The organism is Nocardia huaxiensis (assembly GCF_013744875.1).
Taxonomy (GTDB): Bacteria; Actinomycetota; Actinomycetes; order Mycobacteriales; family Mycobacteriaceae; genus Nocardia; species Nocardia huaxiensis.
Window position 1 is genome coordinate 2699832 of sequence record NZ_CP059399.1, and the last position, 57671, is coordinate 2757502.

General features: G+C 68.7%; 50 protein-coding genes and 1 riboswitch (1 of these 51 only partly in view). Of the genes, 21 read left to right on the plus strand and 29 right to left on the minus strand.

Going from position 1 to position 57671, the window contains the following annotated elements:
- Positions 1 to 398: 398 nt before the first annotated feature.
- Positions 399 to 2198, plus strand: a complete 1800-nt coding sequence (locus H0264_RS12045) for a DEAD/DEAH box helicase (RefSeq protein ID WP_181584037.1) — start codon at positions 399 to 401, stop codon at positions 2196 to 2198.
- A 165-nt stretch (positions 2199 to 2363) separates the two neighbouring features.
- On the opposite strand, the gene H0264_RS12050 is transcribed toward H0264_RS12045, so the two are convergent.
- Positions 2364 to 3125 carry a hypothetical protein gene (locus tag H0264_RS12050; RefSeq protein WP_181584038.1) on the minus strand — a complete coding sequence of 254 codons (762 nt, stop codon included), beginning with the start codon at positions 3123 to 3125 and terminating at the stop codon, positions 2364 to 2366.
- 209 nt (positions 3126 to 3334) lie between these two features.
- Here H0264_RS12050 and H0264_RS12055 point away from each other — a divergent pair, with 209 nt between their 5' ends.
- Together H0264_RS12055 and H0264_RS12060 are read left to right on the plus strand one after the other, a co-directional pair.
- Entirely contained in the window at positions 3335 to 4504 is a 1170-nt protein-coding gene (locus H0264_RS12055) for an acyl-CoA dehydrogenase family protein (RefSeq protein ID WP_181584039.1), read from the plus strand.
- 9 nt (positions 4505 to 4513) lie between these two features.
- Positions 4514 to 5641, plus strand: coding sequence for an acyl-CoA dehydrogenase family protein (locus H0264_RS12060; RefSeq protein WP_181584040.1), 1128 nt, complete (start codon positions 4514 to 4516; stop codon positions 5639 to 5641).
- A 63-nt stretch (positions 5642 to 5704) separates the two neighbouring features.
- Here H0264_RS12060 and H0264_RS12065 read toward each other — a convergent pair whose 3' ends face one another.
- Positions 5705 to 6109 carry a nuclear transport factor 2 family protein gene (locus tag H0264_RS12065; protein WP_181584041.1) on the minus strand — a complete coding sequence of 135 codons (405 nt, stop codon included), beginning with the start codon at positions 6107 to 6109 and terminating at the stop codon, positions 5705 to 5707.
- A gap of 117 nt (positions 6110 to 6226) precedes the next feature.
- On the opposite strand from H0264_RS12065, the gene H0264_RS12070 reads away from it, so the two are divergent.
- Positions 6227 to 7315 carry a hypothetical protein gene (locus H0264_RS12070; RefSeq protein WP_181584042.1) on the plus strand — a complete coding sequence of 363 codons (1089 nt, stop codon included), beginning with the start codon at positions 6227 to 6229 and terminating at the stop codon, positions 7313 to 7315.
- 8 nt (positions 7316 to 7323) lie between these two features.
- On the opposite strand, the gene H0264_RS12075 is transcribed toward H0264_RS12070, so the two are convergent.
- Entirely contained in the window at positions 7324 to 7875 is a 552-nt protein-coding gene (locus tag H0264_RS12075) for a hypothetical protein (RefSeq protein ID WP_181584043.1), read from the minus strand.
- 305 nt (positions 7876 to 8180) lie between these two features.
- Here H0264_RS12075 and H0264_RS12080 point away from each other — a divergent pair, with 305 nt between their 5' ends.
- Positions 8181 to 8435: a hypothetical protein gene (locus H0264_RS12080; protein WP_181586146.1), complete on the plus strand. Its 255-nt coding sequence runs from the start codon at positions 8181 to 8183 to the stop codon at positions 8433 to 8435.
- A 36-nt stretch (positions 8436 to 8471) separates the two neighbouring features.
- Here H0264_RS12080 and H0264_RS12085 read toward each other — a convergent pair whose 3' ends face one another.
- The 4 genes from H0264_RS12085 to H0264_RS12100 form a co-directional block, all read right to left on the minus strand.
- Entirely contained in the window at positions 8472 to 9401 is a 930-nt protein-coding gene (locus H0264_RS12085; RefSeq protein WP_181584044.1) for a beta/alpha barrel domain-containing protein, read from the minus strand.
- The gene (locus H0264_RS12090; protein WP_181585480.1) at positions 9398 to 10606 is read right to left on the minus strand and encodes a CaiB/BaiF CoA transferase family protein; all 1209 of its coding nucleotides are present in this window, start codon (positions 10604 to 10606) and stop codon (positions 9398 to 9400) included. Before H0264_RS12090 ends, H0264_RS12085 begins: the two co-directional genes overlap by 4 nt.
- 179 nt (positions 10607 to 10785) lie before the next feature.
- The gene (locus tag H0264_RS12095) at positions 10786 to 11742 is read right to left on the minus strand and encodes a TauD/TfdA dioxygenase family protein (RefSeq protein ID WP_181584045.1); all 957 of its coding nucleotides are present in this window, start codon (positions 11740 to 11742) and stop codon (positions 10786 to 10788) included.
- A 113-nt stretch (positions 11743 to 11855) separates the two neighbouring features.
- Positions 11856 to 12626, minus strand: a complete 771-nt coding sequence (locus H0264_RS12100) for a deoxyribonuclease IV (protein ID WP_181584046.1) — start codon at positions 12624 to 12626, stop codon at positions 11856 to 11858.
- Positions 12627 to 12848: 222 nt separating this feature from the next.
- Between H0264_RS12100 and H0264_RS12105 the strand changes: the two genes are divergently transcribed.
- The 4 genes from H0264_RS12105 to H0264_RS12120 all read left to right on the plus strand — a co-directional run bounded on the left by H0264_RS12105 (position 12849) and on the right by H0264_RS12120 (position 19714).
- Positions 12849 to 14687 (plus strand): serine/threonine protein kinase, encoded by a 1839-nt coding sequence (locus H0264_RS12105; protein WP_181584047.1) that lies wholly within the window; start codon positions 12849 to 12851, stop codon positions 14685 to 14687.
- Between the two features lie 12 nt (positions 14688 to 14699).
- Positions 14700 to 16298, plus strand: coding sequence for a serine/threonine-protein kinase (locus H0264_RS12110; protein ID WP_181584048.1), 1599 nt, complete (start codon positions 14700 to 14702; stop codon positions 16296 to 16298).
- Between the two features lie 105 nt (positions 16299 to 16403).
- On the plus strand, positions 16404 to 17177 hold the full coding sequence (locus H0264_RS12115) for an ABC transporter ATP-binding protein (RefSeq protein ID WP_181584049.1): 774 nt from the start codon (positions 16404 to 16406) through the stop codon (positions 17175 to 17177).
- Positions 17177 to 19714, plus strand: coding sequence for an ABC transporter permease (locus tag H0264_RS12120; RefSeq protein WP_231083073.1), 2538 nt, complete (start codon positions 17177 to 17179; stop codon positions 19712 to 19714). Before H0264_RS12115 ends, H0264_RS12120 begins: the two co-directional genes overlap by 1 nt.
- 106 nt (positions 19715 to 19820) lie before the next feature.
- On the opposite strand, the gene H0264_RS12125 is transcribed toward H0264_RS12120, so the two are convergent.
- The 5 genes from H0264_RS12125 to H0264_RS12145 all read right to left on the minus strand — a co-directional run bounded on the left by H0264_RS12125 (position 19821) and on the right by H0264_RS12145 (position 29289).
- Positions 19821 to 21401 carry a serine/threonine-protein kinase gene (locus H0264_RS12125; protein WP_244976165.1) on the minus strand — a complete coding sequence of 527 codons (1581 nt, stop codon included), beginning with the start codon at positions 21399 to 21401 and terminating at the stop codon, positions 19821 to 19823.
- Positions 21402 to 21658: 257 nt separating this feature from the next.
- A complete protein-coding gene (locus tag H0264_RS12130; RefSeq protein ID WP_181584050.1) occupies positions 21659 to 22825 on the minus strand; it encodes a VWA domain-containing protein in 1167 nt (388 codons plus the stop codon).
- A gap of 124 nt (positions 22826 to 22949) precedes the next feature.
- Positions 22950 to 25280, minus strand: a complete 2331-nt coding sequence (locus H0264_RS12135; RefSeq protein ID WP_181584051.1) for a DUF5682 family protein — start codon at positions 25278 to 25280, stop codon at positions 22950 to 22952.
- On the minus strand, positions 25277 to 26377 hold the full coding sequence (locus H0264_RS12140) for an ATP-binding protein (protein WP_181584052.1): 1101 nt from the start codon (positions 26375 to 26377) through the stop codon (positions 25277 to 25279). Before H0264_RS12140 ends, H0264_RS12135 begins: the two co-directional genes overlap by 4 nt.
- A complete protein-coding gene (locus H0264_RS12145) occupies positions 26374 to 29289 on the minus strand; it encodes an SWIM zinc finger family protein (RefSeq protein WP_181584053.1) in 2916 nt (971 codons plus the stop codon). The genes H0264_RS12140 and H0264_RS12145 overlap by 4 nt, the downstream gene beginning before the upstream one ends.
- Before the next feature lie 336 nt (positions 29290 to 29625).
- Here H0264_RS12145 and H0264_RS12150 point away from each other — a divergent pair, with 336 nt between their 5' ends.
- The gene (locus H0264_RS12150; protein WP_181584054.1) at positions 29626 to 29895 is read left to right on the plus strand and encodes an Rdx family protein; all 270 of its coding nucleotides are present in this window, start codon (positions 29626 to 29628) and stop codon (positions 29893 to 29895) included.
- 1 nt (position 29896) lies between these two features.
- Here the strand turns inward: H0264_RS12150 and H0264_RS12155 are convergent, their stop codons facing one another.
- The gene (locus tag H0264_RS12155; RefSeq protein ID WP_181584055.1) at positions 29897 to 30118 is read right to left on the minus strand and encodes an FmdB family zinc ribbon protein; all 222 of its coding nucleotides are present in this window, start codon (positions 30116 to 30118) and stop codon (positions 29897 to 29899) included.
- Between the two features lie 97 nt (positions 30119 to 30215).
- Between H0264_RS12155 and H0264_RS12160 the strand changes: the two genes are divergently transcribed.
- Complete coding sequence (locus H0264_RS12160) at positions 30216 to 31778, plus strand: carboxylesterase/lipase family protein (RefSeq protein ID WP_181584056.1); 1563 nt, start codon at positions 30216 to 30218, stop codon at positions 31776 to 31778.
- 4 nt (positions 31779 to 31782) lie between these two features.
- Here the strand turns inward: H0264_RS12160 and H0264_RS12165 are convergent, their stop codons facing one another.
- From H0264_RS12165 to H0264_RS12190, 6 genes are all read right to left on the minus strand, one after another.
- Positions 31783 to 33060, minus strand: a complete 1278-nt coding sequence (locus H0264_RS12165) for a cytochrome P450 (protein ID WP_231083069.1) — start codon at positions 33058 to 33060, stop codon at positions 31783 to 31785.
- A 67-nt stretch (positions 33061 to 33127) separates the two neighbouring features.
- The gene (locus H0264_RS12170; protein WP_338040142.1) at positions 33128 to 34426 is read right to left on the minus strand and encodes a cytochrome P450; all 1299 of its coding nucleotides are present in this window, start codon (positions 34424 to 34426) and stop codon (positions 33128 to 33130) included.
- 108 nt (positions 34427 to 34534) lie between these two features.
- A complete protein-coding gene (locus H0264_RS12175; protein ID WP_338040143.1) occupies positions 34535 to 35833 on the minus strand; it encodes a cytochrome P450 in 1299 nt (432 codons plus the stop codon).
- 140 nt (positions 35834 to 35973) lie between these two features.
- Complete coding sequence (locus H0264_RS12180) at positions 35974 to 37272, minus strand: cytochrome P450 (RefSeq protein ID WP_181585485.1); 1299 nt, start codon at positions 37270 to 37272, stop codon at positions 35974 to 35976.
- 62 nt (positions 37273 to 37334) lie between these two features.
- On the minus strand, positions 37335 to 38054 hold the full coding sequence (locus H0264_RS12185; protein WP_181584058.1) for a TIGR03089 family protein: 720 nt from the start codon (positions 38052 to 38054) through the stop codon (positions 37335 to 37337).
- Entirely contained in the window at positions 38042 to 39466 is a 1425-nt protein-coding gene (locus H0264_RS12190; protein ID WP_181584059.1) for an LCP family protein, read from the minus strand. The genes H0264_RS12185 and H0264_RS12190 overlap by 13 nt, the downstream gene beginning before the upstream one ends.
- A gap of 396 nt (positions 39467 to 39862) precedes the next feature.
- On the opposite strand from H0264_RS12190, the gene rfbD reads away from it, so the two are divergent.
- The 3 genes from rfbD to manB are packed head-to-tail and all read left to right on the plus strand — an operon-like array spanning position 39863 to position 42707.
- Positions 39863 to 40684 carry a dTDP-4-dehydrorhamnose reductase gene (rfbD, locus tag H0264_RS12195; protein WP_181584060.1) on the plus strand — a complete coding sequence of 274 codons (822 nt, stop codon included), beginning with the start codon at positions 39863 to 39865 and terminating at the stop codon, positions 40682 to 40684.
- 11 nt (positions 40685 to 40695) lie between these two features.
- Positions 40696 to 41592 carry a glycosyltransferase family 2 protein gene (locus H0264_RS12200; RefSeq protein ID WP_231083067.1) on the plus strand — a complete coding sequence of 299 codons (897 nt, stop codon included), beginning with the start codon at positions 40696 to 40698 and terminating at the stop codon, positions 41590 to 41592.
- A gap of 23 nt (positions 41593 to 41615) precedes the next feature.
- Positions 41616 to 42707 carry a mannose-1-phosphate guanylyltransferase gene (manB, locus tag H0264_RS12205; protein WP_420832088.1) on the plus strand — a complete coding sequence of 364 codons (1092 nt, stop codon included), beginning with the start codon at positions 41616 to 41618 and terminating at the stop codon, positions 42705 to 42707.
- 72 nt (positions 42708 to 42779) lie between these two features.
- On the opposite strand, the gene H0264_RS12210 is transcribed toward manB, so the two are convergent.
- Both H0264_RS12210 and H0264_RS12215 read right to left on the minus strand, forming a co-directional pair.
- Positions 42780 to 42998, minus strand: coding sequence for a DUF4287 domain-containing protein (locus tag H0264_RS12210; protein ID WP_181584062.1), 219 nt, complete (start codon positions 42996 to 42998; stop codon positions 42780 to 42782).
- A 77-nt stretch (positions 42999 to 43075) separates the two neighbouring features.
- On the minus strand, positions 43076 to 43507 hold the full coding sequence (locus tag H0264_RS12215) for a DUF4267 domain-containing protein (protein ID WP_244976166.1): 432 nt from the start codon (positions 43505 to 43507) through the stop codon (positions 43076 to 43078).
- Positions 43508 to 43597: 90 nt separating this feature from the next.
- On the opposite strand from H0264_RS12215, the gene H0264_RS12220 reads away from it, so the two are divergent.
- Positions 43598 to 44179 carry a TetR/AcrR family transcriptional regulator gene (locus H0264_RS12220; RefSeq protein WP_181584063.1) on the plus strand — a complete coding sequence of 194 codons (582 nt, stop codon included), beginning with the start codon at positions 43598 to 43600 and terminating at the stop codon, positions 44177 to 44179.
- Between the two features lie 56 nt (positions 44180 to 44235).
- Positions 44236 to 45732, plus strand: coding sequence for a phytoene desaturase family protein (locus tag H0264_RS12225; RefSeq protein ID WP_181584064.1), 1497 nt, complete (start codon positions 44236 to 44238; stop codon positions 45730 to 45732).
- On the opposite strand, the gene H0264_RS12230 is transcribed toward H0264_RS12225, so the two are convergent.
- The 6 genes from H0264_RS12230 to H0264_RS12255 all read right to left on the minus strand — a co-directional run bounded on the left by H0264_RS12230 (position 45711) and on the right by H0264_RS12255 (position 52080).
- Positions 45711 to 46628 carry a cation diffusion facilitator family transporter gene (locus H0264_RS12230; protein WP_181584065.1) on the minus strand — a complete coding sequence of 306 codons (918 nt, stop codon included), beginning with the start codon at positions 46626 to 46628 and terminating at the stop codon, positions 45711 to 45713. The two genes, H0264_RS12225 and H0264_RS12230, sit on opposite strands and share 22 nt — an antisense overlap.
- A gap of 61 nt (positions 46629 to 46689) precedes the next feature.
- On the minus strand, positions 46690 to 47610 hold the full coding sequence (locus H0264_RS12235; protein ID WP_181584066.1) for a cation diffusion facilitator family transporter: 921 nt from the start codon (positions 47608 to 47610) through the stop codon (positions 46690 to 46692).
- A 119-nt stretch (positions 47611 to 47729) separates the two neighbouring features.
- Positions 47730 to 48962: a mannose-6-phosphate isomerase, class I gene (manA, locus tag H0264_RS12240; protein WP_181584067.1), complete on the minus strand. Its 1233-nt coding sequence runs from the start codon at positions 48960 to 48962 to the stop codon at positions 47730 to 47732.
- Positions 48962 to 50161: a tobH protein gene (locus H0264_RS12245; protein ID WP_181584068.1), complete on the minus strand. Its 1200-nt coding sequence runs from the start codon at positions 50159 to 50161 to the stop codon at positions 48962 to 48964. The genes manA and H0264_RS12245 overlap by 1 nt, the downstream gene beginning before the upstream one ends.
- A gap of 73 nt (positions 50162 to 50234) precedes the next feature.
- Positions 50235 to 51611 (minus strand): phosphomannomutase/phosphoglucomutase, encoded by a 1377-nt coding sequence (locus H0264_RS12250; protein ID WP_181584069.1) that lies wholly within the window; start codon positions 51609 to 51611, stop codon positions 50235 to 50237.
- A gap of 79 nt (positions 51612 to 51690) precedes the next feature.
- Complete coding sequence (locus H0264_RS12255; RefSeq protein WP_420832089.1) at positions 51691 to 52080, minus strand: DUF3499 domain-containing protein; 390 nt, start codon at positions 52078 to 52080, stop codon at positions 51691 to 51693.
- Positions 52081 to 52229: 149 nt separating this feature from the next.
- Between H0264_RS12255 and H0264_RS12260 the strand changes: the two genes are divergently transcribed.
- Positions 52230 to 52706 (plus strand): metallopeptidase family protein, encoded by a 477-nt coding sequence (locus tag H0264_RS12260; protein WP_220139969.1) that lies wholly within the window; start codon positions 52230 to 52232, stop codon positions 52704 to 52706.
- 87 nt (positions 52707 to 52793) lie between these two features.
- On the opposite strand, the gene H0264_RS12265 is transcribed toward H0264_RS12260, so the two are convergent.
- Complete coding sequence (locus H0264_RS12265) at positions 52794 to 53021, minus strand: WhiB family transcriptional regulator (protein ID WP_040861059.1); 228 nt, start codon at positions 53019 to 53021, stop codon at positions 52794 to 52796.
- 625 nt (positions 53022 to 53646) lie between these two features.
- Here H0264_RS12265 and cofD point away from each other — a divergent pair.
- The 3 genes from cofD to H0264_RS12280 are packed head-to-tail and all read left to right on the plus strand — an operon-like array spanning position 53647 to position 56581.
- Entirely contained in the window at positions 53647 to 54606 is a 960-nt protein-coding gene (cofD, locus tag H0264_RS12270; RefSeq protein ID WP_181585488.1) for a 2-phospho-L-lactate transferase, read from the plus strand.
- Positions 54607 to 54645: 39 nt separating this feature from the next.
- On the plus strand, positions 54646 to 56022 hold the full coding sequence (locus tag H0264_RS12275) for a coenzyme F420-0:L-glutamate ligase (RefSeq protein ID WP_181584072.1): 1377 nt from the start codon (positions 54646 to 54648) through the stop codon (positions 56020 to 56022).
- Positions 56023 to 56062: 40 nt separating this feature from the next.
- The gene (locus H0264_RS12280) at positions 56063 to 56581 is read left to right on the plus strand and encodes an NUDIX hydrolase (protein WP_181584073.1); all 519 of its coding nucleotides are present in this window, start codon (positions 56063 to 56065) and stop codon (positions 56579 to 56581) included.
- A 4-nt stretch (positions 56582 to 56585) separates the two neighbouring features.
- Here the strand turns inward: H0264_RS12280 and H0264_RS12285 are convergent, their stop codons facing one another.
- On the minus strand, positions 56586 to 57266 hold the full coding sequence (locus H0264_RS12285) for a DUF8020 domain-containing protein (protein ID WP_181584074.1): 681 nt from the start codon (positions 57264 to 57266) through the stop codon (positions 56586 to 56588).
- 83 nt (positions 57267 to 57349) lie between these two features.
- A riboswitch (FMN riboswitch) is annotated at positions 57350 to 57517 on the plus strand.
- A 78-nt stretch (positions 57518 to 57595) separates the two neighbouring features.
- Here H0264_RS12285 and H0264_RS12290 point away from each other — a divergent pair.
- Positions 57596 to 57671, plus strand: the 5' end (the start) of a protein-coding gene (locus H0264_RS12290) for a 6,7-dimethyl-8-ribityllumazine synthase (protein WP_181584075.1). 362 nt of this gene lie beyond the right edge of the window; 76 of the gene's 438 nt are visible here — the first part of the coding sequence; it begins with the start codon at positions 57596 to 57598; its stop codon lies off the right edge, out of view.

Below are 57671 nucleotides of genomic sequence, written 5' to 3' on the forward strand. Positions count from 1 at the left end.
CCCGGTGCGGGCCGCGGTCGCCGTCTCGCGGGCGGAGGGTGCGACGGATCCCGCGCTGCCCGGTTCGGTGGTGGCGAGCGTGCCCGTCACGTAATTGCGCACCGGCGCGGATTCGGGGTGCCCGAGGCCGGAAGCCGCCGAGGCGGGGGCGGCCGGGCCGGTGGGCGCGGGGGGTGTATTCGGCTGCACCGATCCAGCGTATTTCGTCGGACGGCCGCGCGGGTCACGGTGAGGTGTGCTCGCTGGCGGAGACGTGGAAATCTCCCGCCGAATCGGACGGGACACCGCCTGCGAAACCGCCGCTGGGGCAATGGCGGTGCGACGCGGGAGCCGTCGGCGCGCCCGCCGGGGTGAGGCGGGGCGGGAAGGCGAATCGTCTCCTAGTAAACTCCTGGTCAATGAGCACCTCACCGGCCGACAGCGTTCCCAGCGACGACGAGAGGGACGTGAACGGCCCGTCCTTCGCCGATCTCGGCATCGATGACCGCATTCTGCGGGCCATCGCCGATGTCGGCTACGAATCGCCGTCGCCGATTCAGGCGGCGACGATTCCGCCGCTGCTGGAGGGCGCGGACGTGGTGGGTCTCGCGCAGACCGGTACCGGCAAGACCGCGGCCTTCGCCATCCCGATCCTCATGGGTCTGCAAGGTTCCGGCAAACAGCCGCAGGCGCTGGTGCTCGCTCCCACCCGTGAGCTGGCGATTCAGGTCGCCGAGGCGTTCCAGAAGTACTCGGTGCACATGCCCGGCGTGCACGTGCTGCCCATCTACGGCGGCCAGAACTACGCGGTGCAGCTCAACGGTCTCAAGCGCGGCGCGCAGGTCGTGGTCGGTACGCCGGGACGTGTGATCGATCACCTCGAGCGCGGCACCCTCGACCTGACCCAGCTGCAGTTCCTGGTGCTGGACGAGGCCGACGAGATGCTCAAGATGGGCTTCCAGGAGGACGTCGAGCGCATCCTGCGCGACACTCCGGGCCAGAAGCAGGTGGCGCTGTTCTCGGCGACCATGCCGACCGCTATCCGCAAGATCTCCAAGCAGTACCTGAACGATCCGACCGAGATCACCGTCAAGACCAAGACGGCCACCAACACCAACATCACGCAGCGCTGGGTGATGGTGTCGTATCAGCGCAAGCTGGACGCGCTGACCCGCATCCTCGAGGTCGAATCCTTCGAGGCCATGATCATTTTCGTGCGCACCAAGCAGGCCACCGAGGAGCTGGCCGAAAAGCTGCGCGCGCGTGGGTATTCCGCGGCCGCCATCAATGGCGATATCGCGCAGGCGCAGCGTGAGCGCACCATCGGCCAGCTGAAGTCGGGCGTGCTCGACATTCTCGTCGCCACCGATGTGGCGGCGCGCGGCCTGGACGTGGACCGCATCTCGCACGTGGTCAACTACGACATTCCGCACGACACCGAGTCGTACGTGCACCGCATCGGCCGCACCGGCCGCGCGGGCCGCACCGGTGAGGCGCTGCTGTTCGTGGCCCCGCGTGAGCGCCGGCTGCTGGACGCCATCGAGCGCGCCACCCGCCAGCAGGTCACCGAAATGCAGCTGCCCAGCGTGGAGGACGTGAACGCGCAGCGGGTGCAGAAGTTCGGTGACACCATCACCGAGAACCTGGCCTCGGCGAACCTGCCGCTGTTCCGCAAGCTCATCGAGGATTACGAGCGCGAGCACAACATTCCGCTCGTGGATATCGCGGCGGCGCTGGCCATCGGCTCCTACGACGGCGACAACTTCTTCATGGAGCCCGACCCGGAGCCCGCGCCCCGTCGTGAGCGCGACCGTGACCGCGCCCCCCGCGATTCCGACGATCGCGGCCCCCGCGAGCGTCGCGACGCCGGCCCCAGCCGCCACCGTCAGACCGGCGCCGAGCTGGCCACCTACCGCATCTCGGTCGGCAAGCGCCACAAGGTCGCCCCGGGTGCGATCGTCGGCGCCATCGCCAACGAGGGCGGCCTGCGTCGCAGCGACTTCGGTCACATCAGCATCCGCCCCGACCACAGCCTGGTCGAACTCCCCGCGGATCTATCCTCCGAAACCCTGAATGCCTTGAGCCGCACCCGGATCAGCGGCCAGCTCATCCAGCTCCAGCTGGACCAGGGCCCGCCGCGCGGCGGCATGAACCGCAACCCGCGCCGCGACTCCCGCAGCGAGAAGCCCCGCTACGAACGCCGCAAGCCGCGCGCGTAGCTCCGAGGTTGTAGAACGGCCGAAACCCCAAGGGGTTTCGGCCGTTCGGCGTTATCGAGGACGTTGTGGTTGTGGGAAGCCGACGGCCGCCCGGTGTCGATGGCCGGACACCACCTGTACGCCTTCGGCTGGTTCGACTTCATTCGTCCCAGGCAGGTTTGACGGTCAGTTGGCGGCGGGGACGCCCGATCCGGTGTCGCCGGAACCGTTGGACGCGGCCGGAGTCTCCGGTGCGGCAGGGTTGGTGGCCGGTGCGGCCGGATTCGCATTGGGGGCAGCGGGATTGGTGGTGGCCGGGGCGGCGGGCTTCGGGATTTCGGGGACGGTGAAGAGGCCGACGGTGGGGAAGACGACGCAGCGGGAGCCGGGGTAGTCGATGGTGCCCCAGAGGGAGGCCACGACTGTGCCTGCACCGGTGTCGACGGTCTTGGAGAGGGCGGGGAGGTTGTATTCGGTCAGTTCGTCGAGGCCGTGGATTCCGCTGCGGCCGTTGGCCACATTGAGCCAGGCGACGCTCAGGCCGGAGGCGAGGGGCATGCCGGAGTGGGCGGGGGCGGCTTGGAAGCGGAGGGTTCCGGGCGGGCCGGCGAGGCCGACGTCCGGGCCGTCGACGCCGGAGACGGCGGAGGCCACGGTCATGGTGAAGGGCAGGTTGCTGCCACAGCCGATGGTGGGGGCGGCGTAGCCGAAGGGAGTGAAGGCGATGTTGTTCAGGTGGGCGGCGGTGACCAGTTGCGCTGCCTTGACGGTGGCGTTCACGCCGGCCTGCGCGTCCTGATTGTCGCCGGCGGCGGCGGTGAGCTGTTCGGTCGCGGTGTCGAGCAGCGTCTTGGGTTCGGCTCCGGCCGGACCGGACGCGATGCTCAGGGCGGCCGCGGTGACAGCGAGGGCTGCCGTGGACGCGGCGCGGCGACGAAGGGTGCTCACTCGTGCTGCTCCTTGCGATTTCGGATGCCGGTGGGTGGCCGGTGATTCGCTTCCGCGCGCGTACGTGACGTGCGCGACAGTCATTCCGCAACGTACCAGCAGTGGCGGAACAGGGCGAGTGGTCGGTGGAGGTGAGCCAGCCGACAGCCCCAGGTTTACCCCGGAGTATGTTGACCACAAGTCAACAGGATCAGCCCTGGGAGTCAGCAATGAAGCTTGCCCTGTCACCGGACGAGGTGAAATTCCGGGACGAACTGCGCGAGTTCTACCGGACCAAGATTCCGGCCGAGATCCGCGACCGCGTGAAGTACGGTCGCGAACTCTCCCGCGAGGACATCGTCACCACCCACCGGATCCTCAACGAGAACGGTCTCGCCGTGCCGAAGTGGCCGGTGCAATGGGGCGGTCGGGACTGGACGCCCATGCAGCGCCACATCTGGGAGGACGAGATGCAGCTGGCATCGGTCCCCGAACCGCTCACCTTCAATGCGCAGATGATCGGACCGGTCATCGCGCAGTTCGGCTCCGAGGAGCTCAAGCAGCGTTTCCTGCCGCCGACCGCCAACCTCGACATCTGGTGGTGCCAGGGCTTTTCCGAGCCGGACGCCGGTTCGGATCTGGCCTCGCTGCGCACCACCGCGGTGCGCGACGGCGACTCCTACATCGTCAACGGCCAGAAGATCTGGACCACGCTGGCCCAGCACGCGGACTGGATCTTCTGCCTGGTGCGCACCGATCCGACGGTGAAGAAGCAGGCCGGCATCTCCATGCTGCTCTTCGATGTGAAATCGCCGGGCGTGACCATTCGCCCGATCAAGCTGATCGACGGCCGCCACGAGGTCAACGAGGTGTTCTTCGAGAACGTCCGGGTGCCCGCCGATCAGCTGGTCGGCGCGGAGAACATGGGCTGGACGTACGCGAAGTTCCTGCTCGGCAACGAGCGCACCGGCATCACCGGTGTGGGCCGCACCAAGGTGAAGCTCGGGCTGGCGAAAGAGTATGCGGCGCAGACCAAGTCGGGCAGCGGCACGCTGCTGGAGGATCCGGTGTTCGCGGCCCGGGTCGCCGAACTGGAGAACGAGCTGCTCGCGCTGGAGCTGACCCTGATGCGCGTGGTGTCGCAGTCCGATGACGGCAAGCCGAATCCGGCCTCCTCGGTGCTGAAACTGCGCGGCACCGAATTGCAGCAGGCCGCCACCGAACTGCTCCTGGACATCGCCGGACCCGACGCGCTGCCGGTGCACGCCGACGACATCGCGTCCCCGGAGTGGGCCCAGCACACCGGCCCCACCTATCTCAACTACCGCAAGACCAGCATCTACGGAGGATCGAACGAGGTGCAGCGCACCATCATCGCCTCCACCATCCTCGGATTGTGAGCTGCCACCATGGATTTCGAACTCACCGATGAACAGGTCATGCTGCGGGACACGGTCCGGGATCTGCTCGCCCGCGCCTACGACCCGGAGACGCGACTGAAGGTCACCGACACCGAACTCGGCTGGAGCCGCGACCTCTGGCATCAGCTCGCCGAATTGGGCGTGCTGGGACTGGCTTTCAGCGAAGCGGACGGCGGTGTCGGGGCCGGGCCGATCGAGGTCATGGTCGTGCTCGAGGAGATCGGCCGCCGGCTGGCTCCGGAACCGCTGCTCGATGCCGTGCTGGTGCCGGGCGGACTGATCGCGCAGGCCGGGACCGCGGAACAGCGGCAGCGCATCCTGCCCGAGGTGGTGGCGGGCGAGAAATTGCTGGCGTTCGCCCATGAAGAGCCCGGTAACCGCTGGCCCGCGATCGAACTGACCACCACGGCGGTCGCGCAGGGCGACGGCTGGGTGCTCACCGGCGTGAAGAACCCTGTGCCGCACGGTGATTGCGCCGACGAATTGGTGGTGAGCGCGACCCTGCCGGCGGGCGGCACCGCCCTGTTCCTGGTGTCCGCGACCGCGGAAGGCGTGTCCCGCAAGCCGTTCCGCACCTTCGACGGCCGCCGCGGCGCGCAGATCGAATTCACGGCGGCTCCGGCCGAACTGCTCGCCGACCGGTCCGCCACCTGCCCGGCCATCGAGGCGGTCACGGTGCGGGCGCACGCGGCCCTGTGCGCGGAATCACTCGGAGCGATGGAAGAGTCCCTCCGCCTGACCACCGAATACCTGAAGACCCGCAAGCAGTTCGGTGTCACGCTGTCCAAGTTCCAGACGCTCACCCAGCGTGCCGCCGATATGTACGTGTCGCTCGAACTGGCGCGCAGCATGAGCTACTACGCCACCGCCGCCCTCGCCGACGATGTCATCGACCCGTCCATCGCCTCCCGCGCCCGCCTGCGCGTGAGCCGGTCGGCCCGCCACATCGGCCAGGAGGCGATCCAGATGCACGGCGGCATCGGCATCACCACCGAGTACCCGGTGAGCCACTACGTAGCCCGCCTGACCGCCATCGGCCGGACCCTCGGCACCGACCTCGACCACCTGCGCGTCCTCACCGACCGCGTCACGGACTACACCCTGGTCGAGATCTGATCCGCCTCCCGCGGTCCCGCGCCCGTTCCGGATTCGGAACGGGCGCGGCCGTTTCCGGTGTGTTCAGACGCCTCGCACGGCCGTGAGGTGCGTCAGCGCGCAGCGCCAGGCGCCGTCGTGCCGAACGAACACATCGGTGGTCCATTCATCGGATTCGATCCGCTGCCCCTGATAGTGCGCGGTGTTGGTGACGCGCACGGTGAGCGTCGCGGTCTCGCCGTACACGCGGATGATCGGGTCGCCCACCGCGTCCATGGCGGAGTGGCTCAGCGTGCCGTCCCGGACCAGATTCAGGAACAGATCGCCGGGCGTGATGCCGTTCTCGCCGGCGAAAATCCAGTCCGGGGTGACGAATCCGGCGATGGCGTCCGCGTCGTTGGCGACGAGCGCGACGAGCCAGGCGTCGTATCTGGCCCGGAGCGCGCGTTCGACGTCGGCGGCCGGCTCGGTGAACGAGGTGGTGGACATGGGTCGACGGTAGGCGCGCAGCGGCCCGCCCGGCTTGGACGAATGGGAACCCGATCGCCCTTCGATGCCCGCCGAAATGCGGTACCGGGTGTGGAGGCATTGTGGGACAGTGCCGATATGGCGGAGGACGCGGTACGGCTGAACGGGAATACGTTGCTGCTGCCGGGTGGGGTGGGGGTGCGGTTCATTCGCACGCTGCGGCTGCCCGAGACGGGGACGCACGCACTGCCGCCGGGGCTCGGGGAGTTTCCGGTGCGACGGGTGCAGGATTACGCGGATTCGGTGCCCGACGAATGGCGCAGGCGTGGCGGGGTGATGCTGCCGATGTATCTGCGGGAGGCCATGTGGTTGCGGTTTTCGGCGAAAGATCCCGCGGCACTGCAGATCGGCGTGGGGAAGGTGTGCGCGGTGTCGGGGAAGCCGTGGAGTGATCGGCTGAGCCGGGATCCGCAGAACTATGTGGTGCTGCCGCGGCAGCCGTGGCTGGACGGGATCAATTCCGGCAAGGGGACTATCCGCCAATTCGTGGCGGTGCCAATGGGATTGGGCGCGACCGTGGAAGGTCAGGTCACCGGCGAAGAGGTGTGGGGCGGGATTCAGCTGCAGAACTTCGCGCTGAACCCCGCCGCCCTGGCCGCGTGGCGGGAGGAGATGGCCTCCGAAGACGTCCGGCACATGACCACGTCCGGCGACGGCATCGACTGGATGGGCGCCGCCCCGGCCGCTGCGCCGCCGCCCGCCCCGCAGGTGGGCGGGTATGGCGCGCAGCCACCGCGTCCGACTCCCGGTTCGGCGGGGCGAACTCGTATGCGCGCCGGCAAGCAGGCCAAGGCGATGGGGCTGGGTGTGGGCGGGACCATGCGGCAGGAGATCTTCGCGGACGAGCGGCCGCTGAGTGATTGGGGCACAACAGCTTCCGGGCGGTTGTTCGTGCACCTGGTGACACCGCCGGATTGGCGGCACATCACCGGTGAGGCGCCGCCGCCGTCGCCGGTGGACCGCGCCGCGTACACGGCGGCCGGGCTGCCCTGGTTCGACTACTTCGATTCCGACGCAACCGATCTCGCACCCGCGGGACCGCTCACCGAGGTGGCCCCGGTGGGGGAGTGGCTGGGTGACGATCACGAGCCGTGGCAGGAACCGGAGCCCGGTCAGGTGAAGCCGCTCGGCAAGCCGGGCAAGCCGGTGCAGGACGGTGACTGGTAGGCCCGAACCTATTCCGGCGACACCGATTCCTCGTCGATCGCCGCGGAGCGTTCCGAGGTGGTCGGCGCGGTGGTCGGGGGTTCGGTGGTGCGTTCCGGTTCGGTGGTGGTCGGCCGGGTGGATTCGGTGGTGGTGCGCTCGGTGGTGGTCGGGCGCGGGCGGGTGGTGCGCGGGGGCCGCGAGGTGGTGGTGCGCGAACTCGTGGTGGTGTCGGCGTCTTCCGGATCCGGGTCGGGTTCGGTGGTTTCCGCGGCCGAGGTGGTGGTGCGCGGCTGGCGCGGTTCGCCGGCGGCCACCCGCCAACTCGGGGAGGGCGGGATCACCACGACCGGGGTGGTGCTGCCGGTGCCGGACGCGGAATTCACCGGCGCCGCTTGCAGATCCGCGTTCAGCGGCGGGGGCGGGACGTAGGTGTCCTGGCCGCCGAGACCGCAGGCGCCGATGAGGACGAGACCGAGCGACACCGCACCGGCCGCGATGGCTGCGCCCGCCAGGGGGGTGGGCAGCCTGCGCGACAGGGTGTCGCCGCGCTCGTCAGCGCCGGCGTTGCTGCCGTCCATGGGTGGCACTCCTGATTCGTCTCGAGTGGGCTCACCCTAACGGAGGCCGCAGTGCGGGGCCAGGTGAGATCCTCGTCCCGAATTCTGGGATGGGGTGGCTCGTTCCGAAAGCCACGAAGATATCTCAAACAGCGATGATTCAGATATCGAATTAGTAAATCCCGCGTGTTGACGGCACGTGTCGTATGGACATTCCGTTGCGGAGCCGTAATGTGTGTCCAAAGTTACACGTGAGACGCCCAGGATTTGCTGAGGGACGCGCCGATGATTCGCTCCCGATGTCGGGCGTCATCGAGGAGTAGATGATGGGTGCCTTTTCGACATCCCCTCTGCGCGCCGCAGCGCGAACCGGGGACGCTACGGCCGCCAAGCCGTCGCGATTGTCGGCAATCCTGGCCCGTACCGTCGCCTGGCTGATCTTCCTCGGCGGAATCACCGGCGCCGTCCTCGGGATCGCCGGCCTACATGTCGAAATCACCGTCGCCGGATTGATTCTCGCGTGCACCGCCGGTCTGGTGCTGCTCAAGCTGCGCGCCGACAGCACCGCCGGCCCGGTCTGACGGACCCGCCCGCCGCGCCGGCCTGCGGAACGCCCGTCAGCGGATAACCCATTCGAACGCTTCGGCTTTCGACCGGCTGCCCTCGGCCGTGCGCGAGCGATTCGGCTCACCCAATTCGGCCAGCAGCCGCTCCGACATCCCCACCAGCGCGGCCAGCGTGCGCGGCTCGAACCAGTCCGGGCGGGTGGCGAACAGCAGATCCTCACTGGAGGTATTGCCGGAGGCTCCGGGCGCGAACGGGCAGCCGCCCAGCCCGCCCAGTGAACCGTCCACCACACCCGCGCCCGCCGCGATCGCGGACAGCGAATTGGCGACACCCATACCCCAGGTGTCGTGGCCGTGGAACACGATTCGATGCGCGGGATCACCCCAGCGCCCGGTGGCCGCCACGCTCGCGATCAGCGCACCCACCTGCCCTGGATGCGCCTGACCCAGGGTGTCGGCGATAACGATGTCGGACGAACCCTCGGCGCGCGGGTCCGCGGCAATGGCCAGCACCCGCGCCGGATCCACCGGTCCGTCGAACGGGCACGTGAAAGCCGTTGCGAGACAGAGCTGAATCCGCCCGCCCGCCGCCCGCGCAATGCGCACGGCATCCGGCATGGCGGCCAGGCTGTCCTCGGTGGTGCGGCCGATATTGGCCTTGTTGTGCGCGTCCGACACCGAGAAGCAGTACTGGAAATTGCGCACACCCGCCGCCGCGGCCTTCTCCACGTGCCGGGGCGTGGCCACCCACACCCAGCTGCGCTCCAGCTCCGCCGGCGTCAGCGCCGACACCAGCTCGAGCGTATTGGCCATGGGCGGCACCAGATCCGGGCGCGCCATGGAACCGATCTCCAATTCCGGCACGCCCAGCGCCAGCAGTTCGCGCACGATCTCGACCTTGCGCTCGGTGGGCAGCACCTTGCCGGTGAGCTGCAGGCCGTCGCGCAGGGTCACATCACGCAGGATGGCGGGCGAATTCACTTGGCCTCCAAGGCATCGATCTCGGCATCGGACTTGCCGAGCAGGCCGGACAGGACTTCGCGGGTGTGCTCGCCCAGATCCGGGCCGACATTGCGGATGGGCAGCGACTGCCCGCCGATCACCGGGACGATGCCGGTGAAGCCGACCTGCTTCGGCTCCGGCTCACCCACGTCCACGGCGAACGGCTGAATCATATTGCGCGCCCGGTACTGTTCGTCGGCCACGATATCGGCGGCGGTGTAGATGGGACCGCACGGAATGGCGGCCTCCTCCAGAATCTTCAGCGCCTCGTCGCGGGTGTGCAGCCGCGTCCATTCGGCGATCGACGCGTCCAGCCGCTCCCGATTGCGCCAGCGGCCCGCATTGTCCTGCAGCTCAGGATCTTTCGCGAGATCCGGGCGCTCGATGACCTGCATGTAGCGCTGGAAGATGGCATCGCCATTGCCGCCGATGATGATGCTGAAACCATCACTGGTCGGGTACGCGTTGCTGGGGGCGATGCCCTCCATACGCCCGCCCACCCGCTCGCGATTGATGCCGTAGGCGAGATAGTCGGGCACCAGCGACTCCATCACCGACAGAATGGATTCATTGAGCGCGACGTCGATGATGCGCTGCTCCAAGGGAACTCGCTCGACTCGCTCGCGCTGGAACAGGGCCATGACGGTGCCGAAGGCGGCGTAGATGCCCGCGATGGAATCACCGATGGACACGCCCACGCGCACCGGCGGCCGATCCGGATCGCCCACGAGTTCGCGCAAACCGCCGACGGCCTCGGCCACCGCCGCGAAGCCCGGCCGCTGCGACAGTGGGCCGGTCTGCCCGTACGCGGAGATCCGCGTGATCACCAGATTCGGATTGGCGGCATTGAGAACCTCCGGCCCGAGCCCCCACTTCTCCAGCATCCCCGGCCGGAAATTCTCCAGCAGTACATCGCACTTCTCGATCAGCTCGAGCACGATCGCCCGCCCCGCCTCGGTGCGCAGATCCAGTGTGATGGACTTCTTGTTCCGGTTGACCGTCCGATACAGCATCGAGGTGTCGCCACCGTAGAGCCGCCAGTTTCGCAGCTCATCACCCGTTTTCGGGCGCTCCACCTTGATCACCTCGGCCCCGAAATCCCCGAGGATGCGTCCCGCCGTGGGCGCCGCGACGTAATTGCCCAGTTCCAGTACGCGCACACCGTCGAGCGGCCGAATCTCCATGGTCACAGAGTGAACGATAGTGCTCCGGCCTGCACTGACCGTATGGATCCCGGCCAAATGCATGCCGGGATGACGAGGGCCGGTGCGACGGACAGAGAGTCGTGGTGTCCGTCGCACCGGCTGCGCGGTTCGGCCGTGGTGCGCGCAAGAGCATCACGACCGGACCACGAACAAGGATGTCAGGCGGCGCGGGGCGCGACCTCTTCGACGATGGAGTAGTGCTCGGCATTGCCGGTGATGATGGTGCTGGGTTCACCGTGCACGTCCACCGGGACATCCCCGGCGAGCGTAATGCGGGTGAGCCGCCGCGGCTGACCGTCGTAGTCGTCGATGGCGTAGTGCTGGGTGGCGCGGTTGTCCCAGATCGCCACATCGCCGAGCTGCCAGTTCCAGCGAGTCGTGTTCTCCAGCTTGGTGACTCGATTTTGCAGCAGTTGGAACAGCGTCTGCGATTCGGCGGCCGTGAACCCGGCGAAGTTCTTCACGAAATGGCCGAGCAGCAGGGCGCGTTCGCCGGTGACCGGGTGCACGCGCACCACCGGATGCTCGGTCTCGTAGTAGGTGGACTCGAACTCCTCGCGGTAGGCCTTGATGTTCGCGGTCACCTGCTCGTTCTCGCCGCGTGCCACCTCGGTGCGATCGGCCGCGTAGTCGTAGGCATTGGTGTGGCGGGCGCGCAGGTTCTCGACGAGCGCCTTGAGCGGGTCGGGCAGCGCCTCGTAGGCGGCGACGGTCGAGGCCCACGTGGTGGAGCCGCCGTACGGGGGCAGGTGCACGGCGCGCAGGATGGACGCCTTCGGAATCCGGTCCACGAAGGTGACATCGGTGTGCCAGCTGTTGGCGCGGCCGTACTCCGAATCGATCGGCAGCGTCTTGACGCCCTTGGACGTGACGGTCGGATGCGGGGTGGTGGGTGAGCCGAGCAGCTGCGCGAACTCGTACTGGCCGTCCTCGGTGAGGTGTTCCTGCCCGCGGAAGAAGATGACCTTGTGCTCGTGCAGGGCGTCCTGAATCTTCTGCACGGTCACCGAATCCAGGTCACCGCCGAGGCGCACACCGTCGATGCGCGCGCCAATCTTGCTGCCCAGCTTCACAACTGTCACGGTGGAAGTGTCGGAGGCGTAGTCGACGGACATGCCAACCCTCTCGCTCGCATTGTGGTGATCACCGGCTCGATTGCGCCGGTGCCCTCACTTCACCACTGCAGAGCGCCTGCAAATAGGGTTGCATTCAGCAGGATTGAAAGCCGCTATCCGACGTGTTCGCGCAGGTACGCCAGATCCTCCGCGACCCCGTCGCCCGGCGTCTCCAGCACGATCGGCCCGTCCACCGCCTTGCACACCTCGACCAGCAGCTGCGGGTCGATGGTGCCGTCGGCGAGGTTGGCATGCCGGTCCGCGCCCGAATTGAACTCGTCGCGAGAGGAGTTCAGGTGCACCAGGTCGATCCGGCCGGTGATGGCCTTGATGCGCTCGACGATCCCGAGCAGCTCCTCGCCACCGGCCCACGCGTGACAGGTGTCGAGGCAGAAGCCCGCCCCGAAATCGCCCACGGCATCCCACAGCCGGCCGATATCGTCGAAATGCCGTGCCATGGCATGGTTTCCGCCCGCGGTGTTCTCGATGAGAATCGGCACCGCGAAGCCGCCCTTGTCCTCCTGCCGCTGGAAGAGTTTGCGCCAGTTGAGGATGCCCTCCACCATCTCCTCGTCCTTGCGCACGTGGCCGCCGTGCACCACCAGCCCGAACGCCCCCAGCTCGGCTGCGGCCTGCGCCTGCAACGCCACAGCATTGCGCGAGGGCATCCGCAGGCGATTGTTCAGGCTCGCCACATTGATCTGATAGGAGGAGTGCACCACCACATCGATCGGACTGGCCTTGATCTCCGCGGCGAGGGGATGCGGGGCGGGTTTGTCCCAGCTCTGCGGATCCACCACGAACATCTGGATCACATCGGCGCCGAGTTTCTCGCCGAAACCGATCGGGTCGCTGTCCATCCGGACATGGGCTCCAAGACGCATGAGGCCCAGCGTATAGCCGACCACCGACACTTCACCGGCGGTACAAGCGAACGTTCAGTGTTGCGCAAGCGGGATGGGTGGAGATAGTTCGGTAGACAATCGAGCGCTGGGCTATGGTTCTGGTGGTTTCCGGATCGGCCCGAGCTCGATCACGCCGATCGTTTGCGGTACATCGTGCGCTGGTGGGTCCCGGCGGGTGATGTGGGAAGTGAGAGCTGAGTCATGTTGTCCAACGGTGACGTTTTCGCCGGGTATGTCATCGAGCGGACGCTGGGTCGCGGGGGCATGGGTTCGGTGTATCTGGCCAAGCATCCGCGGCTGCCGCGAATGACGGCCCTGAAGTTGTTGAACCGGGAAATGGTGTTCGACAAGGAGATTCGCGCGCGCTTCGAGCGCGAGGCGGATCTGGTGTCCGGGCTGGATCACCACAATATCGTCACCGTGTACGACCGCGGGCTCGAAGACGGGCAGCTGTGGATCTCCATGCAGTACATCGACGGCGTGGACGCCTCGAGCGTGAATCCGCAGGCGCTGCCGCCGGAACGGGCCGTGCAGATCGTCGCCGAAACCGCGGACGCCCTCGACTACGCGCACCGCAACGAGGTGCTGCACCGCGACGTCAAACCCGCCAATATCCTGCTCGCGCGCTCCACCGGCGGCAAGGGCGAACGCGTCTATCTCACCGACTTCGGCATCGCCCGGCTGCGTGACGAGACCAGCAACCTCACCCAGACCGGAACCTTCACCGCGACCCTCGCCTACGCCTCGCCCGAACAGCTGACCGGCTCCGCACTCGACGGCCGCTCCGACCAGTACTCGCTGGCATGCACGCTGTTCTGGCTGCTCACCGGGTCCGGCCCGTTCCAGGCCACCAACCCGGCCGCGGTCATTCAGGGGCACCTGCAGAATCCGCCGCCGCCGGCCGCCAATCTGCGGCCCGGCCTGCCGCCCGCGCTGGACATGGTGATCGCCAAGGCCATGGCCAAGCGGCCCGAGGACCGCTTCGCCAGCTGCAGCGAATTCGCCGCCGCCGCGCGCCGCGCCCTCGCCGCGCCCAGCGCGCCGGCCATGCCGCTGGTGAATCCGCGCACCGCGCCGCCGATGCCGTTCGCCAATACCGGCGGCGCCAACCCGACGGTCGGGCCCATGACGGGCGGCCCGACCCCCACCGCCGCGCCCATGACCGGCGGGCCCATGCAGACCGCCGGGCCGCGCACCGCCGGGCCGAATCCGACGGCCGCGCCCGTGCCGTATCCGACCATGGTCAATACGGCCACCCCGCCGCCGCAGCCGGTCGCGGGCTTCACGCCGAACCGGCCGACGAACCAGTACACGACGCCGGGCTACAACTACAGCAATCCGGGCAATGCCACCGTGCCGCCGCCGGGTGTGCCGCCGGGCATGGGGCAGGCCGGTCCGCGTCCGCCCATGCCGCCGCGAAAGTCCAACACCGGTTTGATCATCGGGGCCATCCTGGGTGTGCTGGTGCTGGCCATCGTGGTTGTGGTGGTGGTGGCCGCGGCCGGTGACGACAGCGGGAACGGCAGCGCCGGCGGGACGACCACGACCACCGTCAGCACCAACGGTTCCAGCCCGTCCAACGCGGACCTCACCTGGTCGACGGTCAGCCAGGAATTCCCGCGCATGGTGCCCTCCACCAAGAGCGGCGAGGACGGCTACAACGGCGCCACCTGCTGGCTGGCCGACGCGAGCAGCCCGCCGGAGGCCGACGAGGGCGAACCCGACTTCGGCAACTGGACGGTCCAGTGGCGCTGCTTCGGCGGTGGCAACAACGAGGACCCCTTCTACCGCATCTACGGCTACGACTCCTCCGCCGACGTGCAGTCGGTGGTGAGCGGACTGACCTCGGCCAAGAAGTCCACCGACACCAACGGCGGCAATACCTACACCAACTACCAGTTCACCGACCAGAGCCGCCCGCGCATGGTCACCAACTTCACCGGCGACAGTGACCGCGCGCAAATGCTCATGTACACAGATGGGGTGGTGGGCAGCATCGACGAGGTGCTGCGCTGGTGGCGATCCGCGCCACTGAACTGACGAGAGGGATCTGTGCTGCGCGCTGGTGAGGTATTCGCCGGATATGTCATCGAACGCGAACTCGGCCGCGGCGGCATGGGTTCGGTCTACCTGGCACAGCATCCCCGTCTGCCACGCCGCACGGCCCTGAAACTGCTGAACCGGGAACTGTTCGACGACACCGAGATCCGCGCCCGCTTCGACCGCGAAGCCGATCTGGTGGCGCGGCTGGAACATCCGCACATCGTGCCGGTCTACGACCGCGGCATCGAGGGCGACCGGCGCTGGATCTCCATGCGCTACATCGACGGATGCGACGCCGCCTCCCTCGAACCCCTCGAGGTGGCGCCGGACCGCGCGCTGCGCATCATCACGAGCGTCGCGCAGGCCCTGGACTTCGCGCACCGCAACGACGTGCTGCACCGCGACGTCAAACCCGCCAACATCCTGCTCGAGCGCGATGTGGCCGAAGAACGGGTCTACCTCGCCGACTTCGGAATCGCCCGCCTGCGTGACGATTCCGCCCGCCTCACCCAGACCGGCACCGTCACCGCCACCCTCGCCTACGCCGCACCCGAACAACTCGCCGGCCTGCCGGTGGACCACCGCTGCGACCAATACGCGCTGGCCTGCACCCTGTACTGGCTGCTCACCGGAACCACCCCGTTCGCCGGTGACAACGCGCCCGCCATCATCGCGGGCCACCTGCACCGAGAACCGCCGCCGCTCAACACTTTCCGCCGCCTGCCCCCGGCACTGGACGCCGTGCTGGCTCGCGGCCTGGCCAAAAACCCTGCGGCACGGTTCGATTCGTGCGCGGAGTTCGCCGCCGCGGCCCGGCAGGCCGCGGGTGGAGTGTCCGCGCCCATGGCCGCCGGGTCGGTCACCCGGCCGCGCAACGGACACAGCCTGCCGCCCGTCGGCGCGGTCACCGCACCGTCCGGTGCGCGACCTCCCACCGCAGGTGGTCCGAACGGAACGCGGCCCGCGTCGCCGCCGTCCGCAAGGCCGATGAGTCCGGCATCGCCCGTGCGACAGGCCACCCCGGTCGAGTCGGCCCGCCCGCTCACCCCGCAGCAGCCCGGACGGCAGGTCGCGCAATCCGCTCCGGCGCGGCAGTTCACGCCACCCGGATCAGGGGTGCCCGCGTCGTCCGATGCGCGGCCGCCGCTCGAATCGGCAACGCCCGCACGCGTTTCCGGGCGATCGGCTGCCGTGCGGAACTCGTCGCCGGCGCGGCCCGCCGCGCCCGGTTCGACCGGACCGCGCGCGACACCGCCTCCGGTGCGCCGCAAGCGCCGCTCGTGGAAGCGAGGCTGCCTGATCGGGACGGTGGGGATCGTCGTCGCGCCGGTGCTCGTGGTCGCGGGCTGCCTCGCCGTGCTCGATGCGGTGTCCTCCGATGATCCGGGCGGGTCGGGGGTGACCACGACCGCCGTCGAGCCCGCGCCGTATACCGGGGACGCGGGGCAGCCCGGGGAAGCGGTTGTGCCCACCGAGGCGCCCACGGGGACGACCACCGTCGAGACTGCGCCGGAACCGGGGCACTACGGGTACACCGTGACGCCCGGTGCGGAAACCGGGGTGCCCGCCACGCGAACCGGGGTGCCCGTGCCCGCGCCCGGCTACTGACAATGCACCCCGGCCGATCGGTCTTTCCTATGGACATTCTGTGGGTGTCGGTATCCGGGTGATCCCGGATGGCATCCGCGCAGGAAGCTAGACACACTGGACAGCATGACTTCGAACGTCTCGGAATCCGTCACCCTGGGCAAGGGCGCGGCCCCGGTCGCCGCCCGAGCGACCGATCTGGTGAAGATCTACGGCTCGGGCGACACACAGGTAAGGGCCCTCGACGGGGTGTCGGCCGAGTTCGCGCGGGGCGAATTCACCGCCATCATGGGGCCGTCCGGCTCCGGGAAATCGACGCTCATGCACTGCCTGGCCGGGCTGGACGCGGCCACCGCGGGCGCTGTCCACATCGGCGACACCGATCTGACCCGGCTCTCCGACAAGCAGATGACAAAGCTGCGGCGCGACCGCATCGGGTTCGTCTTCCAGGCGTTCAACCTGGTGCCGACACTCACGGCCCTGGAGAACATCACGCTGCCGCTCGATATCGCGGGCCGCAAACCCGACGACGAGTGGCTGTCCACCGTCACCAAGCGACTCGGGCTCACCGACCGGCTCACCCACCGGCCCAGCGAACTGTCCGGCGGCCAGCAGCAGCGCGTGGCGTGCGCGCGGGCGCTGGCGGGCAAGCCGGACATCATCTTCGGTGACGAACCCACCGGCAACCTGGACTCGCGATCCTCCGGCGAGGTGCTGTCCATCCTGCGCGCCGCCGTCGACGAATTCGGGCAGACCGTGGTCATCGTGACCCACGATCCGCGCGCCGCCTCCTACGCCGACCGCGTGGTGTTCCTCGCCGACGGCCGCATCGTCGACGAATTGCGCTCGCCCACCGCCGATTCCGTGCTCGACAAGATGAAGTCGCTGGAGACCGTCTGATGTCCGGAAGTCCGATGCGCAAGGTCGCCTTGCGCAATCTCGCCGCGCACAAGGTGCGGCTGGTGCTCACCCTGCTCTCGGTGGTGCTCGGAACCGCCTTCATCGCAGGGTCTTTCGTGTTCACCGACACGCTGCAGAAGACCTTCGACGACATCTTCGCCAATCAGGCCAAGGGCGTCGACGTCCGAGTCAGCCCGAAAGAGCAGATGGCGCAGGGCATTCCGGTGACCCTGGTGCCGAAGGTGCAGGAGATGAACGGGGTGCAGACCGTCGCCCCCGGCATCAACGGGCCCATCTCGCTGCTCAAGGACGGCAAATTCGTGCAGACCGGCGGCGCGCCGACCATAGGTCAGGCGTACCTGCCGCCGGGGCAGGCCGTCGCGCAGCCGGAGAAGTTCGTCGAGGGCGCACCACCCAGCGAAGCCGGGCAGGTCGCCATCAACCGGGGTGGCGCGGACCGGGCCGGGTTGCACGTGGGTGACCGGGTCAAGGTGGTGACGCCCGCGAAGGGCGATGTCGAAGCCACCATCTCCGGCGTCTACGAATACGAAGGCGGCGGCAGCACCGGCGGATTCATCGGCCTGCAGTTCGTGGAGAACCAGGCTCGTGAGCTGTTCACCGACGGCAAGCACGTCGCCTACCTCGACATCGCCACGAAGCCCGGCGTGAACCCCGACCAGGTGCGCGACGAAATCGCCACGGCCCTGCCCGATTACAAGGTGCAGAACGGCGACCAGGTGCGCGAGGAGATGAAGCAGCAGCTCGGTGACGCGCTGAAGTTCATCAACTACTTCCTGCTCGCCTTCGGCGCCATCGCGCTCATCGTGGGCACGTTCATCATCTACAACACCTTCTCCATGCTGGTGGCGCAGCGGCTGCGGGAACTGGCGCTGCTGCGGGCCGTCGGCGCGAGCAGCGGGCAGGTCGGTCGCTCGGTGGTCGGCGAGGCGCTGATCGTCGGAATCATCGGCAGCGCACTGGGTCTCGCGGCCGGCGTCGGACTGGCCTTCGGCTTGTCGGCGCTGCTCAATGCCTTCGATCTGGGGCTGCCGACCGGCACCATGGCGGTGCTGCCGCGCACCGTGCTCGTGGCCATGCTGGTCGGTGTGGTGGTGACCGTGGTCAGCGCTTACGCGCCGGCCCGCCGCGCGGCCACCATTCCGCCGGTCGAGGCCATGCGGGAGGAATTCGCTTCCGACACCGATCCCAAACGCCGGTGGGTGCGGGTGGGCATCGGCTCGGCCATGACCGTCGCCGGTGTGGCGCTGGTGGTGATCGGGGCGCAGGGCACCGGCGGGAACGCGGCGCTGACCGTCGGAATCGGAGCGCTGGCACTGATTCTCGCGGTGCTGTTGCTGTCGCCGGCACTGTCCAAGCCGGTGATTCGCGTCCTTGGCGTGCTGGTGATTCCGTTCGGCCCGATCGGGCGGATGGCGCGCAACAATGCCGTGCGCAATCCGCGGCGCACCGCCGCCACCGCCTTCGCGCTCACGCTGGGACTCATGCTGGTGTCGGCCATCGGCATGCTCGGCGCGTCCGCCAAGGCGAGCATCGGCGAGTTGGTGGACAAGGGCGTGAAGGGCGACTACATGCTCTCGGGCCCGCCCAACAGCCTGATCGGGGTGCCGTTGCAGGCCACCGATGAGGTGAGAAAGGTGCCCGGCGTACAGGACGTGGTGGCCTTCCACGGCGCGCAGATCAAGATCGACGGAAAGATGATCTACGCGACGGTGCCCGAGGGACCGATGAACACGGTCATGAACTACGACATCAAGCAGGGCACCGACACGCTCGGGGCCAACGACATCCTGGTGTCGGAAACCTTTGCTGCCGACCATGACTGGTCCGCCGGGCAGACCGTCGAGATCACCGGGCTCGACGCCAAGAAGTACCCGGTCACAGTGAGCGGCATCTACAAGGACACGCCGCTGCTGCAGAACGTGGTCACCTCCATGCCGCTCTACGAGCAGCTGGTGCCCACCAACTATCAGAGCAGCTTCGTGCTGATCATGAAGGCCGCGCCGGGCGCGAATCTGGACACCATGCGCACCGATCTCACCAAGATCGCCGAACAGTACGGCAACGTGCAGGTGATGGACCGGGAAGACTACAAGGGCGTCCAGGGCGCGCAGATCGACACCATGCTCGCCATCCTCTACGGGCTGCTCGCGCTCGCCGTGGTGATCGCCATCCTCGGCATCGTCAACACCCTGGCGCTGTCGGTGGTGGAGCGGCGGCGCGAGATCGGCATGCTGCGCGCGGTCGGCATGCAGCGGCCGCAGATGCGGCGCAGCATCTACCTGGAATCCATGCTGATCGCCATCTTCGGCGCGATCGTCGGCGTGGTGCTGGGGCTCGGTCTCGGCGTCGGATTCCTGCGCACGCTACAGGATCTGGGCCTCGACACCATCGCGGTGCCGTGGGGCCAGATCGTGCTCATGCTCATCGCCTCCGGTGCGGTGGGCGTGCTGGCGGCGCTGTGGCCCGGCATCCGGGCGGCGCGCACACCGCCGCTGGCGGCCATCGCGGACCTGTGATGAGCACCGCCGACCTGTGAGCGTCACCGCGCGGCGCCAGTCCCTATCCGTCGCGCGGAGACAGTTCCGGCCGGTCACCTTCGGGGGTGACCGGCCGGAAGCCGTTCTACGAGTGTCCGAGGAGGTCGCTCGCCGGAAAGACCTGTGCGAGAGCGACAGTCGTCGGCGCGGACGGAGCGCCCGGATCGGGCAGCGACTTGTTCGCCTTCGCGATGAGCGCGATCGCCACGATGGCCACCACGATCACCGCCGTCACCACGAACACGATCCAGCCCACCGGCGTCGACTTACGCTGCGGCGGACGGAAATTGGACGGCGCGGCGGGCGGATTGTAGGCCGGCCGCGGCGCATAGGCCGGTGTCGGCTGCGGCGACTGCGGCCCCGGCACAACCGGATTCACCGGCGACGACTGCTGATTCGGATACACCGGATTCGCGGTGCCCGACTGCGGCCCCTTGAACGACGGGTTCACCGACGGCGGCTGCGGCCCGGGGTACGCCGGGTTCGCCGAGGACGATTGCTGTTTCACGAAAGCCGGATTGATCGGAGGCGGCTGCTGACCCTGCTGCACCGGATTGGCCGCCGACGACTGCGGATTCGGATACACCGGAGCCTGGCCGGACGACTGCGGACCCTGATAGGCCGGAGTCGGAGTGGCCGGGCTCGGATTCTGATAGGCCGGGCCCTGATTCGGCGGGGGCACCAGCGGGCGGCCCGCCGAAGGGGTCGGCGGGCGTGGCGGTACCGGCTGCTGGACCACCGGTTGCGGGCGGTTGGGGGTGGGCTGACGCGGTGGCTGCACGACCGGCTGCGGGCGCGCGGGCGTCGGCGGGCGCGGGGGCACCGGCGGTGCGGTGAGGGCGCGCTCGGCGGCGGCCGCGAATTCGGCGCAGGAGCGGAAACGTTCTTGCGGACGTTTGGCCAGGGCACGGGCCAGGACCGCGTCGATGGCGCGGGGTAGTTCGGGGCGCAGCGGGCTGGCCGGTGGCGGCGGCTGCTGCAGATGGCCGCGGATGACCGCGGCCGGGCTGGTGCCCTCGAACGGCACCGCGCCGGTGAGCAATTGGAACAGGGTGCAGGCCAAGGCGTACTGGTCGGAGCGGCCGTCCAGAGTGGCGCCGGTCAGCTGCTCGGGGGAGGCGTAGGCGAGGGTGGCGGTGACAGTGCCGGTCTGGGTGAGGTGACCGGTGTCGTCCCGCAGGCGGGCGATACCGAAATCGGTGAGATACACCCGCTCCAAGCCCGCGCCCGTCTTACCCGACGATCGGGCCAGCAGGATATTGGCGGGCTTCACATCGCGATGCAGGACGCCCTGCGCGTGCGCGTAATCCAGGGCCTTGGCCGTCTCGCCGATGATCTGCGCCGCCCGCATCGGCGGCAGTGAACCCGGATTGACCGCCGTGGCATTCACCCCGTCGATGTACTGCATGGAAATCCACAGCTGCTCGCCCTCGGTGCCGCGGTCGTACACGGTCACGATATTCGGGTGATCGAGCTGCGCCACCAGATCCGCTTCCCGGACGAACCGGGCGCGGATCTCGTTATCGGAGAACATCTCCTGATTGAGCAGCTTCAATGCGGTCTTACGCGGCAGCCGGGGATGCTGGGCCAGATACACCGACCCCATCCCGCCCCGGCCCAGCTCGCGTTCGATCACGTAGCCGGCGAAGACCTCACCAGAGTGCAAAACGCAGCCCCCGTTCCAAGAACCAGATCAGCAGGCAGCCTAGCAGTGTTGATGTGTGCCACCCGGCTCTGATTTTCCCAGGGGCTCCGCCCCCGGACCCCCGGAAGCTGTGCTTTTCCCAGGGGCTCCGCCCCCGGACCCCCGGAATCGGGGGCGCTGCCCCCGGCCCCCGTTACGGGGCGGAGGTTTTTGAGGGTTTGCCTTTCGGTGGTTCCGTGCGGGGGCTGGTCTGTGTGGGCTGGTCTGTGTGTGGGTGGTCAGGATTGTCCGGCGTTGAGGTGGGCCCAGGCTTGGACGTCGCCGCGGTCGAGGGCAACGGCCAGGAGGTCGGGGAATTTGTCGGGGGTGCAGGCGAAGGCGGGGACGCCGAGGGCGGTGAGGGCGGCGGCGTTGTCGCGGTCGTAGGCGGGGGCGCCGTCGTCGGAGAGGGCGAGCAGGACGACGACCTGGACGCCGGCCTCCTTCATGGTGCGGACGCGGCGCAGCATTTCGGCGCGGACGCCGCCCTCGTAGAGATCGGAGATGAGGACGAAGAGGGTGTCGGCGGGGCGGGTGATGAGGGATTGGGAGTAGGCGATGGCGCGATTGATGTCGGTGCCGCCGCCCAGTTGGGTGCCGAAGAGGACGTCCACGGGGTCGGCCAGTTTCTCGGTGAGATCGACTACCGCCGTATCGAAGACGACCAGGGAGGTTTTCAGGGAGCGCATGGTCGCCAGGACCGCACCGAAGACCGAGGCGTACACCACGCTCGAGGCCATGGAACCGGACTGGTCGATGGCCAGCACCACATCGCGCTTCACGGCCTGGGCCTTGCGGCCGTAGCCGACCAGGCGTTCGGGGACCACGGTGCGGTGTTCGGGGAGATAGTTGTGCAGGTTCTTGCGAATCGTGCGGTCCCAGTCGATGTCTCGCAGGCGGGGGCGGGAGACGCGGGCCGCGCGATTGAGCGCGCCGCCGACCGCCGCGACCGTCTGCGCGGCAATGCGGCGTTCGATCTCCTTGACCACCTTCTCCACCACCATGCGGGCGGTGGCCTTGGTGGTTTCCGGCATGACGCGATTGAGGCTCAGCAGGGTGCCGACCATGTGCACGTCCGGCTCCACCGCCTCGAGCAGTTCCGGTTCCAGCAGGAGTTCGGTGAGGTTCAGCCGCTCCACGGCGTCGCGCTGCATCACCTCCACCACGGTCGAGGGGAAGTAGCGGCGAATATCGCCGAGCCAGCGGGAAACTTGCGGTGCCGAACCACCCAGCCCGCCCGACCTGCGGCCACTGCCGCCCCCGCCATTGCCCGCGTCGTAGAGCGCGTTCAGCGCACGATCCATGGCGGCATCATCGGCCGAGCCCAGTCCGCCCAGTCCGGCCTCCGCCGCACCACCGAGCACGAGCCGCCACCGGCGCGCCTGTACCTCGTCCACGTCGGTCATTTCGCTTCCCCTCCACTGAGTTCCACCGTCGGCCGCCTCGTGGGCACCGCCGTCGTGTTCGCGGCGTGCCGCACTGTCGTCATCCCGGCGTGCTTGTGGCCGGGATCCATATCGGCCCGGGGCATCACGCCACCCCGAGGATTTCGGCGGCTGCGCGCATCGCGAGGATCCCTCTCTCCATGTCGAATTCGGTGCTGCCCTGAGCCGGTGCGGCGGGTGCGCCGTGGCGGACGTTCTGGGCGATGGCCTGCTTCTCGCCGGTGTCGAAGGCGCCGAAGGTGCGGCGGAGCAGGGGCAGAGTGGCGACGAACTGGTCTTCGGCCAGTTCGCAGAGCCAGGAGTCGATGAGGCTCAGTAGGTTTCGGTCGTGGACCAGGAGCAGGCCGCGACCTCCCAGGAAACCGTCGATCCAGGCGGCCTTGTCGGTGGCGCTGTGGCCCACCGACAGGGCCGCGGAGAGCCGGCGGGCCGACTCGGCGGCGTCGATGATCTCGGCATCGCAGAGCAGGCGGACGGCGCGGCCCACCAGGGTGCCGTTGACGTCGGCGCGGTCGGCCAGCGCGGTCAGGGCGGAAAGCCAGGTGGCCGTGGCCCATTCGTTGTCGCGGGCGGACAGCGCCAGGTGCACCGCGTCGATGAGGGCGCGCAGGTCGGAGGCCGCGTCGGCATCCAGGCCGGTGACCGCGCTCGGCAGACCCGCGCAGCTGCGCACCAGCAGGCCGTCGGACACCCGGCCCAGTGCGGCGGTGTCGGTGCCGCGCACATCGCCGTAGCGCAGGGTGCGCAGCAGGCCGGGCAGGGCCGCCAGTAGATGCGTGACGTCATGATCCAGGGCCGCAACGGATTCCAGGCGGCGAATGAGACCGTCGGTCGCGCCGCCCAGATCGGCGAGCAGCGCCGATTCCAGCGCGGTGGCGACCTGGCCGACGGTCGCGTCCGGATAGGCCACGGCGTCGAGGATTCTGGCCTCGGCCGCGGTGCGCAGGGTGGTGCCCCAGCGCGCCGCTTCCACAATGGCGATGGCCAGCTCCGGCCGCCAGCGCAGCGTCCAGGTCTCGCGGAAGGTGCCGGTATTGCGCACCTGACTGTGCGTGAGCTTGCCCCAGTCGATGTCCAGCAGCCGGAGCCGGTGCAGCAGACGGGATTTCGCCATCCCGCTGTCGGTGCGCAGATCCAGGTCCACCGTCCGCTCGAGCGCCTCCTGCTTCATGCGCAGCGTCTTCAGCTGTGCCCGCAGGTCGGCCTCCAGCGGCACGGTCGGAGCTCCGTCCGGCACCGACCCCAGCGCCTCACCCACCACCAGTTCGGTGCTGACCAGCCGCAGCATGGTCTCGTCCCCGTCGCACAGCACCGCCCGCGTGGCCTCGGTGACCTCCGACAGCCCCGCCAACGGTCGCTCCCGCATGATCGCGAGAGTCTCGGCCAGCCGCACGGATTCGATGATGTGCGCACTCGACACCGGCAGATCGTGCGCCCGTAGCGTCCCCGCCACCTTGGTCAGCCACCGCGCGATCGGCTGCTCGGTCTGCGTGAACAGATGGTGATACCACCCCGGCGAAGTGATCCCCGCCCCATACCCGGACGCACTCGCCAACCGCGAATGCGTCCAGGGCACCCACGTCAGCGTCGCCTTCCCCTTCGGCAAACCCTTCAACAACCGCGCATCCGCGGCCGCCGGCCCGAGCTTGCCCTCCAGCGCGGGCGCGTGCCACGCGCCGCAGACCACGGCCAGCCGTAAGGCACCCTCCTTCAACACCTTCCGCATGGTCTGCCGCATGTACGCCTCCCGGCGCAGCGTATGCAGATCCACCACGATGCGCTGCGAGGCGACGGTGACATCCATGCGAGGTTCGCGCGCATCGCCGGCTGGCGGATCGGATTCACCGGAATCGGTTTCGAGCTCGGCCGAATCCGAGGCAGCAGCTGGGTTTTCCTCGGTTCCGAGGTCGGCGTGCTCGCGCAGGGCGGCCATCGCCTCGTTGACCGCGAGGAAAATGTCCGCGTCCGAGCTGGATTCGACAATGGCGTCCCACCAGCGCTCGGCATCGTCGTAGCCGCCCGCCTCGGCCAGCAGGGCGAGGGGGTCGGTGCGGTCGCCGGGCTCGTTCTCCATGGCCAGGGTGATTGCCGCGGGCAGATCGCAGAAACCCACGCGCACTTCGTTTTCCGCTGCGTAGGACAGCGCCTGCCATTCGGGGGAGAACACGGCGAATGGCCACATCGCGGCCTTCGCCGGCGTGTCGGGGTGGTAGCCCAGCAGCGCCACCGGGGGCTCCATGCCGTCGGCGGCCACGAACCCGGTCAGCGGATCGGCGTCGGCCGGGCCTTCGATGAGAATCGCGTCGGGGCCGAACTTTTCGAGCGCCAGGCGCAGCGAGCGCGCCGAGCCGGGGCCGTGATGGCGGATGCCGAAGACACGGGTCTCCGCCGCCACGGCTGTCACGGTCGATGTCATCCATTCACCTCGCGGCAGGCGCGGTAGAAGTCGGCCCAGTCGGCGCGCTGGCGGACAACGGCTTCCAGGTATTCGGTCCAGACCACGGTGTCGGCCACCGGGTCCTTGATCACTGCGCCCAGGACCGCGCCGGCGATGTCGGCGGCGCGCAGGGTGCCGTCACCGAAGTGGGCGGACAGGGCCAGGCCGTTGGTGATCACCGAGATGGCCTCGGCGGTGGAGAGGGTGCCCGACGGGGACTTGAGTTTGGTGCGGCCGTCGGCGGTCATGCCGGAGCGGAGTTCGCGGAAGACGCGGACCACGCGGCGGACCTCTTCGGCGGCGGCGGGGACGGCGGGCAATTCCAGTGCGGCGCCGAGCTGTTCGACGCGGCGGGTGACGATGGCGACCTCTTCGTCCTCACCGGCGGGCAGCGGGAGCACCACGGTGTTGAAGCGGCGGCGCAGCGCCGAGGAGAGTTCGTTGACGCCGCGGTCGCGGTCATTGGCGGTGGCGATGAGGTTGAAACCCTTCGCCGCCTGCACTTCCCAGCCCAGCTCCGGCACCGGGAGCGTCTTCTCCGACAGCACGGTGATGAGCGCGTCCTGCACATCCGAGGGAATGCGGGTGAGCTCCTCGAGGCGGGCGATGGAGCCGGCCTGCATGGCGGTCATGATGGGGGAGGGCACCAGGGCGTTCCGGCTGGGGCCCTCGGCGAGCAGCCGGGCATAGTTCCAGCCGTAGCGGATCGCCTCCTCCGCGGTGCCGGAGGTGCCCTGCACCAGCAGGGTGGACTGTCCGGCGATGGCGGCCGCGAGGTGTTCGGACACCCAGGTTTTCGCGGTGCCGGGCACGCCGATGAGCAGCAGCGCCCGATCGGTGGCGAGGGTGGCGACCGCGACCTCCATGAGCCGGCGCGGGCCCACGTACTTGGGGGTGATCACGGTGCCGTCGGGCAGGGTGCCGCCCAGCAGATAGGTGACCACCGCCCACGGCGACAGCTTCCACGACGGCGGGCGCACCCGATCATCGGCGGCCGCGAGTGCGGCGAGTTCGTCGGCGAAGGCCTGTTCGGCGTGCGGGCGCAGCAGGGCGTCCCGCTCCTGAGCAATGGTCACTGCAACTCCTCGAGCATCGTCTTGCGCTGAATAAGGTCATAGGAGAGCTGGTCGAAAGCCTGCTCCCAGTAGGGATCTCCGCATTTGCGGGCGATACCGCCCACCATGTCGGCCAAGGTCACGGGGAAGTGCGCGGACGCGGCGCGGAACAGCGTCCGATACGAGCCGGGCACCAGACTCGGCGCGCCGGGCCGGTCCGCGCACAGCTGCGCGCGTTCCAGCAGCAGTCGTAGAACGTGCTCGGCCATGGCGTTCGGCCACGGATGCGGCACGGCCCGCAGCAGCGATTCGATCTCGGCGAGCCAGCTGCTGTCCATCTTGCGCAGATGCTTGATCTGGTCGTCCAGTGGTTGCAGCGCGAACAGCTCGCGCAGCTTCTCACTGTCGGTCTCGCCGGCCGGACGCTCCGCGAGGGCGGTGAACAGCGCCCGCGCCCACTCCGGGTCCCGTTGCGCGAGCACCGCATCCGCCCAGCCGGCGAACATCGGCCCGCTGATCGGCTCGGCCATGGACACCCGCACCGCCTGGTCGGCGGGCCCGAGCGTCCGTTCCCAATGCCGCAGCGGCGTTGCCGCCACCACCCGATGCAGCCATTCGGCCGCCACATCGGGCGTCCCTTCGACGCGATAAGGCATGTACCCCACGGAATCCCCCACTCCGTCCCGGCGCGCGGCCTCGTCGAGCACCCCCGGCCCGGTGGTGGTCAACTGCGGCCGCGACAACCGCCGACCGAAGCTCAGCCACCCCGCCGCCCGCGCTGTCATCCGTTGCGCGAAGGCCGAATCCGGCAGCTGCCCGAGCAGATCCGCCGCAGTGCGCCGCACCTCGGCCCGCCGATCGTCGAGGGCCGTCTCCAGCAACGTCTCGTCTTCGATCGAAAGACTATCGGCCAGCACCGACAACAATTCGGCCTTGCCCGGCCCGGATTCGGTACGCCACGACGCGGCCAGCGCCGCCCGCGCGGCCCCGGCGTCCCGCTGCCGCAACTGCGTCAACCACGCCCGCCGCTCCGCGGCCCGCCCGTGCGACCACACCGACTCGTCCTCGGCCGCAGCCCGCACCAGCGTCTTCCATCCCGGATGCCGCTCGGCCAGCCATCGTCCCCGCGCGCCCGCCAGCCGCAACAGCGACTCCCGGTGCGCCGCAAGCCCTTTGGCCCGCTCCAACAGCGCACTGCACAGCCCGTCCGGAGCCCGATAGTCATACCGCTCGGCCGCCGCGAACCACTCCTCCAGAAATGGCGAGTTGTCCGCCAGCAAGGCCGCCAACCGGCCCGCCGCCGCCTGCGGCAGCAACAGCCGCTCGTCATCCGCCGCGAGCCCGGGCCGCTCCGCCGAGCCGGTATTCACCCCGCCACGCGCGAAACAGTCTTGCAGCGCAACGGTTTCCAGCAGGCGTGCGGAAGGGTCCGCGGGCGCCGCATCCGCATCCCCACCACCGGCGAGCCGGGACGCTGTTGCCGCAACCGGACCGGCCAGTCCGACATGGTCGGCGGTGCGGCGGGCGGTGCCGACCAGCGCCACTGAAACCAGGTCGGCGGTGCCGTTGTCTGCGGAGGATTGCGGTGCGATGGGCGAATTGCCCTCGGCGGGGCCGAGATCCACGATGGCGCCGTCGGCGAAGGCGGAGATGGGGGACAGACCGGCGGGGGTCCATTCGCCGATCACGGTGACCGGGTGGCCGCCGGAGAGGCCGAGGAGGCGCCAGGGTTCGCCTTCGGCGGTGGAGATCGGGAGGGCTGAATTGTCGGATTGCAGGATGTGCCAGCCGGATTCATCGCGGACCGGAATTACGTCCGTGAGGTGGATGGGCCACGAGCGGAGAAAGGGATCTGCGCCGAGGGCGGTGGCGTGCTCGTGCAGGGCTGCGGAAATACTGCCGGGGGTATTTGCGGATGTGTCGCTCGAAGTGGGTGGAATTGTGGTGAATGGTTCGGGATTCGCGTGGCGAATTCCCCAGATGGCGCGCAGGGGTGCGGCATTGGGGTAGAAGTGCAGGTCCGCGTCGACCAGGTGGCCGGGGAAGGGGGTGTCGGGCGGGAAGCTGGGGCCGCCGTGGTGGTGGTCGAGCAGCAGGGCCCAGCGGCCGGTGGTGCGGCCGCGCAGCCAGACGCGGCGGGTGTAGATGTTCGCCTCGCTGGTGACGCGCTGGCCCACGACCATCCACTGGTCGCGCACGGGTGGTTCGGCGCGTACGGCCTCCGCCGGTTGGGGGTAGCCGATGTGGGCGCGGACGCTGGCCCGCAGCGCGGGGGAGAGGGCGTCGATGCGGCGGTGCGCGGTGCTCAGCAGGTGCAGGCGCGCGAATTCGGTGAGCAGCAGCTGCGGCCAGTTCGAGTGCGCGGCCAGCACCGGCAGGTGGCGCAGCGCGGCGGCCACTCCCGGGGCCTGGGCGTCGACCATGCGGGCGGCCACGGTCTCGAAGGTCCGGATCGAACGGTCGGTCTGGGCCAGGCCGGTGCGGACCTGATCGGTGAGCCAGGTGTCCAGATCGGCCAGGCCGGCGGTGACGCGGGCGCGGCGCTGATCGGCCGTGGCCGGGTTGGCGGTGCGCGACTTCGCTTCCGGGGCGGGCTTTTTCGCCTCCCGGGCGGCGCGGCCCGCGAGCCACTCGGCGGCGAAATCGGCCACCGTATCGGTCTCCGGCGCGCCGCCCTCGGACCAGGTGAGCAGCAGTCCCAGTGCGTGCTTGCACGGGAACTTGCGGCTCGGGCAGGAGCACTTGTACGCGGGTCCGGACGTGTCGACGATGGTCTGATACGGCCGGCTGCCGCTGCCTTTGCACAGCCCCCACAGGGCGGTGCCGTGCTGTCCGGTGCCACTCCACTTGCCGCGCAGCTTGCGGGCGGCGGTGAGCGATGCGGCATCCGGTGCGAGCGCCGTGATCTGATCGGCGGTCCAGGCGGTGGTCATCGATCCCCCTTCCTTCGTTGCCCTGATTTCTATCGCAGGGCACCGACAAGTGGGGGACGGCCGCGGCGAACCACGTTGCGGTTGCTGAGATTTCGCCACAAATAGATGTGAAACATCAATTCACATTGTGAAATGGCTTGTAATAACAGTTCTTCGGCTCTATTCGGGGAATGCGATGAGCGCTACCGTTGATTCATGAGTCCCTCGACCGTGTTGACCATCGCGAGTACGGGATCCGCCATCGCCATGAACCTGCTGTCCCTCGGGTCGAACGTGCTGAGCCTGTTCGGTCTCCTACTTCCCTGAGGTTCGCCCGCGCCCGGTAGGGTGCCCGATATGTCCCGCGTTGCCATCGAGTACTGCACGCAATGCCGCTGGCTGCTTCGCGCGAGCTGGATGGCGCAGGAGTTGCTGAGCACCTTCGCCACCGATCTGTCCGAGGTCGCGCTCGTGCCCGGCGAAGGCGGTGTGTTCCGCATCACCGTCGACGGCGAGCAGATCTGGGAACGCAAGGCGGACGGCGGTTTTCCCGATATCGCCGTGCTCAAACAGCGCGTCCGCGACCGGGTCGCACCCGGCCGCTCACTCGGTCACGCCGACCGCTGAATCAGGCGCAGCACCCGCCGCCGCAGCACCCGCCACCAGAGGGCGCGGGCGCGGACACCGGGGCGCTGCCGCCCCCGCGCGTCACCGTCCCGAAGGTGGTGAGCAGCTTCACGGTGTCCCCGTGCCCCTGCGGGCAGGCGGCCGGATCGGACGCCTCGGCCATGGGGCGGGTGAGTTCGAAGGTGTCGCCGCAGCTGCGGCACCGGTACGCGTAGCTCGGCACGTCTTCAGGGTAGACGGTGCCACGCCGGTCGGGATGGGCGTACTCGTTCCACTTCGATCGGTACCCTCGGTTTACGGAGTACGAGGAGGTTGGCAGCGTGAGCACTCGGTTCTTCGATGTCGAGACAGACGAGGACATCGCCCCCGTCGCCCGCACGACCTACGGTGATGTGCGCGGCAGCAGGCAGGGGCCGGTCGCGGTCTGGCGCGGCATCCCCTACGCGGCCGACACCGGCGGACCGAACCGATTCCGGCCACCACAGCCGCCGCAGCCCTGGGAGGGCGTGCGCGACTGCCTCGAATTCGGTGAGATCGCTCCGCAGTCCGCCGGATTCGTCCCGGTCGATTCGGGTCTGCGCATGGGCGAGGACTGCCTGTGGCTCAATGTCTGGGCCCCCGCGCAGTCCGCCGACGAACCGCGGCCGGTCATGGTGTGGATCCACGGCGGCGCGTTCTGCCTCGGCACCGCCGCCCAGGCCATCTACGACGGGCGCAAACTGGTCGAGACCGGCGATGTGATCGTGGTCGGCGTCAACTACCGGCTGGGCTCGCTCGGCTTCCTGGACCTGTCCTCGCTGGGCAGCGAGTTCACTCCGAACCTGGGGCTGCACGATCAGATCGCCGCCCTGGAATGGGTGCGCGACAATATCGCGGCCTTCGGCGGCGACCCGGGCAATGTCACCCTCTTCGGCGAATCCTCCGGCGCGGGCTGTGTCACCGCGCTGCTCACCTCACCGCGCAGTGCGGGCCTGTTCCATCGTGCCATCGCCCAATCACCGCCCGCCACCACGGTTTTCGGTGCGGAACGCGCGGCGGTGGTGGCCGAGCGCTATCTGGAACTGCTCGAGCTGACGCCCGATCGGGCGAGCGAGATCCTCGAGATGCCGATCGAGCGGATCGTCAGCACCTCCGGCGTGCTGCTCGACGAGGTGCCCCGCCAGGAGCCGGGACGCCTGGCCGCGGTCCCGGTGGTGGACGGCGACATCCTGCCCACCTACCCGACCGAGCGCTTCCGCGAGGGCCGCTCGCATCGGGTGCCGCTCATCATCGGCACCAATCGGGACGAGGCGTCACTGTTCCGGCTGTTCCGCTCGCCCATCATGCCGGTCACCCCGGACGCGGTGAACGCCATGCTGCGCAGCGTGGCGGTCGAGCATCCGGGGATGTCGCCCGAGCGCATTGCCGAAATCGCTTCCGCCTACGGTGATTTGAGCACAGCACGCAGCGCGATCACCATGTCCACCGACGCGGCGTTCCGGATGCCCTCGCACTGGGTGGCGGAAGCGCACTCGGAGCATTCACCGACCTGGATGTACCGCTTCGACCACGCCACCCCGATGCTGAAGGCGGCCCGGGTCGGCGCCGGGCACGCCACCGAATTGCCGTATGTCTTCGGCAATTTCGGCTCGTTCGACCGTGACCCCACCTTCTGGCTGGGCGGACGCAAAGCGGCGCAGGAGGTTTCGGGTCGCATGATGCGCCGCTGGCTGGCCTTCGCCGCCTACGGGGTCCCGGCCGCCATCGACGGCTCCAAGCACTGGCCGCCCTACAACGCCTGCACCCGCAGCACCCTGGTCATCGACAATGCCGACCGCGTGGTCGACGACCCGGACCGCGACCGCAATTCGGTGTGGGGTGACCGGGCCGTCGGCTTCTACTGACGGCTCACGCGGCGGCCGGCACCCGCTTGCCCAGGTGCACCGGCAGGTGCGCGTACCCGTGCAGGTTGAACTGCTCGCGCCGCTCGGGCGTGCCCGCCAGCCGCAGGTCCGGGAACTGCTCGAACAGCGTGCGCAGCGCATACGTGCCCTCCATGCGCGCCAGGCTCGCGCCCAGGCACACGTGCGGTCCGCTGGAGAACGACAGGTGCTCGCGCACATTCTTGCGGGTGATGTCGAAGGTGTGCGGATTCTCGAACACGCCCGGATCGCGATTGGCGCCCGCCAGAATCATCACCACCACATTGCCGGGTTGCAGCGTCACGCCCGCGATCTCCAACTCGCACAGCGCCATTCGCGCTGTCGACTGCACCGGCGAATCGAACCGCAGGATCTCCTCCACCGCCTGCGGCCACAGCCCCGGCTCGGCCAGCACCCGCTCCAGCTGATCCGGATGTGCCAGCAGCTGTGTCACGCCGTTGCCGATGAGGTTGACCGTGGTCTCGAACCCCGCCCCGAACAGCAGGCTCGCGGTGGACTTCAGCTCGTCCGGGCCGAGTTCGTTCGCGGTGACCAGGCTGCTGAGAATATTGTCGCCCGGATTCACCCGCAGCTCCTCGATGAGATCGTCGAGGAACCGGTCCACTTCGTCGAGCGTGGCCGCGGCCGTCCGGTAGGTGCGCAGCGGCACCCCGAAATCCAGCAGCGGCGTCACCTTGTCGCCCCAGCCGAGGAACCGCTCCCGATTCTCGTGATCGACTCCCACCCCGAGCATTTCGGCGATCAGCGCCATGGGCAGATGCGCCGCGAACGACTCGATCAGATCGACGGTGCCATCGGACGGCAGCGCGTCCAGCAGCTCCGTCGTCACCGCCTCCACCTGCTGGCGCAGCTTGCCGATGGCGCGCGGGGTGAAGGCCGCCGACACCGACTTCCGCACCCGCGTGTGGTCGGGCGCGTCCAGCATGAGCAGCGACGGCGGATCCACCGGATTGGCCGGGAGGATGGCGCTGCGCAGCAGTTTGCGCATGCCCTCCGGCATGCCGGACTTGCCCGGCACATTGATCTCCGGCGTGATGAACGCGCCGAACCTGTTGTCGCGCAGAATGCTCCGGGTCAGCTCGTAGTCGACCGTCACCCAGTTGATGGAGGTCGGCACCAGTTTTCCGGCCCGCCGCAGCTCCTCGAGGATCGGGTACGGGTTCTCCCGTCCCTCCGCGCCCACCATGAGCCGGGCGAACGGTTCACCCTTGCGGGCCTTCGAACGCAGCATCGCGCGTGGCATGCCCTGTTCCATCGCCCATCGAAACCAATGCCGCGGCTTCATAATTCGTTCCACTTCCGGTAGAGATTCAGACCCGTGCGTCCGCGCGCTGCCCGAGGCGCACCGGCATTCGCGAGAATCCGTAGAGATTGACGAGCTGCCGGTGTTCCAGCGGCCCCTCGATGGAAAGGTCGGGGAAGGCGTCGAACAGCGAGCGCAGCGCGAACACTCCCTCCATGCGGGCCAGGGCCGCGCCCAGGCAGACGTGGATGCCATTGGAGAAACCCAGGTGATCCTTGGCATTCGGGCGTTCGATATCGAAGACGTCCGGATCGTCGAAGACCGCCGGGTCCCGGTTGGCGCCCGAGATGGACATGATCACGACCGTGCCCGCGGGCAGCGGGGTGCCCGCGATCTCGGTGTCGGACAGCGCCATTCGCGCGGTGATGCGCACCGGCGAGTCGAAGCGCAGGATCTCCTCGATCGCCTGCGACCACAGCGCCGGATTCTCGCGCAGCAGCGCCAGCTGATCCGGATGCGCGAGCAGCTGGTACACGCCGTTGCCGATGAGGTTGACCGTGGTCTCGAAGCCCGCGCCCATGAGCAGCGCGGCGGTGCCCTTCAGCTCGTGATCGCTCAGGTCGCCGGCGGTGACCAGGCTGCTGAGAATATCCTCGCCGGGATCGCGGCGCAGTTTCTCGATGTGCCGGTCCAGGTACCCGTCCATGCCCATCTGTGATTCGACGGCATCGCGCCATTGCGGCCAGGAGACGCCGATGTCGAGCAGCGCCGTGATGCGATCGCCCCACTCCAGGAATTCGTCGCGGGAGGCGTCCGGGAACCCCAGCATCTCGGAGATGATGGCCACCGGCACCTGTGCTGCGAATCCGCGGATGAGATCGGGGGTCTCGGCGGCGGCCAGCCCATCGAGGAGTTCCTTGGTCACCGATTCCACCCGGGTGCGCAGCCGCGCGATGGCGTACGGCGTGAACGCGGACTGCACCGAGCGGCGCAGCCGGGTGTGCTCGGGCGGATCGGTCAGCAGCATGGACGGCGACTCGGCCGGATTGGGCGGGATGGGGGCATTGCGGATCATCTTGTGCGCCGCGTCCGGCATCTGCACGCCGTGGATGGTGAACACACCCCAGCGGTCGTCGCGCAGAATCGTGCGCGTCACTTCGTAATCCGTGGTCGAGAAGCCGATCGGATTCGGCACCAGTTTGCCGCGCCGGCGCAGCTCCTCGATGTGCGGGAACGGATTCGCCAGCCCCTCGGCGCTACCGGTCAGCTTGCCGAACGGGTCGCCGCGCCAGGACTGCGCGCGCAGCAGTAATCGCGGCGCACCGTGCTCGAACAACCATCGAAACCGGTACCGTGCGCTCAACATTCGCGACTCCCTCGCAGTAGGAAGTTGACACGTTACTGAAATCCGTTGGGGCGGAGAACAAACCACGGACGGAATCACAGTTCATACCGGGGTAGGACGGCGGGACGGTCACACCGGGGCGCTCACCCGCTTTCCGAGCCGCACCGGCATGTGCTCGTAGCCGTACAGCGTGTAGAGCCGACGGCGGGTGGGCGCGCCCGCGAGCGTCAGATCCGGGTAGCGTTCGAACAGCGAGCGCAGCGCGTGCGTGGCCTCCATGCGCGCCAGGCTCGCCCCGAGACAGATGTGGATGCCACTCGAAAACGACAGGTGGTCTTTGGCATTCGCGCGGGTGATGTCGAAAGCGTCGGGGTTCTCGAACTTCCGGGGATCCCGGTTGGCGCCGGTCAGCGAGATGACCACCACGCGGCCCCGGCGCAGGCGGATATCACCGGCTTCGGTGTCGGACAGGGCCATTCGCCCGGTGAGCGTGATCGGCGCGTCGTAGCGCAGGATCTCCTCGACCGCCTGCGGCCACAGCGCCGGATCCGCCCGCAGCAGGGCCAGCTGATCGGGATTCTCGCGCAGCCGGAACACGCCGTTGCCGATGAGGTTGACCGTGGTCTCGAAGCCCGCGCCCATCAGCAGGGTCGCGGTGGCCTTGAGCTCGCGGTCGTCGAGGTCGCCGTCGCGCACCAGGCTGCTCAGGATGTCCTCGCCCGGTTCCCGGCGCAGCCGCGCGATGTGCGTGTCCAGGTAGCCGTCCATGACCCGCATGGATTCGACCGCGTCCCGCCACTGCCGCCAGGAGATGCCGAAATCCAGCAGCGGTGTGGTCCGGTCGCCCCAGGCCAGGAAGCGGTCCTTGGATTCCTGTGGGAAGCCGAGCATGTCGGAGATGATGGCGATGGGCAGCTGAGCGGCGAAATCGGTGATCAGATCGGCGGATCCGTGCTCGGGCAGCCGGTCGAGCAGCTCGGCGGTGACCGCCTCGACCCGGTCGCGCAGCCGGGCGATGGCGCGCGGGGTGAACGCCTTGGACACCGACTTGCGCAGGCGAGTGTGATCGGGCGGATCGAGCGCCAGCATGGACGGCCCCTCCACCGGATTGGGCGGCAGCTCGGCGTTGCCCAGGAAGCGCTGCAGGGCGTCCGGCACCGCCGTCTTGTCGAGGCCGAGGACCCCGAAAGTACTGTCCCGCAGGATGCTTCGCGAGATCTCGTAATCGCTGGTGACCCAGGCGAACGGGGTGCGGTACATGCGTCCCCGCGCGCGGATCGCCTCGATGAACGGGTGCGGATCGTGCAGGCCGGCCGGGCTCGCGATCAGGCTGCCCACGGGATCGCCGCGATAGCCCTGCCAGCGCAGCAGCGTTCGCGGCAGTCCCTGATCGAACAGCCACCTGACCCGGTATCGCGAACTCAGCATCGCGGACTCCCGTCCTCGTCGGATGTATCCACGGTACGGAAAGCGCCTGCGGTGGAGAACAGTCCGAAGACGGACGGTTCTCTCCCACTACGGTAGGAGAGAACCGTCCGAGCGGATGCGCGGTGATCTCGGGCGGATCGCTATTGCACGCCGAGCGCGGCGCGGTCGCCGAGCCGCACCGGCAGCTTCGACCAGCCGCGCAGGGTGTGCCGCTGCAGGCGCTCCGGCGTGCCTTCCAGGCGCAGGTCCGGGAACTGTTCGAACAGCGAGCGCAGGGCGTGCGTGGCCTCCATGCGCGCCAGGCTCGCACCCAGGCAGACGTGCGGGCCGCTGATGAACGACAGGTGTTCGCGGGCGTTCTCGCGGGTGATGTCGAAGCGGTTCGGATCGTCGAACATCTTCGGATCGCGGTTCGCGCCCGGCAGCGACAGCACCACCGCGGTCCCCTTGGGGATCTGCACCCCGGCTAGTTCGGTGTCGCACAGCGGAACTCGCGCGGTGTTCATGACCGGGGTGTCCATGCGCAGCAGTTCTTCCACGGCCTGCGGCCACAGCGCCGGATCGGCCAGCAGTTTCGCCAGCTGTTCGGGGTGTTCCAGCAGTCGCACAATGGAATTCGCGATGAGGTTGACCGTGGTCTCGAAGCCCGCCGCCATCATGAGGATCGCATTGGCCTTGAGCTCGTGATTGTTCAGATCGCCGTCGGTGATGAGTTTGCTGAGGATGTCCGCGCCCGGCTCGGCGCGCAGCCGCTCGATGTGCGCGTCCAGGTACTCGTCCATGCGGAAGGTGGCCTGGACGGCGTGTTCCCAAGTCTTCCAGTCGATTCCGACGTCCAGCAGCGGCGTGAACTCCTCGCCCCAGTGCAGGAACTGGGCCCGGGACTCGTCCGGGAAGCCGAGCATGGCCGAGATGATGGCGATCGGCACCTGGGAGGCGAAATCGGTGATCAGGTCGGCGGATCCGCCGGACGGCATGGCGTCCAGGAGTTCGGCCACCACCGATTCCACGCGCTCGCGCAAACGGCCGATGGCGCGCGGGGTGAAGGCCGCCGACACGGACTTGCGCATCCGCGTGTGATCCGGCGGATCCATCAGGATCATGGCCGGCGGCGCGACCGGATTCGCCGGAATCGGCGCGGCCTGGATCTGATCCTTCAGGAACTGCGGCAGCTGCGAGGTATCGGGTCCGGCGACACCCCAGTCGGTGCTGCGCAGAATATGGCGGCTCACCTCGTAATCGACTGTCACATAACCGAAGGGCATCTTCCACAGCGGGCCGCCCGCCCGGATCTCCTCGATATAGCGGAACGGGTCCGCCATGCCCTCGGCGCTGCCGACCAGCTTGGCGAACGGGTCACCGCGCCAGGCCAGCAATCGCAGCAGATAGCGGGGCGGTGCCTGCTCCAAGAGATAGCGCAGCGCATACCGACGGCTCAACATCTGACAGTCCCCTCCTAGATCGGAACACTAAGAAGGTACTGACAAGTCGGCGATGTCGCTCAGGAAGAACGTTGTGCGGTAACGCGTTCCGAGGTCACGCGCCGTTCCCGCTGTGCCGGATCGGGATTGGCGACCTGCACGAGCGAGGCGCCCGCCGCCAGCACCGCCAGCAAGCCGTCCACCAGTTCGCCCGGGGTTTCCCACGGTGTGCTGGACAGCACCCGGTCCTCGGCCGTGAAGCCCTGGCGCGCAGCCGATTTCCGCGCCTCCTCGAAAACCTCCGACACCGACAGGCCGTCCAGGGCGCAACCGATGCCGCCGGGACGGAACTGATCGCCGTGCACGCGCACCGATGTCGCGTAGTCGGTGACGCCGATCGGCAGATCGCGCACCGGCAGGCCCATCGGGTCCAGCGACAGCGCCGCGATCTCGGCGATATCGCCCGCCTCGTCGATGCGCTCGGCCGTCACCAGCGCCAGTTCGGCGTCCGGGTCGGCGTGCAGCACCACTTCCACACCGGCCCACCAGCAGCCCAGCAGCACGGCCGCGGTCTGCCAGTGCGCGGGTAGCAGCACCGCCACGCGGGCGCCCGCGGACAGGCCGAATTCGTCGCGAATCATATTGGCGGTCTTGGCCGCCCAGTTCGCCAGCGTCAGCGCGGACAGTTCGATGCGCGCGCCGGTGGCGTCGTCGTAATAGGTGATCCGCGGTCCCGCCGGATCACGAGCGAGGATGGGGTCGAGCACCGCTTCGGTGAGGGTCTCGTTCAATTCACGCATTTCGGTCCGTTCTGGCCGGCATCGATAGGTGGTGCGGGCGGCACCGGCGTCATGGTGGTCGAACTCGTGAAATCCATGGTGGTCGCCGGGGCCGAGCCGGGACCAGAGTAGTCACCCGCCAGCACCACCCGGATCGACCCCTCGGACAGGCCCGCCTCCGACATCACGTTCACCCCGCCCAGCGCCTGCGCCACCGCGCGCGCCTTCGCGCTCGTGGCGTCACCGGTCAGCACCCGGGTGCTCTGGATCGGGCCGCCGATCCAATTGTCCACCGTGCCGGTGCGGAAACCCTTGCCCTGCAGAGCCGTCGCCACACTGCCCGCCATGCCGCCGACGCCGCTGGCGTTGTAGACGTCCACCGTCACCGTGGCCGGGTCGACGCCATTGGTTTCCGGGTACGTCTCGCCGTCGTCCTCGCCGATGGTCTTGGCGACGTACTTCTGCACCGCCACCGGATCGACGCGCACCACCGATTCGCCGTCGTCGGTCCAGCCGTTGAGATCCTTCACCGGGATGGTCTCGAAGCTCACCTTGCCGCCGGACAGATCCTGCATCTGGTTCAGGAACTTCAGCACATCCCAGTCGTCGTCGAGCACCACGGTGCGGCCCACCGCGTCACTGAGCGCCTGCAGGCGGGTCGGGCTGGTGAGGGTCTTCGCGCTCAGCACCTGATGCACCAGCTGCGCCATGTACACCTGCTGGCGCACGATGCGGTCCAGGTCGCCCCGGGGTAGCTCGTGGCGCTGGCGGACGAAGCTCAAAGCCTGTGCGCCGTCCAGCTTCTGGCGGCCGGCCGGGAAGTCCGCGCCGGACATGGGTTCGTAGACGGCATTGTCGAGGCAGACCTCGACGCCGCCGACGGCATCGGTGAGCAGCACGAAACCGAGCAGGCCGACCTCGGCGTAATGGTCGACGGTGAGGCCGGTCAGGGTGGCCACCGACTTGATCAGCGCCTGGCGTCCGGCCTGCGAGGACTTCTCGTCGGCCTCCTTCTCGGAGACGCCCTTGTCCAGCAGTCGCTGCTGCTCGTTCAGCTTGGTCACGCCGTAGGCGGAGTTGATCTTGCCCATGCCCAGGCCCGGAATCTGCACATACGAGTCGCGCGGAATCGAGATGGCCGTGGCCGACTGGCCGTTGTTCGGCACCCGGATCAGGATGATGGTGTCGGTATTGAGGCCCACCTCGTCGCCCGCGTGCAGCATGGCGCGCTCGTCGTCGGAGAGCGGATTGCCGTGCGCGTCGGTGCGGGCGTCGATGCCGACCATGAGGATGTCGACCGCGCCGTCCTTGCCCCCGCCCAGTCCGAGATCACCGATGCGCTCGATGCTGGAAACCAGCTGATCGACGCTGTGCCAGCCCAGACCCGTGAGCACCAGCACCAGTGCGGCGGCCACCGCGGTCAGCGTACGCACGGGTTTTCCGGCCTTGCCGCCGCCGCGATTCCGGCCTCCGGCCGGTCGTAGCGGCGGTAGCGGCGCGGATGCCCTCGTGCTGTCCGGCAACCCAGCTGTCCTTTCGATGATGTGTCGGCCGCACCCCGAGATCGGGTGATGCCGATGGAATGCCCCCTGAGTGCAGGCTAGACGCGCCAACCGGTATGTCGGTGTAGCGCGCGCTCCGTGAGTCGTGGGTGAACGGCGTCAGGCGCGTCCTGCATCACCGGCGTTTTCGCAGGTGACGGTGGGTGGGCGCGGAGCGTGCCGGTGCATGCGACACTGGCCGCCGTGACATCCGCCTCCTTGCCCCCATTCCCCGCATCGCCGGGTGACCCGCCTTCTCCGGGGACCGAACCCACGGGTGGACTCGTGGTGACCGGGGCCAACGGACAGCTCGGGCGGGCGCTGCTGCGGCTCGCGCCCGGCGCGCGCGGGTACGGGCGCGCGGAACTCGACATCACCGCCGTGGAGGCGGTGCGCGAGATCGTGAATCCCGGTGACGTGGTGGTGAATTGCGCCGCCTACACGGCGGTGGATCAGGCCGAGACCGAGGAGGCGGCGGCATACGCGGGGAATGCGACCGGGCCCGCGGTGCTGGCGGAGGTGTGCGCGGCGGCCGGGGCGCGGCTCATTCACCTGTCCACGGATTACGTCTTTCCCGGCACGGCCGACCATCCCTACGAGCCGGAGGACGCGACCGACCCCGCGACGGTCTACGGCCGCTCCAAGCTGGCGGGGGAGCGGGCCGTGCTGGAGCTCGCCCCGAATGCCCATATCGTCCGTACCGCTTGGGTTTACACCGGGCGGGGCAGTGATTTCGTGGCCACCATGCGGCGGCTGGAACGTGAACGCGAGACGGTGAATGTGGTGAACGATCAGATCGGTTCGCCCACCTACACGCTCGATCTCGCGGCCGGTCTGCTCGAGCTCGCCGCCAACCCCGTCGCACCGCGAATCCTGCACGCCACCAATGCCGGACAAGCCAGTTGGTTCGATCTCGCCCGCGCCGTCTTCGCGGGCATCGGCGCCGATCCCGACCGCGTACGCCCCTGCGGCACCGAGGATTTCCCGAGACCCGCTCCGCGCCCGGCATATTCGGTCCTTTCCGGCAAAACCTGGGCCGCCGCGGGCCTTACGCCGCTGCGTAGCTGGCAAGAGGCGCTGAACGACGCGCTCGCGGCCGGTACCGACTAGGCTGGACGCCCGTGAGCCCCTCGGATTCTGTCGGACGGCCGACCCTGGCCGTCGTCACGGTGACCTACTCGCCCGGTGAGCACCTGGAACACTTCATCAGCACCCTAGCCACCGCTACGAGCGAGAAGCCGCAGGTCATCCTGGCCGATAACGGCTCGACCGACGGCGTCCCGGAAATGGTCGCCGAAGCCAACGAGCACGTGCGACTGCTGCGCACCGGCGGCAATATCGGCTACGGCGGCGCCATCAACCGCGCGGTCGCCGAGATCGACCCGGACATCGAATTCATCGTCATCTCGAATCCGGACATCCGCTGGGGCACCGACTCCATCGACAAGCTGCTCGAGGCGGCCAAGCGCTGGCCGCGCGCCGGAGCCATCGGGCCCATGGTGCTCGAACCGGACGGCAGCATCTACCCGTCCGCGCGTTCGGTGCCCGGCATCGCCGACGGCGCCGGCCACGCCATCTTCGGCAGCATCTGGCCCGGCAACCCGTGGACCCAGAAGTACCGGCAGGACAATGCCGCCATCTCCGAGCGGACCGTCGGCTGGCTGTCCGGCTCGTGCCTGCTGGTGCGACGCGCCGCGTTCGACTCGATCGACGGCTTCGACTCCCGCTACTTCATGTATATGGAGGATGTCGACTTCGGCGACCGCATGGGCAAGGCCGGCTGGCACAATGTGTTCGTACCGTCGGCCGAGGTCACGCACGCCAAAGGCCACGCCGCCGGGCGCCACCCGGAAACGATGCTGCCGGCCCACCACGCCAGCGCCTACCGCTTCCAGGCCGACCGGCATCCGCACTGGTGGCAGGCACCACTGCGGCTCGCGCTCAAGGCCGGACTTGCGATCCGCTGCAGGCTTGCGGTTCGATCCGCCTTGCGTGAACGCGATCGCGCTACCACTTAGAGAAAGCTGACACAGGGGAGATGATGGCGAACAGCGGCAATGTTGCCGGTACCACGGACGCGGTGATCCTGGTTGGGGGCCAGGGCACGCGCTTGCGTCCGCTCACACTGTCCGCCCCCAAACCGATGCTCCCCACCGCGGGCCTGCCCTTCCTGCAGCACCTGCTGGCCCGCATCGCCGACGCCGGCATCACCCACGTGGTCCTCGGCACCTCCTACAAGGCTGAGGTCTTCGAGGACCACTTCGGTGACGGCTCCGACCTCGGTCTGGAGATCGAATACGTCACCGAGACCGAACCGCTCGGCACCGGCGGCGGCATCCGCAACGTGCTCCCGAAGCTGCGCGCCGACACGGTGATGGTCTTCAACGGCGACGTCCTCGGCGGCACCGACCTCACCGCAGTCCTCGACACCCACCACTCGTCCAACGCCGACGTCACCTTGCACCTGGTCCGCGTCAGCGACCCGCGTGCCTTCGGCTGCGTCCCCACCGACGAGAACGGCCGCGTCACCGCCTTCCTGGAGAAGACGCAGGACCCGCCGACCGACCAGATCAACGCGGGTTGCTACGTCTTCCGTCGCGAGTACATCGAGAAGATCCCCGCGGGCCGCCCGGTCTCCGTCGAGCGCGAAACCTTCCCGTCCCTGCTCGCCGAAGGCGCCCACATCCAGGGCCACGTAGACATGGCCTACTGGCGCGACATGGGCACCCCCGAGGACTTCGTCCGAGGCTCGGCCGATCTGGTCCGCGGCATCGCCCCCTCCCCGGCCCTCCCCGGCCAGCGCGGCGAATCCCTGGTCCACCCCGGTGCGGGCGTGGCGCCCGGAGCGCTGCTGATCGGCGGCACGGTCGTAGGCCGTGGCGCGGAGGTAGGCGCCGGAGCCCGCCTCGACGGCGCGGTCATCTTCGACGGCGCCTGCGTCGATGCCGGTGCGACAGTGGAACGTTCGATCATCGGCTTCGGTGCCCGCATCGGCCCCCGAGCCCTCGTCCGCGACGCGGTGATCGGCGACGGCGCCAACGTGGGCGCCCGCTGCGAACTACTACGCGGCGCCCGAGTCTGGCCCGGCGTGGAAATCCCCGACGGCGGCATCCGCTTCTCCACCGACGTCTGATCGAATACTGCTGCAACGCAATCGGCCGCTCACCATGTGTGAGCGGCCGATTCGTTTGCGGGGCAAGGGGAGTCAGCGTTCCCATTTGCCGGGGTTGAGGTGGAACTGGACCAGGGCGGTGGCGTGGCCGTGGCCCATGGCGTGTTCGGACTTGAGGTGGTTCAGCAGGTCTTTGTGTGAGGTGAGGCCGGTTTCGGTGAGGTAGGCGAACCACTCGTCTACGGTGCGGCCGTACTTGGCCTCGATGGTGGGGAAGTACGAGGCGGGGCCGTGGGGCTTGGTGGTTGCCATTGCGTCGCTCCTTGTTTCGGTGGGGTTGTCATGGGAGACGGGGCGGTGCGGGCGAATTCATCGGGGTGTGGTGAGGGTCACGCGTGGGTGGCGACGCGGGTGGGGGCAGTTGCGGTCGCGGGGGTGCGGCCTTCGCGGACGAAGAGGACGCCGGCGAGGAAGACCAGGGCGGCGGTGAAGCCGTGGACGGTGATGGCGGTGGTGGTGGAGCCATCCCAGCGGAGGATGGTCAGCATGTCGCCGAGGGGGACCACGGACATGGCGAGCATGGCGATGCCGGTGGCGAAGCGCTGGCCGGTGGCGAGCAGAGCCAGGAAGAGGATGCCGGAGGCGACGTCGCGGACGCCCTTGAGGTTCATGAAGGCCTCGGCATCGCCGGACGGCCAGGCGGGGAGACCGAAGCTGGGGGCCATGGACTGGGGGACCGTGAGGTAGCCGATGCCGATGTAGAGGATGAAGGCTGCGCCGGCGAGAGCGAGGGCGGTGGCGATGCGGCGAGTGGTGATCATGTCGTGCGCTCCAGAATCTAGCGTTGCTAACTGATGAAGCAACGCTAACTGATGCGTGGCTATGTTGTCTAGCGCTGCTAGGATTTTCGTGTGAGCGTGATTCAGAACCGCAAGGAGCGGGAACGGGCCGAACGGCATCAGCGCATCATCGACAGTGCTCGGGAGCTTGCCGAGGCACAGGGATGGGACGCGGTCACCGTGCGCAAACTGGCCGAGCGGATCGAATACAGCCAGCCCGTGCTGTACAGCCATTTCGCGGGCAAGGACGCCATCGTGTCCGCGGTCGCCGAGCAGGGGTTCAGCGAACTCGCCGCTGTCGCACGGCAACTCAGGAGCGAGGCGGACAGTCCGGAAGCGGCGCTGCGCGCCGTCGCGGAGGGATATCTGACGTTCGCGCGGGAGAGCTCCGCGCTCTACGACGCCATGTTCCTGCTGCGCACCGAGCTGAAGTTCGGACCCGAGGCCTCGCAGCCGCTGAAGGATGCGTACACCGAACTCGCCATCACCTTCGCCCCTTTCGCGCCGCCGCACGATGTCGAGACCTTCACCGAGGTCGCGTGGAGCACGCTGCACGGCCTGGCCACCTTGGACCGGGGAGGTCGGCTGCGGCCCGACTTTCGTGCACTGCGGCTGGAGATTCTGCTCGCGCAATGGATCGGGAATGCCGGATGACGCCTGATTCGTCACGTTGGCGGCGGACCGCTCGGCACCGCGCCTAGGCTGAGATCATGGCTGACGCGGTGGTGGTCGGATCCGGACCCAATGGTCTTGCGGCGGCGGTGATCCTGGCCCGCGCCGGACTCGATGTCGAGGTGTACGAGGCGGCCGACCACATCGGCGGGGGATCCCGCACCGCGGATGTCACGCTGCCGGGGTTCCATCACGACCTGTGCGCGGGAGCGCATCCCATGGCGGCGGCCTCACCGTTCTTCCGGGCCTTCGATCTGGAGGCGCACGGGGTGGAACTGCTTGCGCCGCAGGTCTCCTACGCGCATCCGCTCGACGGCGGGCGCGCGGGGCTGGCCTGGCGCGACCTCGACAACACCGTCGAAGGACTGGGCCGGGACGGGCGCTCGTGGCGGCAGCTGTTCGGTCCGCTCGTGCGCCGCTGGGAGGACACCGTCGAACTGGCCATGTCCGACTTCCGGCATGTGCCGACCGGATTGAACGGGCGCCCGCACCTGGACCCCGTGAACGCCGTCCGGTTCGGGCTGCGGGCGCTGGAGCAGTCGACCCCGGTGTGGAACATGCGTTTTCGCGAGGATTTCGCTCCCGCCATGCTGACCGGCATCGCCACCCACGCCATCGTGCCGCCGCGCGCCATCCCCGCCGCCGGCGCCGCCCTGCTGCTCGGCACGCTCGCGCACGTGCGCGGCTGGATCATTCCCAAGGGCGGCAGCCAGGCCATCGTCGACGCGCTCGCCGCCGACCTGAAAGAGCACGGCGGCCGGATCTTCACCGGCCACCGCGTCGACTCCATCGACGAATTCGACAATGTCCGAACGGTTCTGCTCGATATCGCGCCCGCCGAGTTCCAGCGCATCGCCGCCGACCGGCTGCCCGCCCGATACGACCGGGCGCTCGGCCGCTTCCGATACGGGGGTGCGGCCTGCAAGGTCGACTTCGCGCTCTCCGGACCGGTGCCGTGGCGGGCGCTCGGCTGTGACCGGGCCGGCACCCTGCACGTGATCGGCGACCGCGCGGAAACCGTCGCCGCCGAAAAGGCCGTGGCCGCAGGCCAACATCCCGACCGGCCCTACATCATCGCGGTCCAGCCGGGGGTGGTCGATCCGAGCCGGGCACCCGCCGGGAAGCACACGCTCTACACCTACTGTCACGTCCCCAACGGCTCGACGCGGGATATGACCGAGGCCATCACCGCCCAGATCGAACGCTTCGCACCCGGCTTCCGGGACCTGATCCTCGCGCGCAATGTGCGCACCGCCGCCACCCTGCCCGCCTACAACGCCAACTACATCGGCGGCGACATCTCCGCGGGCGCAATGACTTTCCGGCAGACCTTCCTGCGCCCCGCGGCGCAGTGGAATCCGTACCGCACCCCGCTGCCCGGCGTGTACCTCTGCTCCGCCGCCACCCCGCCCGGCCCCGGCGTGCACGGGATGAACGGCTACTACGCCGCCCGCCACGCCCTGCGCCGCGAATTCGCGGTCCGCACAGATCCTTTCGACCTGCTGGCGCGGGATCAGACCGAGCGGGCGCGATAGAGGTCCGGTTCGATGTAGACGTCGCCGGCGCTCGGCACCGCGCCGCGCACCCGCGCCTCGGCCTCGTCGAGAACGACTGCGGCGCTGTCGATATCGAGTCCGGGTGACATGGCCACCTTGGCCGCCACGAGCAGCTGATCGGGGGCCAGATACTGGGTCTTCAAGTTCAGCACCCGATCGATCCGGGGATCACCGGTGAGCGCGGCGCGGATGCGCCGGTCCTCGTCCGGCGTCGCGCCCTCACCGATCAACAGCGACTTCATCTCCACGATCAGCACCACCGCGATGAACCCCAGCAGCACCCCGATGGCCACGGTCCCGATACCGTCCCAGACCGGATTCCCGGTCAGCGTCGTCAGCCCGACACCGAGGAACGCGAGCACCAGCCCGATGAGCGCCCCCGAATCCTCCAGCAGCACAACGGGCAATTCCGGATTTCGGGTATTGCGGATGAATCGCCACCAGCTGGTCCGCCCCTTCAACGGCGCGGACGCCTGCCGCGCGGTGAACAGGCTGTAGGACTCCAGAATCATGGCGATCACCAGAATCACGATCGCCACCGTCGAATCCTCGAGATGCTCCGGATGCCGGATCTTGGCGATCCCCTCGTCGATGGCGAACAGCGACCCCAGCGCGAAGATCACCAGCGCGACCACGAACGCGTAGAAGTAGCGATTGCGCCCATACCCGAAGGGGTGCAGCGCATCCGGTTCCTGCTCGGCCCGCCGCCGCCCGATCAGCAGCAGCCCCTGATTGGCGGTGTCGGCCAGCGAGTGCACCGCCTCGGCGAGCATGGACGACGATCCGGAGAAGAACGCCCCGGCGAATTTGGCGAGCGTGATCCCCGCATCGGCCGAAAATGCCGCCAGTACCGCTTTCCTGCTGCCAGAGGACATGGATTGAACGGTACTGAGGGCCCGCGCTCCGGCCCGGCGGCACACGCCGGGCGATCAGCGCCTAGACGTGGCCCACGCGGTACAGGTCGGGTTCCAGATAGATGACCTTGGCGATCGGCACGGCAGCCCGCACCCGCGCCTCGGCGGCATCGATGGCCGCCGCGATATCGGCGATCTCCAGCCCCGGCGTGATTGCGATCTTCGCGGCGACCAGCAGTTCCTCCGGGCCCAGGTACTGGGTGCGCAGGTGGATGACGCTGTCGATGCGGGTGTCGTCGATCAGCTGGTCGCGAATGGACCGGTAGTCGCCCGGCGTCGCACCCTCGCCGATGAGCAGCGAATGCATCTCCACGATCAGGATGATCGCGATGACACCCAGCAGTATGCCGATGCACAGCGTGCCGATGCCGTCCCAGATCGGGTCGTCGGTGACCACCGTGAGACTGACCGCGGCGAAGGCGAGCACCAGGCCGATGAGCGCGCCGGAATCCTCCAGCAGCACCACCGGCAGCTCCGGATTGCGCGACTTGCGGATGAACTGCCACCAGCTCGCATTTCCCTTGAGCGGACGCGATTCCCGGATGGCGGTGATGAAGCTGAACGTCTCCAGCGCGATGGCGATGCCGAGAATCACGATCGCCACGATCGGGCTCTTCAGCTCCTCCGGGTGCTGGACCTTGTGGATGCCCTCGTAGATCGCGTACAGCGAGCCGAGCGCGAAGATCACCAGCGCGACCACGAACGAGTAGAAGTAGCGATTGCGCCCGTACCCGAACTGATGCAGCTCGTCGGGATCCTGATCGGCCCGCTTCTGCCCGAACAGCAGCAGCCCCTGATTGGCGGTGTCGGCCACCGAGTGCACCGCCTCGGCCAGCATGGAGGCCGATCCGGTGATGGCCGCGCCGACGAACTTCGCCACCGCGATACCGCCATTGGCGGACATCGCCGCCAGGATCGCCTTCTTACCGCCGCTCGCAGACACCGCGACCTCCAACTCTCGGGGCTCTCAGCGGCTTCGCCCCCGAACCCCCAGGGACCGAAGCCAAGTGGACAGATTACCCAGTGCGCGCGGTCCGAATGAGTCTGCCGCGCGGGCGGGCGCTAGCCGACGGTGGCGCAGAACAGCTGGGCCGGACCGTCCACGGCCGCGGCGCGGATATCGGTGTCGGTGGCCGAAATCCATGCGGCGCGACCGCATTCGACGCGGAGCTCCTCGCCGCCGCGGTACAGCCGCAGGGTGCCGTGCGTGCACAGGGCGATGCCCGGACCGGCCTGGAGGATGGGCGTCGGGTCGGCGCCGGGGGCCAGTTCGTAGCGGCTGAGCGCGAACTCGGGGGCGGGGGTGTCGTAGCGGAAGATGCCGTCGCCGTCGGATTCGGGCTTCACGATGGGCATGTCGAGGGGCTCGAAGTCCAGCACGCGCAGCAGTTCGGGGACGTCGACATGCTTGGGGGTGAGGCCGCCGCGCAGCACATTGTCGGAGTTGGCCATGATCTCGACGCCGAGCCCGCGCAGGTAGGCGTGCAGGTTGCCGGCGGCGAGGAACAGGCCGTCCCCGGGTTCCAGGGTGACGCGATTGAGCAGCAGGGCCGCCAGCACGCCCGCGTCGCCCGGGTACGCCTCGGCGAGTTCCAGGGCGGTGCGGATCTCGGCGGCGAATTCCTTGGGCGCGCCGTCGGTTCCGCTGTCGGGCCGTTCGGCCAGGTAGCGCACCAGGCCGTCGAGCACCTTGGGCAGCAGCTTGGACAGGCTGGCCTGCGGCAATGCGATCCAGGTGGTGAACAGGGTGCGCAGCCCGGCCGAATCGGGCTGGGCGGCAAGCAGTTCGGCGTACGGATTGAGTTCGGCCACATCGAGGGCGGTGAGCAGCCGCACGGTCTGGCGTGGATCGCGGAAGCCCGCGAGCGCCTCGAACCGTTCGATCGCCACCACCAGTTCGGGTTTGTGGTTCTCGTCGCGGTAGTTGCGCATGGGCGAGTCGAGGGCCACCCCGGCGTGGTTCTCCCGCGCGAAGCCGGCGCGCGCCTGTTCGATGCTGGGATGCGCCTGCAGCGACAGCGGTTCCTCGGCGGCCAGGATCTTCAGCAGGAACGGCAGCCGTCCGTCGAATTCGCCCGCGACCGCACCGAGTTCGTGGTTCGGGTCGGCGCGCAGGACGTCGAGCAGCGAGTGGCTGTGCCCGTTGATCTTCACCTGGGCGGGATCGGCCGGGTGCGCGCCGAACCAGAGTTCGGCTTCCGGATGCGCGGACGGTACCGGTCGTCCGCATAACTGAGCGAGCGCGGTGCGCGAACCCCATGCGTAAGAACGCAGCGCACCAACGAGTTCGTGCACTAGTAGTGTCCCCCGTCGTAACGTCCCGGGCCGGTGACCGGGCGGGAACCGAGTAGTCGTAGATACGCCGCCGCCATCTCGATCCGGAGGACCAGCACGGCGAGCTGTTCCAGCTCCCCGCCCCGCCCCACCGGCGCGCCCGGCGCCTCCGGTGCCGAACCACTCTGTAGTGCGGCGGCGGCCTGTTCGGCATCCACATTGTCCACGTTCACCAGATCGGCGTCGACCAGTCCGGCCTCCGCGCCGAAAACGGCGAGCCGGCGGCGCACCGCCATCTCGTCGGAATCGGCGCTCACCACGAACACCCGCACCTGTTGCACGGGCGCGGGACCGTCCAGCTGCTCGTCGTGGAACAGCGGATCGAAGCCCGGCGCCGACACCCCTGCGGCTTCCACCATGCGAGTATGCGCCGCAATGGTTTCCGCCAGGTTGGCGGCCGTCGCCACCTGCCCGGCAGCGGCCAGTAGCACCTCCGACCCGTGCAGCGCGACCTCGGTGGTGGCGGGGGAGTCCCCGGCCAGCACCAGCCGCGGACGCTGCTGCATGCGGGTGGCCAGATTCTTGGCCGGATTGTGGAAGGCCTCGTGCTGCGGGCCGTCGCGCAGCGCCTCAGCGTCGAGCAGATCGGCGAGCGCGTTGAGATCCGGGATCAGCGGGCCCATGCGATTCGGGTCGACCGCCTTCAGCACCGCCATACCGACGGCCAGATAGCGCAGCAGCCGATTGTGGTCGAGCACCGGAACCCGGGGCGCCAGCAGCGTCGCGCGACCGGCGGCGGCGGCGCGCAGCGGACCCTCGTCGGGCGCGGCCACGATCACCTCGGCGCCCCGCCGCACCGCGCCCTCGACGGCCTGCGCCATGCGCGGATCACCCGCGTCGTCGCCGGCCACGAGCACCACGTCCAGCGGACCCACCCACGGCGGAATCGCGGTGGCCGGCACCAGCGGCATACTCGTGCGATCCCCGAGCGCGGCGATCAGCAGCGCCGCCGCGCGCGCGGCCCGGCCGGAGCCCGACACCAAAACCAAACTCCGCGGCCGCATATCGCTCAACCGCGTCAACGCGTCCTCGGCGACGGCCGCGGCGGTGGCCCGCACCTGGGCGCCACCCGACGCGGCGGAGCGCAACGCACCCCCGATGTCGGCCGCCTCCAGCGAGGCGACGTCATCGAGGTCGACTACCGGTGTCCCTGCGATCATCGGGCGTTGCCACCTCCCCTCATCGGGTCACCAGACGCTCGCGAATCCAAGCTCTGTGATTCCACTATTCCAGTCAGGCGCGGACGATGCTCAGGATCTCGGTTACGAGTGCGTCTACTTCCTCCTGCGATCGGGCTTCGACATTGAGCCTGAGTAGCGGCTCGGTATTGGAAGCGCGCAGGTTGAACCAGGCGCCGTCGGGCAGATTCACGGTGACGCCGTCGAGGCGATCCACATTCTTGGCGCGCTTGCCGAAGGCGTCGAGCACCGCGGCGGTGCGCTCCTTGGCGTCGGCGACCGTCGAGTTGATCTCGCCCGATGCCGCGTAAGTCGAATAGGCGGAAGCCAGTTCGGACATCGGGCGCTCCTTCTCGCCGAGCGCGGCCAGCACGTGCAGCGCCGCCAGCATGCCGGAGTCGGCGCCCCAGAAATCGCGGAAGTAGTAGTGCGCGGAATGCTCGCCGCCGAAGATCGCTCCGGTGGCGGCCATCTGCTGCTTGATGAACGAGTGGCCGACGCGGGTGCGCACGGGCGTGCCGCCGAGCTCGGTCACCAACTCCGGCACGGCCTTCGAGGTGATCAGATTGTGGATGACGGTGGCGCCCGGCTCCTTCGCCAGTTCGCGCTCGGCGACCAGCGCGGTGACCGCGGACGGCGAGACCGGATCGCCCTTCTCGTCCACCACGAAGCAGCGGTCGGCATCGCCGTCGAAGGCCAGGCCGATGTCGGCGCCGGTCTTGCGGACGTACTCCTGCAGATCCACCAGGTTCTTCGGATCGAGCGGATTGGCTTCGTGATTGGGGAAGTTGCCGTCCAGTTCGAAGAACAGCGGTTCGATGGTGAACTGCGGCAGCGTGCCCAGCACCGCGGGGACGGTGAACCCGCCCATGCCGTTGCCGGCGTCCACCGCGATGCGCAGCGGGCGCGAGGAGCTCAGGTCGACCAGCTTGTGCAGGAACTCCGCGTAGTCGGCGAGCAGGTCGGCCTCGGTGGCCGAACCGCGTGCGCCGTCGTAGCCCGGTACGCCCGCGATGACCTCGTCGCTGATGGTGGCCAGCCCGGTGTCCTGGCCGACCGGCAGGGCCTTGGCGCGGCACAGCTTGATGCCGTTGTACTTGGCCGGATTGTGCGAGGCGGTGAACATGGCTCCGGGGCAATCCAAATGACCGGAGGCGAAGTACAGCTCGTCGGTGGAGGCCAGGCCGATGTGCACCACATCCAGGCCCTGGGACTGCACGCCGTCGGCGAAAGCCTCGGCCAGCTCGGGGGAGGAGTCACGCATGTCGTGACCGATGACGACGCGCTGGGCGCCTTCTTCGCGCATCAGCCGGGCGAAGGATCCGGCCACGTCGCGGACGAACGCCGCGTCGATCTGTTCGCCGACGACACCGCGGACGTCGTATGCCTTGATAACTGCGTGGACTGACTCGGCGGACCGGGCGACTGTCATAGGGGACACCCTAGTAGCTCCCAGTGACGGGTCGTATTCGGTGGCGCTGTGCATGTCCTCTGACCGCCTCACGCGGACCTCAGTTGGGCGGATCCGGGAGGACTCGGAGGTGCCCGCGTCTGCCGGTGCGGCCGGTGCGGGTGGGGCGCTGCGGGGCGGGGGCGTAGTCGGAGTAGCCGCGCTGATCCGGTTCCGGTGTGCGGCGGCGCAATCCGGCTTCGCGGACGGCTTCGGCGAGCGCGGTTAGGTCATCGTCGTCGGGGCTGCCGGAGGAGAAGCCGCCCTCGTGGCGGACCATCTCCCAGCCCTTCGGCGCGGTGATCCGGGATGCGTGCGTATCACACAGATCCCAGGAGTGGGGCTCGGCGACCGCGGCCAGCGGACCGACGACTGCCGTCGAGTCCGAGTACACATAGGTCAGCGTCGCGACGGCCGGGTTCTTGCAGCCTGGTCGGCAGCAACGACGCATGGGAATCACGCCATGCAGGGTAACCCCCCTCACGCCCCGCCGGGGACAGACACGCGGTGTTCGGTGCGCCACGTAGCGGGAAAGAGCCTTCCCGACCGGCGGCGAACCGCTCGCATACGTGCGCACCCGCATGGGGTTAAATTCGGGGTATGACCCGTTCACGTAAGCGCCCACCGACTGCTCGGTCGGTTATTCGCCGCGGGCGGGGTGTGCGCGGGCCGATGCTTCCACCCACGGTGCCGGCCCGGCGTACCCGCGGCCAGCAATTCGACCGCCTCGTGCTGGAGGCGTTCGCACCGCTGGAGAGCCGGTGGCACGAGCAGCTCACCAAGCTCGACATCGCGGTCGACGACGTACCGAAAATCCGTCCACTGCATCCGGATTCGGTGACGTGGCCGGACGAGGTCGTCGCCGACGGCCCGGTTCCCTTGTCCCGCTTGATTCCCGCGGGCGTGGACCGCTACGGCATGGCCACTCGCGCGCGAGTTGTCTTGTTCCGCAAGCCTTTGGAGCTACGCGCGGGTGACCCCGACGATCTGGTGGACCTGCTGCGTGAAGTGCTCGTGCAGCAGATCGCCACATACCTGGGTGTCGACCCGGACGTCATCGATCCCGACCCGGAGTAGCGCCGCGCGGTAAGAGCACGCCTCGCTGCCGGATCGGGCAGCGAGGCGGAAAGTCCTCTACCGCAACGTTTTACACGTCCGGTGCCGTTAGATGATGCCCCGCTTGAGACGTCGCCGCTCGCGCTCGGAGAGCCCGCCCCAGATGCCGAAGCGCTCATCGTTGGCGAGGGCGTACTCGAGGCATTCGTCGCGCACCTCGCAACCCATGCAGATGCGCTTGGCCTCGCGGGTGGAGCCGCCCTTCTCGGGGAAGAACGCCTCCGGATCGGTCTGGGCGCACAGCGCCCGTTCCTGCCACTGTTCGGCCTCCGTCATCTGGCGGCCTCGTGAAAAGCTGTCGAACACACCATCATCGGAGCCGGTGACGATCAGGCTCAGGCGTGGGGGTTCGGGCTGATACGCAGCTCTCGCCCACTGTCCGCCCCCCGGTCGAATCGTCATCGGTTCACCCCCCTCGTATCCGTCCCGTTCGTCGGCGCAGAAGCTAGGTGCTGCGCCCGCTTGGGAATCGGATTGCGATACACCGCCTGGAAAGCCCGACGGGGCCAGCTCATCGGCCATCGCTCCGCCTCCTCACTGTGGTTAGCGCAGAATGATTAATCCGCCGGAGCCGATCTCACCGACGGCCCAACACCGCGGCGTAGTCCCGCGGCCATCCCCGAACCCGTCACTCCTGTGCGAACGTCTGTTCGAAAACCCGTCCGCGCCTTGCACTCTCACGCGGACCCGGAATGACATGCCTGTGATTAGACACGCCGGGCGCGCTGATGGTCAAGCTGCCGAAGCTATTCCGTTACCATCCGCGACCCCTTTCGAGCGTGTTGTCGCAGATCAAATAGCAAATTTGCAGCAAATACTCCGCGGGCCGTTCTCGGGCCCGCACCGCATAGGCTGTGCGGATGTGACTCGAGAACAAGCGGACACCGCGCCCGGCACCGGCCTGCGGATCGCGGTACTGGTCGGCGGAGTCGGCGGCGCGCGCTTCCTGCTGGGCGTGCGCGAACTGCTCCCCGGCGCGGACGTGACGGCCATCGTCAATGTGGGCGACGACGTCTGGATGCACGGCCTGCGCATCTGCCCTGACCTGGACACCTGCATGTACACCCTGGGTGGCGGCATCGATCCCGAACGCGGCTGGGGGCATGCGAACGAGACCTGGAACGCCAAAGCGGAGCTGGCGAAATACAAGGCCCAGCCCGATTGGTTCGGCCTGGGCGATCGCGATATCGCCACCCATCTCATCCGCACCGAAATGCTGCGCCAGGGATACCCGCTCTCGCAGGTCACCGAGGCGCTCTGCAATCGCTGGCAACCGGGTGTGAAACTCCTTCCGGCAACCGACGACAGATGTGAAACGCATGTCGTTATCGGCGACCCGGAGAACCCTGGCGAACGCCGCGCGATCCATTTCCAAGAGTGGTGGGTTCGGTACCGGGCCAACGTCGAGACCCATGGATTCGTGACTATTGGGGCGGATGCGGCGAAACCGGGTCCAGGTGTGACGGAAATCATAGATTCAAGTGACGTCGTGCTGCTGGCCCCGTCGAACCCGGTCGTGAGCGTCGGCGCGATCCTGTCCGTGCCGGGTGTGCGAGGGGCTTTGCGCACCACGAAGGCCAAGGTCATCGGCCTCTCACCGGTCATCGGCGGAAAGCCGTTGCGGGGCATGGCCGATGAATGCCTGTCGGTTATCGGCGTGGAAACCACGGCGGAGGCCGTCGGCAACTACTACGGCGCGCGCTCGGCAACCGGCATCCTCGACGGCTGGCTCATTCACAGCACCGACACCGCGGATGTGCCCGGCGTCGAGGTGCGCAGTGTGCCGCTGCTGATGACCGATCCCGCGGCCACGGCCGAAATGGTCCGCGAGGCACTGGATATCGCCGGGCTCAAGCCCTGACCGCCACCACCACACCTATCGATCTGCGGGAGTGAGCTCGTGACTGAATCGAACGCGCCGGGTAGCGCCGTGTCCCTGGGCGATCACGCCTCGGGCGGGGAACTGCGCATACTGCCGATCCTCGGGCTGCCCGAATTCCGGCCCGGCGACGACCTCGCCGAAGCCGTTGCGGCGCAGGCGCCCTGGTTGCAGGACGGGGACGTGCTGGTGGTGACCAGCAAGATCGTCGCCAAGGTGGAGGGCCGCATCGTCGAAGCGCCGGCCGATCCGGAGGAACGCGACGCGGCACGACGGGAGCTGGTGCGGCAGGAGGCCGTCCGGGTGCTGGCGCGCAAGAACCGAACCCTCATCACCGAGAACAAACTCGGCATCGTGCAGGCCGCCTCCGGGGTCGACGGCTCCAATGTGGAGCAGGGCGAACTCGTGCTGCTGCCGGTCGACCCCGACGCCAGTGCCAAGGCTCTGCGCGCCGCGCTCGCGGCGAAGCTCGGGGTGCAGGTGGCCGTGGTCATCACCGACACCATGGGGCGCGCGTGGCGCAATGGCCAGATCGACGCCGCCATCGGCTCGGCCGGGCTGCGTGTCATGCACGACTACAACGGAGCCGTGGACGGGCAGGGCAATGAACTGCACGTGACCCTGGTCGCCGTCGCCGACGAACTCGCCGCCGCCGGAGATCTGGTGAAGGGCAAGCTCGGTGGCGTGCCCATCGCGGTGGTGCGCGGATTCGAATACACCGACGACGGGTCCACCGCCGCCGACCTGCCGCGGCGCGGGGTGGAGGACCTGTTCTGGCTGGGCACCGCGGAGGCCATCGAGCTCGGGCGCAATCAGGCTGTGCCACTGCGGCGTTCGGTGCGGCAGTTCGCCGACACCCCGGTGGAACCGGAGGTGATCCGGGCGGCGGTCGGCGCGGCGCTCACCGCGCCCGCGCCGCATCACACCCGGCCGGTGCGGTTCGTGTGGGTGCGGCGGCGTGGGCTGCGCACCCAGCTGCTCGAAGCCATGGCGGAGAAGTGGCGCGAGGATCTGTCCGGGGACGGGCGGACGCCGGAAAGCGTGGAGCGCCGGGTGAAGCGGGGGCAGATTCTGTTCGACGCACCCGAGATGATCATCCCGTTCTGCGTGCCCGACGGGGCGCACGACTACCCGGACGAGCGTCGCCGGGCGGCCGAGTCGACCATGTTCACCGTGGCGGTGGGCGCGGCCGTGCAGGGGCTGCTGGTGTCGCTGGCGGTCAAGGGCGTGGGCAGCTGCTGGATCGGGTCGACCATCTTCGCGCCCGAGGTGACGCGGGAGGTGCTGGGTCTGGCCGACGACTGGAATCCCCTGGGGGCCATCGCTATCGGCTACCCGCTCGAGGAACTCGCGCCGCGTGAACTCCGGGAGCCCGGCATCGGGCTGGTGGAGCTGTGACCCGGGTGGGCAGGGGAGCGGCGGATGCGGAGGTGTGCTCGTGAGCGCTGACTCACTGCACAGGTCCGCCACGGAGTTGCTCGAAACCTGGTCGCCCGCAACGGGTCCGGACCAGTCGCTGCGGGAGGCCATGCTCGCCTTCCTGGGTTCCGCGCCGCGCGGATGCCTGCGCGAGCACGCGGCCGGGCACATCACGGCCTCGGCGGTGGTGTTCTCGCACGACGAGAGCGAAGTGCTGCTGACCCTGCATCCCCGGGTGGGCCGGTGGATCCAATTGGGCGGGCACTGCGAGGAATCCGACGAATCGGTGGCGGCCGCGGCTTTTCGCGAAGCCACCGAGGAGTCGGGGATTCCGGATCTGACGCTGGAGCCCGGACTGTACGGCGCGCAAGCGCACCCCATCACCTGCTCGCTGGGCGTGCCCACCCGGCACCTCGATCTGCTGTTCAAGATCAAGGCGCCGGAAGGCGCTGTGCCCGTGCGCAGTTCGGAATCCACCGATCTGCGCTGGTGGCCGGTGGACGCGCTGCCGGCCGACGCGGACGTGCTGCTGGTCTAGCCGGTCAGTTGTTCCACTTGGTGGTGCCCGGGGCGGCGGTCAGCGTGCTCAGCAGATCGAGTCCCGCGGCCACCAGCGTCGGCCCACCGGCTATCAGGGTGCCGACCGCCCCGCCGAACGCCACACCCGCGATCACGCTCGCGATCACCGTCGGTCCGCCGATGATGCCCAGCAGGCCGACCGCGCCGCCCAGCAGTGATCCGATGAAACCGCCTACGGCAGTGGCGAATCCGAGCTTGGCCCGGAATGAATCGATGGCCTTCTGATCCTCGGCCGGAGAAGCGATCGGCGCGGCGGTCGCCGGTGCCGTCGCGGCGGTGGCCACCGGGACGGCTTTTCGCGGCGTCGCCGCCACCGGCCGGGCCGTCGCCGGATCCTTGACCACGGTGAGTTCCAGCACCCGTCCGGCATCCCGCACCCGGCTCGGCAGCGGGTACTCCATACCGTCCTGCCGGAACGACAGCGGCATGGTGAGCACGGTCGTTCCGGCTTCGTCCCGAATCTCGACGGTCCGCTGGTCGGTGGCCGTCACGAAGGTGCCGTGCGTGAGCGTGGTGACGACCTTCCCGTCGACCACCTTCGTCTCATAGCCGACATCGGGTGTCCCGGCGTGGGCCGCTCCGGCTCCCGAGAGTAGTGCGACGGCCACGGTGGCGGCCGTAAACATGTTCCTGCGCAATGTCATTCGAACGTTCCCTGGCACAGCCCCACGATGCGCGCCGATCTGTGAAGGTTTCGTGAACCCGCCCGTGTTACATTCGGTCCCGTACACGTTCTCAGGGCGGGGTGAAATTCCCCACCGGCGGTCATGGCGCCCGAACCGATTCGGCGCGCACGAGCCCGCGAGCGCCGCCGTATCCACGGATACAGCGGGACAAGCAGATCCCGGTGCGATCCCGGAGCCGACGGTCACAGTCCGGATGAAAGAGAACGCGACCGTACAGCCGTTCCGCACACGCGGCCCGGCCTGTTCGCGTCGTTGCCCTGGGTGACATAGCGAACAGGAGAGATTTCATGTCACCCAACCGCATTGCCCTCGTCGCCGCCCGCTGGCACGCCGACATCGTCGACAAGGCAGTCCAAGCCGCCC

Excerpts from the sequence above, each read along its gene's own strand:
- H0264_RS12045 (WP_181584037.1), top strand. The coding sequence starts at position 399 with ATGAGCACCTCACCGGCCGACAGCGTTCCCAGCGACGACGAGAGGGAC.
- H0264_RS12055 (WP_181584039.1), top strand. The coding sequence starts at position 3,335 with ATGAAGCTTGCCCTGTCACCGGACGAGGTGAAATTCCGGGACGAACTG.
- H0264_RS12060 (WP_181584040.1), top strand. The coding sequence starts at position 4,514 with ATGGATTTCGAACTCACCGATGAACAGGTCATGCTGCGGGACACGGTC.
- H0264_RS12065 (WP_181584041.1), bottom strand. The coding sequence starts at position 6,109 with ATGTCCACCACCTCGTTCACCGAGCCGGCCGCCGACGTCGAACGCGCG.
- H0264_RS12070 (WP_181584042.1), top strand. The coding sequence starts at position 6,227 with ATGGCGGAGGACGCGGTACGGCTGAACGGGAATACGTTGCTGCTGCCG.
- H0264_RS12075 (WP_181584043.1), bottom strand. The coding sequence starts at position 7,875 with ATGGACGGCAGCAACGCCGGCGCTGACGAGCGCGGCGACACCCTGTCG.
- H0264_RS12080 (WP_181586146.1), top strand. The coding sequence starts at position 8,181 with ATGGGTGCCTTTTCGACATCCCCTCTGCGCGCCGCAGCGCGAACCGGG.
- H0264_RS12090 (WP_181585480.1), bottom strand. The coding sequence starts at position 10,606 with ATGGAGATTCGGCCGCTCGACGGTGTGCGCGTACTGGAACTGGGCAAT.
- H0264_RS12095 (WP_181584045.1), bottom strand. The coding sequence starts at position 11,742 with ATGTCCGTCGACTACGCCTCCGACACTTCCACCGTGACAGTTGTGAAG.
- H0264_RS12100 (WP_181584046.1), bottom strand. The coding sequence starts at position 12,626 with ATGCGTCTTGGAGCCCATGTCCGGATGGACAGCGACCCGATCGGTTTC.
- H0264_RS12105 (WP_181584047.1), top strand. The coding sequence starts at position 12,849 with ATGTTGTCCAACGGTGACGTTTTCGCCGGGTATGTCATCGAGCGGACG.
- H0264_RS12115 (WP_181584049.1), top strand. The coding sequence starts at position 16,404 with ATGACTTCGAACGTCTCGGAATCCGTCACCCTGGGCAAGGGCGCGGCC.
- H0264_RS12120 (WP_231083073.1), top strand. The coding sequence starts at position 17,177 with ATGTCCGGAAGTCCGATGCGCAAGGTCGCCTTGCGCAATCTCGCCGCG.
- H0264_RS12130 (WP_181584050.1), bottom strand. The coding sequence starts at position 22,825 with ATGACCGACGTGGACGAGGTACAGGCGCGCCGGTGGCGGCTCGTGCTC.
- H0264_RS12135 (WP_181584051.1), bottom strand. The coding sequence starts at position 25,280 with ATGACATCGACCGTGACAGCCGTGGCGGCGGAGACCCGTGTCTTCGGC.
- H0264_RS12145 (WP_181584053.1), bottom strand. The coding sequence starts at position 29,289 with ATGACCACCGCCTGGACCGCCGATCAGATCACGGCGCTCGCACCGGAT.
- H0264_RS12150 (WP_181584054.1), top strand. The coding sequence starts at position 29,626 with ATGTCCCGCGTTGCCATCGAGTACTGCACGCAATGCCGCTGGCTGCTT.
- H0264_RS12165 (WP_231083069.1), bottom strand. The coding sequence starts at position 33,060 with ATGCCACGCGCGATGCTGCGTTCGAAGGCCCGCAAGGGTGAACCGTTC.
- H0264_RS12170 (WP_338040142.1), bottom strand. The coding sequence starts at position 34,426 with ATGTTGAGCGCACGGTACCGGTTTCGATGGTTGTTCGAGCACGGTGCG.
- H0264_RS12175 (WP_338040143.1), bottom strand. The coding sequence starts at position 35,833 with ATGCTGAGTTCGCGATACCGGGTCAGGTGGCTGTTCGATCAGGGACTG.
- H0264_RS12185 (WP_181584058.1), bottom strand. The coding sequence starts at position 38,054 with ATGCGTGAATTGAACGAGACCCTCACCGAAGCGGTGCTCGACCCCATC.
- manB (WP_420832088.1), top strand. The coding sequence starts at position 41,616 with ATGGCGAACAGCGGCAATGTTGCCGGTACCACGGACGCGGTGATCCTG.
- H0264_RS12210 (WP_181584062.1), bottom strand. The coding sequence starts at position 42,998 with ATGGCAACCACCAAGCCCCACGGCCCCGCCTCGTACTTCCCCACCATC.
- H0264_RS12215 (WP_244976166.1), bottom strand. The coding sequence starts at position 43,507 with ATGATCACCACTCGCCGCATCGCCACCGCCCTCGCTCTCGCCGGCGCA.
- H0264_RS12225 (WP_181584064.1), top strand. The coding sequence starts at position 44,236 with ATGGCTGACGCGGTGGTGGTCGGATCCGGACCCAATGGTCTTGCGGCG.
- H0264_RS12230 (WP_181584065.1), bottom strand. The coding sequence starts at position 46,628 with ATGTCCTCTGGCAGCAGGAAAGCGGTACTGGCGGCATTTTCGGCCGAT.
- H0264_RS12245 (WP_181584068.1), bottom strand. The coding sequence starts at position 50,161 with ATGATCGCAGGGACACCGGTAGTCGACCTCGATGACGTCGCCTCGCTG.
- H0264_RS12250 (WP_181584069.1), bottom strand. The coding sequence starts at position 51,611 with ATGACAGTCGCCCGGTCCGCCGAGTCAGTCCACGCAGTTATCAAGGCA.
- H0264_RS12255 (WP_420832089.1), bottom strand. The coding sequence starts at position 52,080 with ATGCGTCGTTGCTGCCGACCAGGCTGCAAGAACCCGGCCGTCGCGACG.
- H0264_RS12260 (WP_220139969.1), top strand. The coding sequence starts at position 52,230 with ATGACCCGTTCACGTAAGCGCCCACCGACTGCTCGGTCGGTTATTCGC.
- H0264_RS12265 (WP_040861059.1), bottom strand. The coding sequence starts at position 53,021 with ATGACGGAGGCCGAACAGTGGCAGGAACGGGCGCTGTGCGCCCAGACC.
- H0264_RS12285 (WP_181584074.1), bottom strand. The coding sequence starts at position 57,266 with ATGACATTGCGCAGGAACATGTTTACGGCCGCCACCGTGGCCGTCGCA.